Here is a 54894-nt window from a genome sequence, read left to right as displayed (position 1 = left end):
CAGCGGCTGGGCACACGCTTGGTCAACCGCTCCACCCGGCAATTGCAGCTGACCGCAGAAGGCTGTGCGTTCTACGAGCGCGGCGTGCGCATCCTGGCCGACCTGGATGAAGCCGAACGCTGCGCCAGCGTCCACGACACCCCGCGCGGACGGGTCCGGGTCAGTGCCAATGTGCCGTTCGGCCACCACTTCCTGCTGCCCCTGGTACCGGCGTTTCTGGCCCGTCACCCGCAGGTGAGCCTGGAAATCAGCTTGAACGATGAAGTCATCGACTTGCTGGAACAGCGCACCGACGTGGCTGTCCGTGCCGGCCCGCTGAAAGACTCCCGCCTGGTGGCCCGGCAGCTGGGCCGCACCCGGCTGGTGGTGGTCGCTTCACCGGCGTACCTGGCCGAACGCGGGCATCCCACCCATCCGGACCAGCTGGAACGCCACAACCTGCTCACCACCCAGCATGTGCGGGCGCGCCCGGGCTGGCCGATGCGCCTTGGCGACGAGGAGCGCCTGGTGGTGCCCCAGGGCAACACGCAGGCCAGCGATGGCGAGGCGCTGCACCGATTGGCCGTGGCCGGCCTGGGCATGACCCGGCTGGCCGCCTTCCAGGCCCAGGCGGACATCGATGCCGGCCGCCTGGTGCCGGTGCTGGAAGCGTGGAACCCCGGCGACATCGAGGACATCCACGCGGTGTACGTGGGCCAGGGCGGTCACCTGCCGCTGCGGGTGCGCGCCTTCCTCGATTTTCTCGCCGAGCATGTGCACATCCCTACGTAAGGGGATGTGGTCCTGCCGGTAGTGTGGGTGCCGGAGCGGAGAGCAGCTGACCAACGGTCAGCTCTACCGGTGACGGGGCCACGATCCTACGTATGGCCGGCTGCCGCGCACACGCGCGGCGACGGCGATGCGGCCCTGCCGATGATGTTGGTGCCGGAACGGAGGGCAGCTGACCAACGGTCAGCTCTACCGGTGACGATCCGTCTTTCTCCACGCGCACCGGTAGAGCCGACCGTTGGTCGGCTGCCGCGCGCAGCGCGGCGAAGGCGTTGCCGTCCTGCCGGCGATGTGGGTGCCGGAACGGAGAGCAGCTGACCAACGGTCAGCTCTACCGGTGACGAGGCTACGATCCTACGTATGGCCGGCTGCCGCGCACACGCGCGGCGACGGCGTTGCCGTCCTGCCGGTGATGTGGGTGCCGGAACGGAGAGCAGCTGACCAACGGTCAGCTCTACCGGTGAGGGACTGCGATCCCACGTATGGCCGGCTGCCGCGCGCACGCGTGGCGACGGCGATGCGGTCCTGCCGGTGTATTGGATGCTGGAACGGAGAGCAGCTGACCAACGGTCAGCTCTACCGGTGACGATCCGTCTTTCTCCACGCGCACCGGTAGAGCCGACCGTTGGTCGGCTGCCGCGCGCATGCGCGGCGAAGGCGGTGCGGTCCTGCCGGTGTCTTGGGTGCTGGAACGGAGAGCAGCTGACCAACGGTCAGCTCTACCGGTGACGGGGCTACGATCCTACGTATGGTCGGCTGCCGCGCACTCGCGCGGCGACGGCGGTGCGGCCTGCTTTTCGGCGAACGACCGGTTACCGGTCGTCGGCCTGGCCGGCGAGCAGCGCGTAGGCGGCGCGGACGGTGTCGTAGCCGTAGGTGCGCTCCAGCCGGCGCACGATGAAATGGCCGCGCGCCATGTCCTGGTAGTAGTCGGTGAACATGGTGTTGAGCGTGGCGCCGGCCACGGCCCCGACGATCGGCACGGCCTGCGCGGCGAACTTCTCGGTCACCACCACACCGAAGCGCGCGGCAACCTTTTCCACGATCTTGGCCAGCCACTTGCCGGCTTCCTTCGGGGTCAACCCGATCATCACCGGGCTGCCGCCAACGGCGCGGCCGGCCAGCTCGGCCGACAGGTGGCGCATCACTTCCGCGGTGAAGCCGCGGGTGATGTAGTAACCGGTCTCACTGGCATCGTCCTTGCCGGAGTTTCCCCCCAGCGCGAACACCTCCAGGCACGCATGCCGCGTCGCCATGTCGCGCAGGTCGAAGCCTTCGCTGCGCGCCACATCGGCCACCGAGCGCATCATGATCGTGGTCGACACCGGCAGTTCAATGAACAGCGTGGTGAAGCCGAAGGCCCCGCCGACCGCACCGGAGGTCGCCGCCGCCAGCTTGTGCCAGCGCGTTGATGCGGCCTTGCCCGGTGTGTTGTCCATCGTCCACAGGGCGGCCTGCGCGGACTTGAACAGGGCCGCTTCAACCGCACCGTGGATGCGCCGGGACACCGACTGCGGCAGCTTCTTCACCGCGAACTCCAGCGGCGAGCCGATCAGGTTGGCCATCTTGGCGGTCAGCGTCGGCGATTCCAGCAGCGCGACGGCGCGCTGCAGGTCGGCCCAGTCCTGCGACGTGGGCAGGATCTGCGTTTCCAGCGGGGGTGGCGTGCTGCGGACGAGGTCGTTCATGGCGCCGATCATAGCGCCGGCGGGTTGAACGCAACGTTCAACCCGGGCGCAGCGGCCGCTCACCCACCCTGCACGCGGTGGTTCAGCTCGGCAGCCCCGACAACGCGCCCATGAACTGGCGGTAGTGGCGCAGTTCGGCGATCGAGTCGTGCACGTCGCTCAGCGCGGTGTGGCTTGAGGTCTTGCCGACACCGGCGGCGATTGCCGGGGCCCAGCGCCGGGCCAGCTCCTTCACCGTGGACACGTCCAGGTTGCGGTAGTGGAAGTACTTCTCCAGGCGCGGCATCTCACGGTGCAGGAAGCGGCGGTCCTGGCAGATCGAGTTGCCGCACATCGGCGATGCGCCGGCCTTGATCCACTGCGACAGGAAGTTCACGGTCTGCGCTTCGGCCTGGCCTAGCGTGACGGTGCTGTCGACCACCCGCTGCCACAAGCCGGAACGACGGTGCTGGTTGCGGTTCCACTCGTCCATCGCTTCCAGCCGCTCCACCGGATGGTGGATGGCAAACTCGGGCCCTTCGGCCAGCACGTTCAACTGCGCGTCGGTCACGACCGTGGCGATCTCGATGATCGCATCGTTGTCGGTATCCAGACCGGTCATTTCCAGATCGATCCAGATCAGTCGTTCGCCTTCTGCGCCGTTGTCCGCCATGTCTACGCCTTGTGCTGGGGTCGTCGCGGCAGCGCCGACCGGGGATGGAAAGGGCGCCATGATACCGCCATCGCGTCGACGCTCCGTCGCCGAGGCGGTCCGGGGTCACTCCAGCAGCAGCGGCGGCTTGCCCCGCTTGGCGCGGAAGTAGTTGGTCAGGCGCGTGCTCGCCTCCTTGGCCAGCACGCCGCCATGAACCTCCACGCGGTGGTTGTGCCGCGCGTCGCCGATGAGGTCGAACACACTGCCACAGGCACCGGTCTTCGGATCACTGGCGCCGTACACCAGCCGCGCCACGCGCGCATGCACGATCGCCATCGCGCACATCGCGCAGGGCTCCAGGGTGACGTACAGCGTGCTGCCGAGCAGGCGATGGTTGGCGATCGCCCGGCCCGCATGGCGCATCGCCACGATCTCGGCATGCGCGCTGGGATCGTGGTCGGCGATGTTGAGGTTCCAGCCTTCGCCCAGTACCTCGCCATCGGCGCCGACCAGCACCGCCCCCACGGGAATCTCGTCGAACTCGCGCTCGGCCCGGCTGGCCAACGCCAGCGCGTGTTGCATCCAGTGCTCGTCGCGGTCGTGTACCGGCACGCCCAGCGGCGGTGGCGGCGGCAGACGCTCAACCACGGCGTTCGGCCTTGCGCAGGAACGCGTCGAACGCGGCCAGGGTGGCCTCGCTGACGTGATGCTCGATGCCCTCGGCATCGCGCCGGGCCGAATCGGCATCCACCCCGAGCGCCAGCAGGAACCGCTCCACCGTCTGGTGGCGGGCACGCATTTCCACCGCCAGCTGTTCGCCTGCCGGGGTCAGGAACACCCCCCGGTAGGGGCGCTGTATCGCCCAGCCTTCCTTGACCAGCCGCTTGAGCGCCTTGGCCACCGTCGGCTGGGCCACACCCAGTCGCGTGGCGATGTCCACCTGACGCGCTTCGCGGCCATCGGCGATGAGGTCGGCAATCAGCTCCACGTAGTCTTCCACCAACTCCGACCGGCGCGCCTCGCGCACCTGCACGAACCCTTCCACATGCATGTGGGCATCGATCAGCGGGGACGGCGGTTTGCGGGTGGTCGGGGTCATGCAGGCTCCTGCGGGCGGCCGCGGGCAGAAGACGCTGGCGGCTGGAGGCGCAGTTTACCGCAGCCATCCCGGATACCCCTCACGGCCGGCCGCGGTGGTGGCCCGCCACGCCATAATGGGCACCGCTCACCACACCATCCGCCCATGTCCGATCTGCCTGCTCTGCCCACGCTGCCGCTGGGCCACTACCGCCACTTCAAGGGCGGCAACTACGAGGTGCTCGGCATCGTCCGGCACAGCGAAACCCTCGACGCGATGGTGCTGTACCGCCCCCTCGATGCCGACATCGGCGTCTGGGTCCGGCCGTATGCGATGTTCGTCGCCGAGGTCGAGGTGGATGGCCAGCGCCGCGCGCGGTTCACGCACGTCGCGGACTGATCCCGGGCAGGGTCCGCGCCCGCGTGCCGCTCAGCGCGCGGCAGGCGCTGCCACCGCCGGCACCAGCGCGCGCAGCCGCGCCAGGGCGCCGTGCAGGGCCGGGCTGGCAGCCGGTTCCAGCGCCTGCAACTGCGTGGCCAGCGTGGCCATCACCTCGCCGGTCGACGGGGCGGCGGTGCTGGCGGCGTCTTCGTCCAGAGCCAGATGCGCGCCAATGGCCGCACCCATCAGTTCGAAACAGGCAACCCCCGCCGAATCCAGGCGCGACGGCAACGGATCCAGCGCGCACAGCGTGCCGAAGAAGCTGCCGTCACGGCGCCGCATCGGTACCGAGATGTAACTCTCGAAGCCATACATCGCCGGCGTGTGGTGCTGCGAGAACACCGGGTGCACGCTGGCCTGGTTGAACTGCACCGTCATCTGGTGCTGCCGGATCTCATGGCAGATCGTGGTTTCAAGCACGAGGTCCTGCCCCGGTGCGAGGCCGAAACCCAGCAGGTCGTGCACCGCGCAGGTGGTCCAGCGGTCGCTGGTCACCCGCGCCACGGCAACGAAGCGCATCGCGGTGAGGTCGCTGGCCAGCGCCAGCATGCCCGGCACCGCCGGCATCGCCTGCAACTGGGCCACGTCGAACATGCGCGGGTCGCTGGGCGGGGTGCCCTCACCCGCTGCGCTCGGCCCCCAGTTGGACTCGTCGACGAGGTTGTCGAGCACGGCGAGGCGGCGATCCAGCACCCGGGCCGTCACCCGCTCCACCAGCTCGCGGACCGCCGCCGACAGACCGCGCGCATCGGTGATGGTGCCAACGAAGTGCAGCCCCTCGCCCACCAGGCGAATCTGCTCCACGGCGAAGGTCTCGCGCAGGCTGGGGCCGGCCTCACGGTGAAAGGCGAGCATCCAGTCGTCGGGCGGTATGCCGTCGAGGATCGCGGTGATGATCACCCGCGTCGCGCCTGGCGCGTCCTGCTGGCCGGGCAGATCGAAACCGATCACTGTGGGAAAACGCGTGCCGGTATTCATCACCACCCCTGTGGACGCGTCTGCGCGCCCGTCCGCCATTGTCGCACGAATGCCGGAGATGCCCGCGTCGCGGGGTGCGGTGCCGGTCCCTGCGCCTGTCGTCCCGGTGCCGCACGCGATTGGCAATAATGGTGGGTTCGTGGCAGAACGTCGCACAATCAAGGAGATCGCGATGGGCAATGGGAATGTGTTTGTGATGCTGTTCCTGGGCGTGATGGGCATCGTCTGGATCCTGCTGCCGTTCGCGGTATTCGGCATCAAGGACCTGCTCCGCCAGATGCTTGCCGAGCAGCGGCGCACCAACGAACTGCTTGCCCGTGTGGTGCCCGGCACCCTGCCCACGCCCCCGGAACCGAAACCCTTCCATCCGCACCGCTATCCCTGACGCCCGTCCTGCAGGCGGAAAACTGCGTCCCGTGCCGGCGCAGGACAGCCGGCACTTGCCGCCACGTTGACCGACGAATGCCGTGATTTCGGCCTGCATCGTTGTTTTCGCGGCTGGTGGGCGATATGGCCCGGTGCTGAACCGGGCGCCGCCGTCGCCCGCGGCAGGGTTCAATGCTGCGGCGCACCAGTACAATTGCGGACCGTACCGCGATCCTCTGCCGCCCATGAGCTCCCCCGCCCTTTCCCTCGCTGCGCGCCTGACACCGCGCGAGCGCACGTTCATCCTGCTGGCGCTGTCGCTGGGCGGCTTTGCGATCGGTACCAGCGAGTTCGCCAGCATGGGGCTGATGCTGGAGATCAGCCGCGGCCTGTCGATCAGCGAAACCCAGGTCGGCCACCTGATCAGTGCGTACGCCATCGGCGTGGTGGTGGGCGCGCCGGTGCTGGCCTTCGCCGGTGCCGGGTTTGCGCGACGCTCCCTGCTGCTGGCGCTGATGGGCTTCTATGCCGTGGGCAACCTGGCCAGCGCGCTGGCACCCAACTACAGCACCATGCTGCTCGCACGCTTTGTCGCCGGCCTGCCGCACGGCGCCTACTTCGGCGTGGCGATGCTGGTCGCAGCCGCGATCAGCCCGCCGGCCCAGCGCGGTTCGGCGATGTCCAAGGTGCTGCTGGGTCTGTCGGTCGCGATCCTGGTGGGCAACCCGCTCACCACGTGGCTGGGGCAGATGTTCAGCTGGCGCACCGCCTTCGCGCTGGTCAGCGTGCTGGCCATCGCCACGGTGGCGATGATCGCCCGCTTCCTGCTGCCCGACCCGGACGAACAGCGCACCTCGCCGATGCGCGAACTGCGCGCCTTCAACCGCCCGCAGGTGTGGCTGGCACTGGCGATCGGTTCGATCGGCTTTGCCGGCATGTTCTGCGTCTTCACCTATCTGGCGCCGACGCTGGTGCAGGTCACCGGCCTGGCCGAATCCTGGATGCCGGTCGCGGTGGGCATCTTCGGCATCGGCGCAATCATCGGCAACGTCGCCGGCGGCTGGCTGGTGGACCGCTTCCACTTCCGTGCGGCCGCCGTGGTGCTGGTGTGGTCGGTGATCGTGCTGCTGCTCTACCCGCTGGCGGCGCATTCGGTGTGGAGCATCTTCCCGATGATCGTCGCGGTCGGCACGATGGGCGCGCTGGCGGCCGTGCTGCAGACCCGCCTGATGGACGTGGCCGGTGAGGCACAGACGCTGGCGGCCGCGTCCAACCACGCCGCCTTCAACACCGCCAACGCGCTCGGCCCGTGGTTCGGCGGCATGGCCATCGGCGCCGGCTTCAGCCCCGCCACCACCGGCTACGTCGGTGCCGCCACGGCGGTGGGCGGTCTGCTGCTGTGGGGCGTGGCGATGCTGGTCGAGCGCCAGTCGCGCGGGGCCGCGGTCGCCTGCGAGCGCTGAGCGGGCGCAACGATCAGTCGACCGGCGCAGTGCGCGCCAGGTCGATCTGGGCCAGCAGCTGCCGGCGGTCGACCACCCCCGGCATCACCCGTACCAGGTTGCGCAGCATGCGCAGGTCCTGCTGCCAGCCGAGGTGATTGCTGAGCCGATGCAGGGCCTTGGCGTCCCCACCCTCGCCGCGCGCCGCGTGCGCCTTGGCCAGGCGCGGGTCCAGCTGCGGCGCTGCCTCCAGCTGCATCCGCAGCCGCCGCACCTTTCGACGCCAGCGGTGCAGACGTTCCGGCGACGGGTTGCGGTGCGCACGACGCTCGGCCTTGCGCGCGCGTGCAACGCTTCGGTCAAGGCCAGCCCGTACCTGCGCGCGTCTGATCGTTGCCCAAGGTTGGCTGTCCAGCAGCGTTCCGACGCGCTGGAGCCGATTGCGTCGCCGACCAAACGCCGGATCGCCGGCCAGGGCGCGCCGCAGCCACGCATCGCGCCGCGCCTGCAGTTGTCCGATCACGTACGGCCACGGCGCGGTGGGCGCAGTGGCGGCCAGCAGCGCCGCCGACTCCACAGCCACGTGCGCATCGCGCAGGCCGGACAGGCCATCCCCCAGGCGGCGCAGTACCGCATCGGCATCGTCCAACGCCAGGTCGGTACCGTCCAGCAGCGCCAGCAAGGCCCGCAGACGCCGGATCGCCTTGCGCGCGGCGTGCACCGCTGCGTGGGCGTCCGCGCCGAGCAGGAGTGCCTGCTCGATATCGCGGCACGCCTGGCGGGCAAGCGCATGGGCAGCGTCTCCGGGGACAACCGACTGCATGGCACCACCACCGGGATCGTCACGGAACCGGCAGTGTAGCCGGCGTTCTACCGGCCGGATTCACGCCCGGCATCCGGCGTACCCGGGATGGGGACCGGGAGCGCCCGCCAACGGATCAGGCCGTCGTTGGATCAGGCCGTCGTCGGGGGCGACCGGTACTTGACCTTCATCGTCACCGTCCCGGATTTCCCCATCGTCAGTTTGATGGGCACATCCGGATGCGCCGACTTGATATGGAGCCCGGCCTCTTCGCTGAGCGTGATCTCCATTTCATCCACGTTGTTCTCAGCGCCCGCCTTGATCAGATCCGCTGCAGATTGCGACTGCTCCTCCACGCTCGGCTTGAAGAAGTGCCGTGCCAGCGTGGCTACCGCGGCCAGCGGCAGCCCCAGGGGAGTCAATACGCTCAACGCCATGCCGGCTGCTGCGATACCCGCAGCGGTGGTCAGGTCATACGTCGGTGCGGTTGGTTTCTCTGCCATGTTCCCCCCTTGTGTAGGCGGGACTATAAGTGCCCCTCATCCCCTCAACAAGGCATCCGTCCCGCGTTACGCCCGCCGGTACCAGCACCACACATGCGGCGGCAGCCGGCTTTCCAGATCGATGCCCAACGCCGCGTGGCCATCCAACGCGTCGCGCAGCAGCACCTGCGCCCGCACGGACAAGGCATCGCAGGCGACCGGCGCCTCCGGCAGCAGCATCGCCGACCAGTCGTACAACTGGTCCGCCCGTGCCAGCATCGCGGCGGCGAGCCAGGCGCGCAGTGGATGGATCCGGTGCCCGCCGTCGGCCAGTGACTGCACGGCGGGCTGCAGAAGGTCATTGGCGCCCCGTACCCACTCGGTCTTGCCGCCGGCCTTGTCCTGCACGGTGAGTGGTGCGGGCGCCCGATGCGCCTTCAACGGGCGGCGCAGCGCCAGTTCGATATCGCGCGCATCGCGCTGCGTTTCGGTTTCAATCAGCACGCCGGCGTCGAGATCGAAGAACTCGAACCAGCGGCGATGGAGCGCGCCGATGCGCGCAAGCGGATCGCGCGAGAACCCGATCTTGCCGTAGTCCTCCCATGCGCACGGGAACACGTAAGCAAAGCAACGCCCGTCGAGCGCGATGGCGTTGTTCTGGTCCTGCATCGGTTTCATCATCGGCGGCTTACCCACGTTCTGGACCGCAACCAGCTTGACGCGGCGGCGGATCATGAGCTGCGAACACCGTGCGAGCGCAGCGTGACGGCCAGCGGTTTGATCCGACCACGACGCACCGACGCGCATGCTGCGACCCTGCCGACCAAGGAGACCACCGATGCCGGATCGGACAGCAGTGCAAGGGTGCCGCATGTCGGAGTGGACGCCCCTGGCGCGCGCGTTCTACCAGCGTCACCCCACCGAGGTGGCGCCGGACCTGCTCAACACCATTCTGCTGCGCGACGACGGCCGTGCCGGGCACATCGTGGAAGTGGAGGCCTACGCCGGCGACCAGGATCCGGCCGCGCATTCGTTCCGCGGCATGACCCCGCGGACGCGCACGATGTTCGGTGAAGCCGGCCATCTGTACGTCTACTTCACCTACGGCATGCACTGGGGCGCCAATGCGGTGTGTGGCGACATCGGCCAGGGCTGGGGTGTACTGCTGCGCGCACTGGCGCCGCTGGCCGGTGTGGATCAGATGCGGCAGGCCCGCGCCGCCGCCCGGCGCGATCGTGATCTGGCCAGTGGGCCGGGTCGCCTGTCGCAGGCGCTGGGCATCACCGGCGCATTGGACGGCACCGACCTCACCGACAGCGCCGGGCCCGTCCGGATCGTCAGCGATGGCATGCCGCCGCCCGCGCACCCTGGTATCGGCCCGCGCATTGGCATCCGCCGCGCCACGGCGTTCCCGTGGCGATGGCATGTGCCCGGCAACGAGCATGTGTCCGGCCGCAGACGCCCAGTTTGACGGCCCATACGACAGATCCACGCACATGTCGCCTGGTCACGGTACCGGACCGGGTAAACTGACGCCTCCTTTCACGGTGGATCACGATGGGCCCGTTCGACCGCACTGTCCGTCTCCGCTGGCAAGCCGCCTCGCTGCTCGCCGCAGCGCCCGTGGCCGCCTTCGCGACAGGCGAGCCGCCGGCCTCGCCCGCCGCTGCACAGTCCTCGGCCTCGCGCACCGCGTTGGTACAGGCGCTGCACGCGCGGTTGCTGGCTGGGCACAGCGCGACCAGCACGCTGGAAACCTGGTGCGCCGAACAGGGCCTCGCCGACACGGCGAAGGTGCGGGCAGTGCGCGTGCAAGGTGTCCAGCGCGATGCACCGCCGGAAGTGCGCGACGCGCTGCAGGTCGGTGCCGATACGCCGCTGCGCTACCGCCGCGTGCAACTGGTCTGCGGCAGCCGCGTGCTGTCAGAGGCCGACAACTGGTATGTGCCGGACCTGCTCACCCCCGCCATGAATGCCACCCTGGACGGCAGCGACGAACCGTTCGGCCGCGTGGTGAAGCCGCTCGGCTTCCAGCGCCAGACCCTGCGCGATGCGACCTGCTGGCCCGACTGCGGCGAAGGCGCGCAGGCCACCGTGCTGGAAGTGCGCGCCGTGCTGCGCGACCACGCGCAGCGACCCTTCAGTTACGTCATCGAGAGCTACCTGCAGGGCGTGCTTCCCTGATGTGTAATGCACCTTCACGCAGATGCGAGGCCAACTAACACTGCAGCGCCTAGGGTCAGGGTTCACGTCCGGAAAAAGCGACATCGACCATGACCATCAAGACCGCAGAAGACCTGTTCATCCACGAGCTGTCGGATATCTACAGCGCCGAGAAGCAACTGACCAAAGCCCTGCCCCGCCTGGCCAGGGCGGTGACCGACCCCGAGCTGTCCGCCGCGTTCGAGACCCATCTGGAGGAGACGCTGGATCAGGTGGACCGGATCGATCAGATCGTCGAGCGGCTGGGTATCCGTCTCAAGCGCATCAAGTGTGCGGCGATGGAAGGCCTGATCGAGGAAGGCAAGGACGCCATTGACGGCATCGAGAAAGGCCCGGTACGCGATGCGGCCCTGATTGGCGGCGCGCAGAAGGTGGAGCACTACGAAATCGCCTCGTACGGGACCATTGCCGCCTTGGCCAAACAGCTCGGCTACAAGGCCGCACTGCCGCTCCTGCTGGAAACGCTTGAAGAAGAAAAGGCGACGGATGCGAAGCTGACACGGCTTGCAGACTCTGGCGGAAACGCAGCAGCCGCTGCCGCCTGATCACGGCTGCAGCGCCTGCGTTGGCACCAGCGCTGCACCCGCCTCCATCACTTCCCGCTCCAGCGCGCGCAGGAAGCCGCAGAAGCCCTGCGGCGCTTTCGACGACCGGCGTGCGCTGGTGGTCACCACGGGCTGCGCCAGCCAGGCGATGGTCGCACCGGCGTTGCGGAGCGCGTGGATGAGCGCGACGTCCTCGCCGGTGCACAGCGGCGCGAACCCACCGGCTGCCCTGTACGCGGTGGCGCGCATGCCCAGGTTGGCACCGTGGATATGAGCGTGCCCGTCCTTGGCCAGCTCGCGGCATGCAAATGCCCTGCGCACGGCATCGGGATAGTCCAGCCAGTCCACCACGTCCACCACGCCGCAGAACACATCCGCGCCGCAGCGGGTCTGCTGCCAGAGCCAATCGGCAGGAACAACCGAATCGGCGTCGGTGCTGGCGATCCAGCGCGCGCCGTGCGCGAGCGCTACGGTGGCCGCTGCCGCACGCGCCGCACCGACGCAGCGGGCGTCGACCACCACCGTTGCAGCCCCCTGGTCGATGCAGATCGAGGCGGTGTCGTCACTGCAGCCATCCAGCGCCACCACCGTGAGCACCGCCTCGCCGCGCAGGCCCGGATGGGCGGCAGCGAGCCGGACCGAGGCCAGGCAGCGTGCGATGACCGGCCCTTCGTTGTGGGCCGGTACGATCACGGCGATCACCGCAGACCCTCCCACGCCGCAACGCTGGTGGCGCGTGCACTCCACCCCTGCAGCAGCAGATCGGCGTCCTGATAGGTGAATGCTTCCACCAGGTGTTCCGCGAGCGCGCCATGCACGTCGTCAGTGGTGCTGCGCGCCGCGTCGAACGGTGGCCGCCAATGGCAGGCCAGCAACAGGCCGTCGTCGGTGAGGCTGTCGCGCAGCTGGCGCGCCATCTGCTGCAGCGCGGGTGCCGGCAGGTAATAGCCGACTTCGCTGACCACGATCAGGTCGAAGCGGCCGGAAGGCCACTCCTGCGGATGGCTGGCCCGCTCCAGGCGCACCTGCGGCCATGCCCGGGTCGATACCGCAGCGTCGACCAGCGCATCGGCGCTGATGTCTGTCCCCAGCAGCGTGTCGCACCGCGCCGCCAGCGCTGCCGTAAGCACGCCGTTGGAACAGCCCAGCTCCCACGCGCAGGCGTATCGGCGTCGCGGCAGGCAGGCCAGCGTGAGCGCGCGCTTGCGGGCCTCGTACCACCGGCTGCGATAGTGGAACGGGTCCGGCTGCTGGTAAAGCGTGTCGAAATAGGCCGCCGTACTCATCCGATCAGCACCTCGAAAGGACGGCGGAAGCGCGCCGTGACGTGGTCGGGAAGGATGGGCGCACAGGCCAGGCCGTCAACGGCGCCGGTCTGGGTAGCGAACGCGTCCAGCGCGCGCTGCTTGCGGCACAGCGAGGCCGCGCATAGCGGAATGCGGGCGGCTGCCGGCCACGGCGCGGTCATCGCGTCCGGGTCGAGCCAGTGCCAGGCCCAGACCGGGTACTGCAGCACCGCGACACCGCGTGATGCTGCCGCCGCCAGCGCGGCACGTCCGGTCGCATCATGGTCCGGATGCGCATCGTGGATCCACGGCGCCACCAGCAGGTCGCCAGTCACCAGGTGCGCGGCCAGCTCCGCAGCCAGGTCCGCCTCATGGGTGGCAACGGCGCCATCGGGCAGCCCCAGTGTGGTGACATGCGTGGCGTCCATGCCCAGCAGGCGCATGGCATCGGCCAGCTCGCGGCGGCGTGCATCGCGCAGTCGCGCGGCAGGCCACAGGGGCTGGTCGGGATAGCAGGCCTCGCCATCGGTGACCGACACGACGTGCACATCGATGTCGTGGCCCAGCGCCGCCTGCATCAGGCCGGCGCAGCCGAGCACTTCATCGTCCGGATGCGGCGACACCACCACCAGCCGGCGTATGCCGGTCAGCACGGCGCTGGCCTCCCGGGCGGGCAGCGCGCGCAGCCAGCCGCTGCGGTCCCAGTCGGCCTCGCGGTTGCCCGGGCCGCTGATCCGAACGGTCACAGCGTCCACGGTCCCTCCTGGGTGTGGACCGCTCGCCCCAGCTCGGCCCAGTCACGATCGCCGTGGCTTTGCCGGATGAACACCGTCAGGTCGCTCCAGCGCGCGGCGTGTCCGGCATCCAGGCACATCGGTGCCGGCCCCAGCGCGCGGCCTACGGCATCGAGCACCTGCACACAGGTGCGCTCCACCACGCTGCGCACACGGATCACATCGGCCTGGTGCGGCTGGGAGGGCATGGCGTCGATCCATGCCGCCAGCTCACGCAGCAACGCCGCCGACGCCTGCAGGCCCATGTCGACCTGGCCGAGCAGCGCGGCGATCTGCGCATCGCTCGTTACGCGCGGCGAGCGTTGCAACGGTGCAGCCAGCGCCACCGCCGCGCCGTACCAGCACGCCGCGATGCCCGCGCCACCATGCCAGAAGCCCGGCCGCGCCAGGTACGTTCCCGGTTTGCCGACCGGCTCGGCAGGCACCGCGGCGAACTGCACGGTACCGCTGGGGATGCCGCCCATGCCAGAGGCGTGCCAGGTCTGCGGTTGCGCGCGGATGCCTTTCGCATCCGCGCGGACACGGACCAGCTGCGTCCCTTCGTCGCAGCGCGCCGTCACCAGCGCTACGTCCACCAGCCCAGCACCGGAGCACCACGGCTTTGTGCCACTGACGGTGCCCGTGGCGGGATCGAAGGACAACGTGGCCTGGGGGCCTTCGGCAGCCCACACCGCCGCCAGCGTGTCGTCGGGCAACGGCAGCGCATGCAGGTCGGCCAGGATCGCCTGCGCGTCGTAGTGCGCCTCCATCACCTTGGCCACGCACAGGTCGCGCGCCGCGATCGCGCCCAGCGCGCGCCAGCGCTCCAGCGTATGGCCACGGCCGGGCAACGGCAGCGACGGTTGCCGTGCCAGCACGTCGCGCGCATCGGCCGCCAACGCCGGTGCCGCGTGTTCAGCGCGCCGGTCCACCTCAGGGCGTGAGGATCACCTTGCGGCAATCCTCCTCTTTGCGGTCGAAGATCTCATAGCCACGCACCGCCTCTTCCAGCGGCAGGCGGTGCGTGATGATCACGCCCGGGTCCAGCGTGCCCTCGGCGATATGGTCCAGCAGCTCCGGCATCAGCCCCTGCACATGGGTCTGCCCCATCTTGAACGTCAGGCCCTTGTCGAAGGCGTCGCCGAGCAGGAAGCCATGCAGGTAGCCGGCGTACACGCCAGGAATGCTCACCGTGCCGCACCGCCGGGTGGCCGCGATGCACTGCCGTATCGCCACGCCGCTGCTGCCCTCCACTTTCAGGGTGGTCAGCGCGGACTCCAGTGCACTGCCTTCCGCTTCGAAGCCGACAGCCTCGATGGACGCGTCCACGCCACGCCCGTTGGTCTGGGTGATGATGTACTGCGCCGGATCCTCGATGTGGCTGAAGTCCACCGGCGTCACGCCGTAGGTCTGCGCCGCGAAGGCCAGGCGATAGGCCAGGTGATCCACCATGAAGATGGTCTCGGCGCCAAGCAGGCGGCAGCATGCCGCCGCCATCAGGCCCACCGGCCCGGCACCGAAGATCGCCACGGTTGCGCCGGGTTTGATACCGGCATTGAGGGCGGCCTGGTAGCCGGTCGGCAGAATGTCGGACAGGAACAACACCTGCTCGTCGGCGAGCACCTCGGGAATCCGCAGCGGACCGACATTGGCTTTCGGCACCCGCACATACTCGGCCTGGCCGCCGGAGACGCCGCCATACAGGTGGCTGTAGCCAAACAACGCGGCCGGCGGCCGGATGCCCTTCTGATTCACGGCCGCGCCCTTGCCGGTATTGGTGGTTTCGCAGGCGGCATGCTCGGCCAGCCGGCAATGAAAGCACTCGCCGCAGGCAATCACGAACGGCACCACCACGCGGTCGCCGGGCCGCAGATCGGTCACCGCGCCGCCCACCTCTTCCACCACGCCCATGAACTCATGGCCGAGCACATCGCCGGTGTGCATATCCGGGATCTTGCCGCGATACAGATGCAGGTCCGAGCCGCAGATCGCGGTGGCGGTCACGCGCAGGATCAGGTCGTCCGGTGCGGCAAGGGTGGGATCGGGAACGGTGTCCACCCGGACATCCTTGCTGCCGTGATACGTCAGTGCGCGCATGGTCGAACTCCTGTGAAGCATGGACCTCACAGATACCGGTACGGACGTAGCAGGGCGGTGACCGGGATGTGCGCGCGGCGTGTTTGCCGTGCCCTGTATACGCAGAACGCCCCGATCGGGGCGTTCTGTGCATCTGGCGGGTCATGCCCACGGCGTGGGCCAACCACGCACTGCCTACTCCAGTTCGGCCAACCGTGCGCGATACGCATCGCGGATACACGCCGCGTCGCCGCACACATCGCGGACGTTCCGCCGCCATTGCCCCTGCGCGGTACTGACGGCACCGGCATCAACGGCATTGGCCCGCACGTTCCTGAACGTGTCCGCCGTCTCCCGGTCCAACGCGGCCAGCTCGACATCGGCGCAGATCATCTCCTCCACCCGGGAGGAGGCCTTGGCGCACGCGAAACTGGGGTTGGGCAGCGCATCTGCAGCAGCCACGGCAGCAGGCTCCAACTGCGCGGCATCGGCATCGGTATCGGCATAGTCGTCCGCCTTCGCGGAGGCCAACGGATCGGCCGCGTCCTCCGCGGCTTCCTGCGGCTCGTCTGCCACCGCCGGCGCCGCAGGCGCGCTGGCCTCGCCGCTGGCCAGGTTCGCGCGGATTGCCACACCGATCCCGATCATGTCGCCCGGAAGCACGCTGACGTCGACCAGGTGCTGTCCGTCCACGGCCTGGGAGGTGTACTCCAGCCGGAGCGTGTAGACGTCCTGACGCGCATTGTTGAAGGGCGCAGTCAGCTCGGCTTCGCAGCTGTACCGGCTGATCGCCTCGTCGTAGTGGGTGGGATGAGCAAGCGAGAGCTGCAGCAGTTCGCGCAGCTTGGCCGCGTCCAGCGAGGCGGCGGCGCTGTTCGCCCCGAGCTGGCGCTGGAGAATGCTTCGCACCAGATCCAGAGTGCGTTCGTCGCCACATGCCGGTGCCTTGCCTTCGCCGCACCCGGCCAGCAGCAGCGACAGCACGATTCCGCCCAGCACAACCTTTGTCATCGACATCCGTGTCCTTCCTGTGGATAGAGAGGGCAAACCGCCCGTGCCGTCGGTATCGGCAGGACGCTCACCTTCTTTACCCCTGTTGTAGCACTCCCTCCTATCGGAACAAGCGCACTCGGTAGTGCTGCTCTATCATTAAGCCCGATAGAGGCCCGCTCTGGGCCGGCACCCCACGCACGCAGGCAGTATCAAGGATGGCAATCGATTGGCGCCCCTCTGGTTGGGGCAGGCTTCTGACCCGCTCCCCGCACTGGTGGCTTCGGCTCGACGGCGATCACATCGAGGTCAGCATCGCTGGCCAGCGCCACCGGGAATACGTGGAGGATGCGCACCGCGTGCAGGTGATCCCCGGCCTGCTCTGGTCGCGGGTGGAGATCGACGGGGAGGCAGGCAATTGGCTGTCCGCCGATGGCCTGCCCAATGCCCGTGGGGCCGAGCTGGCCTCGGCCCTCGACGTACTGCTTGATGACCGGCGCAGGCGCGAGCGCAAGGCGCTGTTCGACACCGTGCTGGCGCAGATGCTGGCGTGGCTGGGCGCCGCCCGCACCCTGATCGACGCCGGAGACCGCGGCCGCCGGTGGATCACGCACGAGGAACAGACTGCCCTTCTTGACGACCGGCCCGCCCTGCCCGTTGCCGCGTCGGATCTGGAGCCCCTGTTCCTCGATGCGGAGATCCACCACGACCTGCAATCGCCCGCGCACCAGCGTGCCCTGTCGGCCCTGCACGACTGGGCGCTGGACTGGCCCGAGGTGTTTGCCCAGGCCAACGAAGGCATGACCCGCCGCGAGCTGGTCCTGGCCAAGGCGTTCCTGGACAAGGTCGAGAGCCAGCCGCTGACCGAGGAACAGGCCCGTGCGGTGATCTGCTTCGACAACCGCGTTCAGGTCGTCGCGTCGGCCGGCTCGGGCAAGACCTCCACAATGGTCGCCAAGGCCGCGTACGCCATCGACCGCGGCTTCGTGGCGCCCGAACGGATCGTCATGCTGGCGTTCAACAAGGATGCCGCCAACGAACTGCAGGAGCGTGCGCAGCGCTCCTTCGAACGCCTGGGCATGGACGACACCGTGGTCGAAGCCCGTACGTTCCATGCACTGGGCCTGGCCATCATTGCCAAGGCCACCGGCCGCAAGCCGGACATTCCCGACTGGGCCGTCGACGCCACGCAGGGCTTCCACAAGCTCTCCGAGCTGGTGGATGACCTCAAGGATCGCTCCATCCACTTCCGCACCCAATGGGACATGTTCCGCCTGGTGTTCGGGCGCGACCTGCCGCCGCTGGGTGAGGACATGCTGGCCGATGGCTACGACCGCGAAGGCAGGCCCTACATCCGCACCCTGCAGGGCGAGCGGGTCAAGAGCATGGAAGAGTGCGTCATCGCCGACTGGCTCTTCTACAACGGCGTGACCTACCAGTACGAGCGCCAGTACGAGTTCGATACCGCCAGCGACACCCACCGCCAGTACCGCCCGGACTTCTACTACCCCGACGCGACCCTGTATCACGAGCATTTCGCCCTCGACGCCAATGGCCAACCGCCGCGGCACTTTGCCGGTTACATGGAAGGACTGGTGTGGAAGCGGGAGGAGCATGCCCGGCGCGGCACCGCACTGGCCGAAACGACCTCTTTCGGGCTGCGCAGTGGCCATGCCCTGGACTACCTGGCCGATCGGCTGGGTGCCTCCAGCGTGACGCTCGACCCCAACCCGGATCGCGATCTGCCCGACGACGGCGCCAAGCCGATGCCCGATTCGGATCTGATCGGCCTGATGCGCACTTTCATCGCCCATGCCAAGAGCAACTGCCTGTCGCTCGATGACATGGCCGAGCGCCTGCGGCAGATGCCCGAGGACCACTTCAAAGAGCGCCACCGCCGCTTCCTGGAGATCGCCACCCCGGTCATGCAGGCGTGGGACAACGCGCTGGCCGACGAGAGAAGCATCGACTTCGAGGACATGCTGAACATGGCGGCCGGCCTGCTGGAGCAGGACCGGTATGCGTCGCCCTACGACCTGGTGATGGCCGACGAGTTCCAGGATGCGTCCCGCGCACGTGCCCGCCTCTGCCGTGCACTGGTGAAGCCGCCCGGCAAATTCCTGTTCGCCGTGGGCGATGACTGGCAGTCGATCAACCGCTTCGCCGGCGCCGACGTCTCGGTGATGACCGGCTTCCGCGCGTGGATGGGGCAAGGCCAGGTCCTCAAACTCGAACAGACCTTCCGCTGCCCGCAGGCACTGTGCGACATCTCAAGCCGCTTCATCGGCAAGAATCCCGCCCAGATCGCCAAGGTCGTCCGCTCGGTCACGCCCGCGCAGGGGCCGGCGCTGCTGGCCTTCCAGCTCGGCAAACGCGATGAGGTGCCCGACGGCGTGCGGCAGTACCTGGCGGCGCTGCACCAGCAACTGCTCTCCGGCGAGATTCCCCGTGGCAGAAACGGCCGCGTCTCGGTGTTCGTGCTCGGCCGCTACCGGGCTGACCGCAGCGTCGTGCCTGCCGATTGGAAGACCGCATTCGGCAGCACGATGGACGTGGAGTTCCTGACGGCTCACCGCTCCAAGGGCAGAGAAGCCGACTACGTGATCCTGCCAGGCATGGTCAACCGCGGTTTCCCCAGCCTGCGGTCGGACGACCCCGTGCTGTCGTTGGCGATGCCGACCGGGGATACCTACCCGCTGAGCGAAGAGCGCCGCCTGTTCTACGTCGCCCTGACCCGCGCCCGGCGCACGGTGGCCCTGTTCACCCTGCTGGGGAAGAACTCGCCGTTCCTGGATGAGCTGGTGAAGGAAGGCGCCGTCAAGGTCACCGGCGTCTCCGGGGTTCCCGTCACGGAAGAGCGCTGCCCGGTGTGCAAGGTGGGCGTGTTCGTGGATCGGACCGGGCCGCACGGGCCGTTCCGGTCATGCTCCAGCTATCCGGCCTGCCACAACAAGCCGAAACCGACCGGGCAGTGGCCGAAGGCCAGGCAGAACACACCGTTCGCAGCGGCGCCGCGCTGACGTCACAGGAAGGTCGACGTCACCATCCCGCGCAGGTGCTGCGCAGCGTGGTGCGAGGTATCCGTCAGCACGTAAACGTGATGCGCCGGCAGGGTCACCCGCTCCAGGCCCGCCGGGCAGATGAGCGATCCATCGCGCGCGACATCCAGCGCGTCGACAATCCCCACCGCCACGCCGCTTCTCACACATGCCAGCACTGCGTGTGCGTTGGCGCTTTCCAGCAGAATCCGGTAACGGATGCCGTGTTCTTTCAACGCCGCCACGCCGGCTTCCCGATAGGGGCATCCGCTCAGCTGGAGGGCGACATTCACGGGCAGTTCCGGGTCATGCCGGAAACCGGGCGCCGCCGCCCAGCAGGGGAGCGTTGAGCGCAGCCGCAGGCCTGGGCCGGGATGTTCGCGACTGACCGCGATGGCCAGGTCCAGCTGTTGCCGCGCAAACAGCGCCAGCAGTTCCGTGCTGGACCTGACCACGACATCAAGCTCAAGCGCTGGATTGTCGGCGGCCACTGCGGGCAGGAACTCGCTCATGAAGGATTCGGCGTAGCCGTCGGGAACGCCGAGTCTCACCCTGCCGGTGATCCGTTGCGGGGTTAGTTTCGCCAGCAGCCGATCATGGGCCATGAGGAAACGTGTCGTTTCCGTCAATAGCTGCTGCCCGGCCAGCGTCAGCTCCACCGCGTGGTTGCTGCGCACCAGCAGCTGCTGCCCGAGCGTTGCTTCCAGCTTCTGGATCTGGGCGGTTACCGCCGACGGGCTGCGGTGGACATAGGCGGCCGCATCCTTGAATCGTCCAAACCGGGTCACCGCCTGAAAGGTTCTAAGCACATCAATGTCGAGGCCTTTGCCCATCGGATCACCTGATTTCGTTGTGTCGAACTCACGATTCAATTCATTGAGATGTACAGCGTTTACACCCGCTTCTATGGTGGGTCAAGGCATGAGGGGAGTGAGACGGATGAGCTTGAATGCCCTTGTCGTCGATGCACTGATGCACGCCGGTCCTTACAAAAGCCAACGGCTATGGACTGTGGAAAACCATGAGAAGTACTCAACGCTTGCCCCGCCAGCATCGGGGCCGGTTGACCTTCAGACCTGCAACCATGACATCTTTCTGCTGATGTGCGCCCTCAATCAGCAAGGCATGAGTCAGCACGGACTGTGTGCTGACGCACACGGCCACGGCGCGCTCAAATGCACAATCGATACGCTGGCGGACCGGCTGGCAACGCTGAGCTGGCGGCGGCATCTGCACTACGTCGAACTGGGCCCCGAACCGGTCAAGACGGCCCACCTGCTGGCCCGGATCGCCGACAGCTGCGCGTCCATCCGCTACACCGCCATCGACATCAACCAGACCTCGGAACACGCCATGCGCGCCGCCATACTCCCGATCGTGGAGGGGCGAGGCAGCTTCAACTACATCGCTGCTGACTATCGCACCGTGACCCATGCGGACTTGTGTTTCGATCAGGACCTCACCTTGATCACCCTGCTCGGCTTCCAGGAAGGCAACGAACTGGCGGTGAGTACCGGAAGGCTGATCCGCACCCTCGCCGGCGACAACACCTACATCCTCTCGGAGATGCAGGTCTACGAGGAAGGCCTGCAAAGCGCCATCCACGCCTTCTACGCCAATCCCAACATGCTCCGGTTTTCCCGCTTGATCGCGTTCCAGCAGGGATTCACACCGCTGGGCGAGCATGAGATCACGCTCGTGCAGCTGGACATTCTTGACGAACGCATACACGTCGCCGTGACCCTGCAGCCTGTGCGCGGGCCACACCAGCAGGGCTACCTGCTCACCAACATCTGCCTCAAATACACCGCCGAGCAGTTCCGTCGCGTCAGAGCCCTGCACTGCAACTGCAGCGTGGTGGGCGAATGGGCCAGTGGCGATGGCTCGGTGCGCTACCAACTCGCAAAGTACCTCCAGCAGCCCCCCTTCGGGAGTGACACGCCATGACTGACATCGACCGCCTGCCCTTGTTTGACCGCGGTATCGGGCGCGTCAAGCTGGCGCTCAACGCCACGTTCAGCGCTACGCCGCGTCCCACATCGCGGCGTGTGGAGGAAGAAGCGCGCTGGAGCGACGACCTGCTGTGCCAGCCAGGCCCTCTGGTCAGCGACACCCGCACGCTCGAGGCACTGGGTTACCACACCAGTCCTCATCCCCGCATTGCGGTGGGCGCCCTCACCGCTGTCGCCTGCGTCCATCGCCTTTTCACGCCCGACGCCGTCGCCGCCCTGCAGACCATCTGCGCCCGACTGGAAGACGCGGCGGGTGACAGCGACTGGATCATTTCCCGGCGTACCCGGGGCGTGACGGCGTTGTCGCCCTTCATCAACGCGATGATGAACAGCCGCGGTTTTCTGTTGGCCGTCTCGCGCATTGCCGGCGTACCGCTGGTGCCCTACCCCATGTGCAACCCACGCTCGCAGATCAACTACTTCCATCCCAAACCCGCCGGGCAACCGCAGCAGCGTGGCATGTGGCACACCGACGGCACCAACTACGTGCTGAACATCGTGCTGTCGGGGGCGGCCGACTATACCGGCGGCGAGTTCCTCATCCATAACGGCACGGTGGATACCTTCGATGCAGGGGATGACCGCTCCGCCGAAACCGCACGGTTGGTCGAGCCGGGGGATGCCCTGTTCATCTATGGGAGCCGTGTGTTCCACGGCGTTCGTCCCGTCACGACCGGGCGACGCATGTCGCTGGTGTTGTCCTTCCACTGCCCCTACGCGCGCGAGGACTCCAACACATTCTGGCACCTGGCATCTGACGACGGCATCGCGGCGACGGTGCCCGACTGGGCGCGCCTGCGCTGGACCCTGCACCAATCGTCCGCCCGACAGTTCGCACGGATTGGCATCACGCCCATTACGTTCGAGGAGCTCCAGTCCGCAGGAAGGTGAACATGCCCCGACATGCGTTGTACCTGCTCCTGCTGCAGGCTGTCTTCGTCCTTTCCTGGAGCTCGGGCTTCATCGGTGCCCGGCTGGGCACACAGGACGCCGGGGCCATCACTCTGCTGTTCTGGCGCTTCCTGCTGGTCACCGCCTGCCTGTTGCCGTTTGTGTGGCGCAGGCTGCGTGCGCTGACGGGCGCGCAGCTCCGCTACAACGCCATCATCGGTTTCCTGTCCCAGTTCGCGTACCTGGTCAGTGTGTACATCGCCATCCGCGGCGGCCTGCCGGCAGGAATCGCCGCCATCATCTGCGCACTGCAGCCGTTGATCACCGCCGCCCTGTCGGCACGGGGCAACCACGAGCGCAGCGGGCTGCAGGAATGGATTGGGCTCGCCATCGGGTTTGCCGGCGTCGGCATCGTGATCGCGGGCGAATATGTGCTCACCGACAACAGAATACATCCCGGGCTGTATGCGCTGCCGCTGATCTCGGCCACCACGCTGTCCATCGCCACGCTGTACCAGCGACGACAATCGGTGCTGTCCACCGACCACAGCAGGGACGGCCAGTTGATGCCGCTGTTTCTGCAGTCGGCCACCACCCTGGGATTGCTGGCTATGGTGGGGCTGTCGATGAACGCCATTGCGATCCCGGCGGGCGCACAGGTCTGGATCGCGGTTGTATGGCTGACCCTGTTCTCGACCTTCATTGCCTATCTCAGCCTGTGGGGGCTGCTGAAACGGATGTCGGCGCCCCGCGTGTCCGCGCTGGTCTATCTGGAACCGCCGGTCACCCTGTTCTGGGCAGCGCTCATGTTTGGCGACGCCCTGCGCTGGACCACCTACGTGAGCATCCTGGTGGTGGCCGCCGGCGTCCTGATCATGCGCCGGCACGCACGTCAGCGCGTTGCCTGCGGCGACGCCTGACTCGGCACGCCGCGACATCTCTGGTGCGGATCGGCGCATCGGGTGAGCCTCAGATGTTCTCGGCCATCCAACTCCAGCGCATCCGTATCGGATTCTGCCAGCGCGGGCCGCCATAACCCCGAGCGGGCTGCCGGTGTCGGCAGCCCGCCCTCGACGCGCTAGTTGAGCGCGAACGTGACCGGCACGCTCACCCGCCCCGCCACGCCTTCCCCGTTCTCCTGCGCCGGATTGAACCGCCAGGTCCGGGCGGCCTCCATTGCCGCCCTGTCCAGATCGCGGTTGGCCGACGTCTTTGAAATGGACACGTTGGTGACCGTGCCGTCGGCGGATACATCCACGATCAGCGTCACTTGGCCTTCTATGCCGGCGCGGAATGCCGCCGGCGGGTAGCGCGGCGGATTCATGCTTTTGGACGTCGCATCCACCGTGGCTTCGGTACGGGACTGGGCGGAATCGGACGCCGGCTCGCCGGACGGACGGGCCGCCGCTGACGATGACGACGCCTGGGCAGGCTCGCCCCTGTCCCGCCGCATCTGCGCGCGGGCTTCGGCGACTACATCCGACGGACAGCCCTTCTGTGCCGCTTCTTTCGCCGCCTTGCCGAGGAATTCGCACGCGCTCTGGTCGCCTTTGCCGCCCATGCAGTAGTCGTTGGCCAGCAACGACGACTTGGCGAGCTGCAGGCATTCCTCATGAAGGGCTTCTGCCGGCGTCCTGCTGGTGACGGCACACCCTTCCATGACCTTGTTGGCCACCCAGCCGGCGATATCGCGGCAGGCATTGAAGTTGCCCGACTTGCAGTTGGAACGCGCCTCTTCCTCCCCCTTCGCAATCACCTCGCACTTGCCGCCGGCCGCTGCCGGCGCCTCCTGCGGCGGCTCGCCGGCCACCTCGGGCACGTCTGCGGCCGCACTGGCGGCAATGCCGCTGGCGGGCGCCTCAGGCGCCAGCGGCGCACCGGATTCGATCATGTCCGCCAGAAGAATGTGATTGAGCCTGCCACCCACGGTGGAGATGCCAAAGCCGCATACCGGCACACCGCGCGTTCCGAACATGGGGGAGTCCTTGCCGCCAGTCACCAGCTGGCCCTCGGCGATGCGCCGGTTGATGACGGCGCTGCTGTTCGGCGACCACACCTCGTATGCCGATGCGCCTACGTTGACCGTGCCCACGGAGAGGCTGTCGCCGTTGACCCGGACAGTGCGGCCAAACCGGGTGGCGACGCCCTCGAAGTACACCGCCTCACCCGCCTTCAGCGGCCCGGTTTCCCTGGCGAGGTCACGTCGGCCCGCCGATGCATCCAACGCCCCGGACGTGGTCGCGCTGACAAAATGGATCTTCATCTCCAGGCACGTCTTGCTGGCACCGTCGGTGGCGTTGGGATACGCCTCCACGTACGCCGCCAGGTGCTGTTCGATCTCGGCCAGGCCGGGATTCTCCTCAAGCGCCTTCTTCTGCGCACACCCGATGGCGAGCATGGCAACGGACACAACAACCACATTCCGCATGGACCGCATGAAACCCCCTGTTGTACTGATGATCAACGGTCGTGTACGCGTCGATCATCCACATCGCATTGCAGCGCAATGCTTCCTTTTAGCCCTTCAACGCACGCATGCCCGCAGGGCCTGATACGGCCACAGTCGTGCATGAGTGCCCCTCCCGCAACACGTCGTCCTTACGGGCAGGAGGATTCTACGTTGGAATGTCCCTGTTGCTGGCAGCACCCCATGCAGCTGCCTGGCGCAACCTGCCCCTACTCCCCGTGCTGGACGTCCACCGCTGCGGCTGCCTCCGGCGCCAGGGTATGGATGACGGTCCCGTCCGCCCTGAGAAACTCGATCGCGCCGTAGCCCTCTGCAGTGACCGTCAACCGCAGGCGGGGCGTGTCGGCGGTGTCATGCAGCGCTATCGCCGGCGTGCCGTCCGGCGCTACCACCATCTTGATGCGCGTGGGCGCCGCGATGCCCGGCACCAGACGGTTGTCCAGCGCGGGCTCGCGGAGCAGCGGCGGCGCCTGATTGATCGAGAACGCCACCTCCCCGTCCGGCGACACGCGCCAGCCGATGGCGTCCAGCGCAGGATGGTCCAGGGCCAGCACGGCCATGCCGCCGGCCACATCGGCGGTCCCGAAGCCGCCCCGCTCGCTGCCCGTTTCGTCGTACAGCACCAGGCCGGCAACGTTGAAAGCGCGGCGGTACTGGATGCCATCGATGATCGGTGCCGGTGTACGCCCGGAAAGCGTCATGCGGATCACGCCGTTGTCGTCGACGATATCGATGCGCCGGGCGGTGATCCGATCGGTGTCAGGGGCGGCGATCGTCGTCTCCGGCGTTCGCGACACGATGATGCGTTGCAAGGCCTCCAACGAGGGGCGCGACGCGGGGGCGTGCTCGGCCGCCTCCACGGGCAATGCGCAGGCTGGGAATGACGCGACGAGGACGGCACCTGTCAGGGCCTTCATCAGGACGCCCGTCATGGCCACACCACCCACGTCCCTGGCTGCACCGGCTGGACCGTCACATCTTTCCCCTTGGCAAGCATGGCCAGCGCGCGCAGCGGCGCGTCCACCTCCTGGTACTCCGCAATGCCCGAGATGCCGTAGTGGATGGGAACGATGGACCGCGCGCCAAGGATAGTGGCCGCGGCGATGGCCTGTTCGGGGGTGAGCACGCCCGGCTGTCCGCTGACCGGTTTGCGCCAGCCGAATCTGGCGCCATTGACGGGCAGGAACGCCATGTCAAACGGTCCGAGCTGTCGCGCGATCTTCCACCAGTGCCCGTGCCACAGGGTGTCGCCGCCGTGGAAGATCCGTCGCCCGCCAGCAGACACCACCCACGACACCTGCGGGTCGCCGTAGCCATCCGATGCGGGCACCGCGGTGGCGGTGAAGTCGCCCAGCAACTGCGGCTCCCACAGCGCTGCAGGACGCGCCCGGGCTTTCGGGGGGATCGGGAGCGGATGGGTCCCGGCGGGATGGATCACACTGCCCCCCGCATGCAGCGCCTGCGCCACGGCACCCGCATCGAAATGGTCCGAGTGCACATGGGTGAGCAGGACGCTGGTCTCCCCCACCGGATCCGCGACCGGAATCAACGCGTCCGGCAGCGCCGCGCCCCACTCGGCGGCATTGGTCAACGGATCGATGAACAGCGTTGAGCCCGGGAGCTGGAGACGGATGCCTGCCCAGGCCAGCCGCTGGATGCGCAGGCCGCCCAGTGCCGGCACCTGCGCGGCAGCGAGCGATGCGGGCAGCAGCAGCGCCGTCGCTCCGGCTGCACAGCCGGACAGGAAGGCCCGTCGCCCCACCCGCGCACCGCCCGATGCAGATGCGCTCATGCGACCTCCGCCGGACGTGCCAGATAGGTATCCAGTTCGAAAATGCCCTGGGCCTCGATAGCCTCCAGATTGCGCTGGTGCCAGATCCGCTCGAAGTCGGTGGGTTCAACGCCCGGCGCGAGGCACGCGTCCATCGGAATGGCCGCAATCCTCTCGCCCAGCGGACCCGTGTCTGCCTGCGCGCGCAGAGTCACCACGGCACGCCGTAGGTGCTCCAGATAGTGCAGCGCGTTGTCGAGCACCGTGGCATCGAACGCACCCATGTGTCCGCCGACCACGGTGCCGCGCCCGAACTGCCTGGCCCGGCCAATCGCCGTCCGGATCTGTGCCGGGTCCGCCTTGGAGAGATAGACGATATTGCCCACGATGTTGTCGCCGACGCAGACCAGGTCGGCGGTGGGGACATCCACGCTGAGGTGGTCCAGGGTCTTGCCCGGGTTGTGCAGCAGGCGGAGCTCATGGCGACCCCAGCGGATGCGCATCGCGCTGTCGAACACCACCTGCGGCTCACGGTAGAACGCATCCACCCGGCGGTTCTGCGACAGGAAGGTGTGACGATAATTGCGATGCGCGATCGTCATCGCGTCGGGAAACACGGTGAGCCCGGCGATGTGATCGCTCATGAAATGAGTGAAGACCATCGCGCGCACCGTCTTCCCCATCTGCCGGCACAGCAGGTCACGCAACCGGACGGCGTCACCGGAACTGGCAAGGGCGTCGACCAGCAGCACCTCATCGCCGTTGAAGAATACGGTCGCGACGGACGCATGATCGTCGCCGACGCATAGCGAGACGTCCGGACCCAATGGTGTCAGATGCACGGCGGCTTCCCTTGATATGGAGGCCGCCATGATTGTCAGCGGTGCCGGGCCTGACAAACGACATGATTTGACCGTCAGGTTAGAAAACCTAACCTGATAGGATCGGTCATCGGTGATGGTTGGAGCCCTGGATGAAACCGCGTCACGCCCCTCCTCTCAACGCCCTGCGCGCGTTTGAAACCGCTGCACGTTGCCTGAGCTTCCAGAAGGCGGCGGCCCAGCTGTTCGTCACGCCGGCGGCCGTGAGCCATCAGGTCAAACGGCTGGAAGACCATCTGGGCACCGCGTTGTTCGAGCGCGGCCATCGGACCGTCACGCTCACCAGCGAAGGCGCTGCCCTGGCCGCGTCGCTGAGCGAGATCTTCGGGATGCTGGACCTTGCGCTGGACCGCGCTTCGCCCGCCGCCACCGCCGACCTGCGCGTCAGCACGATCGAGTCCTTTGCCGCCAAATGGCTCGCCCCGCGGCTGCACCGCTTTCATGCCCGCCACCCCGACATCCAGGTGCGGATTGTCACCTCCGACCAGCTGGCGGACGGTGGCCGCGACGGTATCGACATCGCGCTTCGGTATGGCCCCGGAACAGGTTACGGCGACGCGGCCGGCCTGCTGATGGAGGCGCCCGTGTTCCCCGTCTGCGCGCCGGGCACCCTGCGTGCAGACGGCCTGCCCCTGAGCTCGCCCGCCGATCTCGCCCACGTCACCCTGATCCATGACCAGAGCGCGGAGGGCCGGCCAGGCGTACCCGACTGGGCCGCCTGGCTGGCGTTCGCCGACGTATCGACGGTGCGGGCCGATACCGGCCCGGTGTACCCCAGCATTTACCTGGCCCAGGAAGCGGCCCTCCACGGGCACGGGGTGGCATTGGGCGTGGCGCCGCTGGTGGAGGAAGACCTGCGCCGGGGGCGGTTGATCCGACCCTTCGAGGCGCAGTTGCCCAATGCGTATGCGTTCTGGGCGGTCTGTCCGGCTGCGGGGCGGAAGGTGGGAGCGACGGATGCGTTTCGTCGGTGGTTGGAAGTGGAGAGGGACGCGTCGATCGCTCAGATGTGAAACGCCGGACCTGCCGAGGACGTCGGCGAGCTCACCCTGACACGGAACGCAATCAGCAGGCTGGCGAGGAGCATCACGGCCGCGGCAACCGTGAGGACTGCGACGATGCCTCCCAGCCCGAACACCAGGCCGCCCAAGGCAGCACCTGCTGCGATGGAGGACTGCACAGCAGCGACCACCATCCCGCCGGCGCTCTCGGCCTGGTCGGGCACCGCACGCGCGACCCAGCTCGACCAGGCCACGGGCACGCCACCGAAGGCCAGGCCCCAGAGCGCGACGAGAATCGATAGCCCGCCAACGCCCACCGGCAACAGGAGCATGCCGAGCGCGGCGACGCCAACCAAGGCAGGCATGATCACCAGGGTGACTTTCAAACTGCGCTCCATGATCCAGCCTGCCAGTAGCGTGCCGACAAAGTTGGCCACGCCGAATCCGAGCAGAATCAGCGCCAGGCCATCCGCACTCATCTGCCCCAGGCTCTCCAGCGTTGGGCGGATGTAAGTAAAGAGCGCGTACTGGCCGGTGTGCGCCAGAACGCAGCCCAGCATGCCGACCGCAACGCCTGGCCGGCGCAGGAGGCCCACCACCGACTCAGGGAGTGCCGCCTTGCGCGGCGCCATTCGGGGCAGCGTGAACCACTGGAACGCAAACGTGAGCCCACCTACCGCCGTCGCAGCCCAGAAGGCGCTGCGCCAGCCCAGCAGCCCTCCGAGATAGCTTCCCAAGGGAACGGACACCACCGTGCCGACCGCAATGCCGCTGAAGATGATGGACAGCGCGCGAGGCACGCGCTGTGGGGGCACCAGCCGCATGGCCACGGCTGCGGCCATGCTCCAGAAACCGCCCAGCGCGACGCCCAGAAGGACGCGCATCACCAGCAGCACGCCCATGCTGGACGACAGCGCCACCAAGGCGTTGGAGAGGATCATCAGACCCGTGAAACTCAACAGCACCACGCGCCTGTCCATCGAACGGGTCAGCCGAGGCACCAGCAGGCCAGCGAACAGGGCCACTACAGCGGTGACCGTCACGGCTTGACCGGCCAGCGCTTCCGACACCCCCAGGTCCGCCGCCATCGGCGTCAACAGGCTGGCAGGCAGATATTCGGCCGTCAGCAACCCGAAGACACCCATCGCCAGCGAAAACACGGCCACCCATGCCGATGAAGACGGCGCCCCGCTACCGCTGGCCACAGAAGCAGGCGCGTCCGCGGCATCCACTACGTTATTGCTCATCAAAGATCCCAGTGCATTCGTGCAGCCGAGAGTCTAGGGAGCCATGTCAGGATGATCTATGATTGTCCAACCTAGATTTTTGATCGAAACGCCGGGCCTTCTCAATGAATCACGCTCCCGCCCAGCCCACCGACCTGATCAGCCAGCTGCTGACCGGCATGCGGCTGCATGGCGTGCAATACCGACGCATTCAAACCGGGCCGACCTTTGGGCTTGGATTTCCCCCGAAGCCAGGGCATGCCTACTTCCACTACCTGGCGGTGGGCAATGCGATTCTTCGTGACGCGGACGGCACCCAACACCTTCTATCCGCCGGGGATGTCGTGCTTCTTCCCCGCGGAGACGGCCATTCGCTGTTGTCTGGGGTCGACCACCCAGTGCAGTGCCTGGAAACGATAGACGCAGCCCCACTGGGTGACGCGGTGAGCGGCGTAGACACGTGCCCGAGCACACATCCCGTGCCAAGCGCTGTTCTCTTCCACGGATGCATGGTGGTCGATCTGGGTGGCATGCATGGATTGAGCAAGTTGATGCCTACCGTGATGTTGGCCGATGGCAACGCCGCTCAGTTTCCTGGGTTGTTGCCGATGGTCGATGCGATGAAGCGCGAGGTGTGCTCCGGACGCATTGGATTTGCGGGAATACTCGCCCGGCTGGCGGATGCAGTCGCCGCCATGATCGTCCGTGACTGGGTCGAGCGCGGTTGCGACGGAGCCTCAGGCCTGGTCATGGCCATGCGCGACCCTCGTCTATCGCTGTCGTTGCTTGCGCTACACCGAGACCCTGGGCGTGACTGGACCGTCGACGCGCTCGCTGCAGAATCAAACATCTCGCGCTCTGTCTTTGCAGACCGGTTCCAGACCGTCATGGGGACCGCACCCCTGCGGTACGTAACCGAACTGCGCATGCACTTGGCAAGTCGATGGCTGACCCACCAAAGCCTATCCATCGAGGTCGTGGCAGAGCGCCTCGGCTACGCGTCGCAGGCAGCGTTCAGCCGTGCCTACAAGCGCGTCATGGGGCACTCTCCTGGCGCGACTCGGCGAGGGCACCCGTTGGCCTCTCCATAGGAGAGCTGCCATCCGGACAATCGCCTCGCGCTTCGCCGCTCATCGCCGCTGCGCCGTCGGCGCCTGGTCTGCCTTGAGCGTGGCGCATGCCGGAGACCGGTGGCCACCGCTGCTGCCCCTGGTCCTGCTTCAGGCGCAGACAGTTCACCCGAGCACCATGACGTCGGACGCTCTCGCTGTCGCTGCTGGATGGGCTGCTACGAAGGGGAAATGACTCAGACGTGATTGGCGGAGAGAGTGGGATCGGATCACCACCGATCTAACCAATTCTCTCCGTTTCAGAAAGCCTGTTTCGTTGGTTTCCTGGGACGTTTCCTCGATCATAGCCCGTCTTAGGTACGGTTGGTACCGCCCTGCGGGGTGGTCAATCGCCTAAATAGCTCCTCCTGACAAGCGCGGCAAAGCAATCGGGATCTTCAGTGATCCGGACAAAGAGGACCTCATCGATCATGCTCAGCGGCAGAGGACCTGGGTAGCCAGCTTCGACATACGGGACAATGTTCTGTGAGAGGTCGCCAGAGCTGGACCACTCCGTCCAAGGCAGCAACTCTTGGTAGCTCTCCGGCTTGAGCATGAGGATCGCGATTCCGGCACCACCAGGCCGAGCAGCTTGAAATGGATAACAGCGTCCGCGGTACTCAGCAATGTTAGGCACCTCCTGCATCCTGTAGTCGAACACGCTGACGCAGCCGATTAGCCTGAAAAATGAGTTAGCGGATGAGCCGAAGGTCGTCTCAAACTGCCCATCAGCGTTCGGCAACAGTGCGCCAGAGCAAAGTATCGCCTGCATGTTCTGCCGCCTGGTTACATGGAAGACACGGCTCTCAAGCAGCGCCTCAAGATCGCGAAAAGGCTGCGATTCAGCCTGAACAAACTCTCTCTTTCGCATCGCTGGTCCCCCCCCGCTCTTCGCGAACAACTGTTTTCAATCGTTCGACCATGTTGGTCATATACCGCCGATAGCTGAGCTGACAGATACTGTCACACTGGCAAGGATGCCCACTCCAAGCACCGGGTGCTTTCGGTTCCAATGATGATGCCGACACGACTACTCTGCGGCATCGGCGCATGGCGACGGAACGCGCCTGCCGTCAGGGAGACGATGCGGAAGTCCCATCGCTGTAGATGACGTTCGAAGCAACTAGCCTGATCTGCATGTCGCTGAGATCGGTGCTTAGCATCCATTGGTGCTCCGGCATGAACTGATTGAAGGTGAACCCGATACCTGGATTCGCAAGCGGACGGCCCGGAGAAAGGGGATCGTTCACGGTCAACTGCAGTCGGAACCTCACCTCTCCGAACAAGTCCATGAACTCGATCGCCCCCTTGAGTGCGCGGGTAGGCTTCGAGTCTTGGGAAAGCGTGTAGACACAGTCAAACCAAATGTGGTCCTCGTAGTCGCCGTGGTCATATCGCTTGTTCGATACGGAAACCGAAACCACCTGCTCTTCTGCCGCGCCCCGAGCGGGCAAGCCGCCCTGTAAAGCTGGCAAATCCCTGTCCCGAGTCTCGAGCAAGGCAAGTCGCCGCTCAAGGTCCGCAAGCCGTTCTTCCATGCTGCTCATATTGACTCCTATCCGACCCATCCTTCAAAAGCCGAAACCCGGTCCCGGCTTACCCGTTGCTCCAATGGCCCTCATCCCGGCGACCCAGCGGTTGCAGGCCTATATTAGGCACGCCGAGTTCGCCCAGCAAGGCGCAGATAAGGGGTCAATTCCTCGCCTGGTACGTTAGGATTCTCCCCATTGAATCGGAGTAAATTCGGGGTTCCATGAAAGGTTCTACCTTGAGCAAAAAACAACGCCGCTCGGCTCCTGATCCCGCGAAGCGAAGCGACGAATCCGCTACATCGAGCATCGCACCGCCTCTTTCGAAAAGTGGAAAGCAACCCTCCCCGGCTGGATTGACCAGTTCTGTCGCGACGGCCGTAGGCAGCCTGCTGGCGATCGCCACAATCTTGGGGTTCTTTCTCCATTTTGCTGGTGACGTTTCCCAATCAACCTACCTCGCCCAACTGGGCCTTCAGCCCACCTCCTTCCCCCAGCCAGTGGAAGAGAAGGTAATTCATGGGCTCTACGTGGTGGTTTCGGAAGGGCTTGATCTCTTCAGCGACGTCAAGTGGCTCAAGGTTCTGAGCTTCCTGACCCTTGCCACTGGCTTCTTCGTTGTCGCTGGAGCCCCGGTCAAGGCCGACGCGCGCTTGCTCGACTGGCTGAAGCGGCAGTCGTACTGGGTCCGGCAGCCCATCGTCGCCTCCGCGGGGATTGCTGGATTGGGGGCCGCCGCCATTTCTGTAGCAGCCCTCATCTCTATCGCATTAACTACACCCGGCATCGCCGGCGAGCGCTTTGGAAAAGCTAAGGCCGCCACAACCGTTGAAAGGCTGACGAGAGGCGAACTGGCAAGCGTCTCTGAGCTCTGGCGCGGCGAGAGTTTTCTGGCCAAAGGCGAAATCATCATCACCAGCAACGATCTCATTTCGATCTACGACATCGACCAGAGGCACCTGAGAACGCTGCGAGCCGATGGGATTGAAGTGCGGGTGCCGCTTGGCCCTCCAAAATCATTTGAGTGAGCGCCTTGCCGCAGCACAATCCGCTCCTGCCGGTTGCCATCAAGGAATAACCCCATCCTCCAGCGCTTTGATCGAAACGAAGTGAGCCGCAAGTCCAAAGGCTGCCCCACGAAAGCGCCCGCTGGTCCCGGCGATACCTGTTTCGTATCAAGCTCGAACTCCAAACATCGTGGATAGGAGGCTGTTCGCTCCCGCGTTCCCGCGTTCCCGCCGAGAGAGCCTCCACCCGAAATTCATTCCTACCGCAGCGGCCAAGATCGCAACGGCTCCGACGACCTGCATCGCGCCTAGCAGGTGCCCGTACGCCCAGGCATCGACCATTTGGCACTTCCAAGTTGGGCGGGACCGCTGTCCTGATCCTGACTGGTAGCCATCAGTTCACTTGGTTCGAGGCCAATGGTGTGGACGGCTGGGTTGGGCTGTTACTTCCTGGGGTTCGCATCGAAATCGATGAGACGATCGTGGTCAGCGCAGACTATTCGCGCGCTCTGCCTGGAAACCTAGTCAGAGATGGAACATCCCTCTACCCGAGGGAGAAAGCTCATGGGTTCGGCGGCCTCGATGCCATTGTCCTTGAGAGCGACCTACCCCCTACGGGGGAACCTCCTGCGGAATTCACAAGTTGGCAGGGCGCCTTGGGCAATCGAAGCGATAAGCGTGTTCTTTTTCGAATCGAACGCACGTGGGCCTGAGCCAGATCTTTTGTTCGAAGAGTTCGTTTGATCAGCCGGCAGTCGAGCACGGCCTGAAGGTCGACGGGAACGCGCTGGACGAAAGACCAGCGACCGGTCTCAGACCGACTCAAATGGTGAGGGATACGCATGCGATTGTCGCCTCTGCATGCTCTCCGCCTCACAACCAGGGCACATCAAAAATTCTTATTTAGAATCAGTGATTTATGTATGATTGGCGGAGAGAGTGGGATTCGAACCCACGGAAGGTTTGACCCTTCGCCGGTTTTCAAGACCGGTGCCTTAAACCGCTCGGCCATCTCTCCGATGGACCCCGATCACATCACCCGGGCCGTGACCCATTATCGCACGAGGCCGGCCATTGCCCAAGAGACCAGGCTCTGATCCAGGACTGAACGCCGGCGCCCGGACCACGCCCTGGTAGAAGGCGCTACCCGCCCCTGTTCCGCCCAGGTGGATCGCACTGCATTGCAACTCCTTGCATGTCACTCCTGCCCGTCGGCGCCCATATTTTTCCGTCAACTCTCGACGGTGCGCGGCCCTTATGGATGTCCTGAAGTACACCGCCCTCCGGCCCTTGATGCCGCTGGATGGCGTCCGCACGCTCGTAGGGACGCATGGCCTGATTCCCGACGAGGAAGGCTACCTGGCGGGGTTTCCGGACGGTGTGGGATGTCGCATGGACGTTGAGGAGCGCGTGGGCACTGTGAGCTTCCGGCGAGGATTCCCGTCGGACATTGCCATACAGGGTCTCTGCATGGGGATGACCCTCACCGCTGCACGGCGCGTGCGATCGACGCTGGACGTTGTTCCCGAGGCCATCCGGATCTTTGACCCCATCCTGGAGATTACGGAGTATCACGATGCCACTGACGAAGGTCATTGGCTGCATGTCTTCGTTGTGGACGACGTGATCCAGTGCATCGAGATCTGCAGCCCCAAGGCTGTCTACTCCCCCCTTCTGGCGGTGGCGCGGCTGATCGGCATCCGCCAGCGCAAACGCTGAGGCCCCGATAATCGGGGCCCCATTCATCACCGACGCCTGGTTCGACGCAAAGGCGGGTATCAGCCCGCGTCCACCGCCAGCGCACCCAGCGCACTCGCCTTGATCTTCTCCTTGGCACGTTCGCAGGCGCCGCCGCAATCCAGGCGCGAGGCTTCGAGCTGGGGCGGCAGGTGTTCGGCCAGGAAGTCGATGAACACGCGCACCGCCGGCAGCAGGCCGCGGCGGGAGGCGAACACGGCGTGGCAGATGCCCTGCGGTAGCGACCAGTCCGGCAGCACCACTTCCAGCTCGCCGTTGCGCACCGCTTCGGCGCACACGGTTTCCGGCAGCATGGTGATGCCGAAGCCGTCCTTGACCATGCTCTGCAGCAGCGGGAAATCGAAGCCGGCCACACGCGGCTGCAGGTCAACACGCCGTACCGCGCCTTCCGGGCCGTGCAGCTCCCAGCGCTGGCGGGCTTCGTCTTCGCTGATGCTCAGGGTGACGTGGTTGGCCAGCTCGTCGGGGTCTTTGGGGCGCCCGGCGCGGTCGAGGTACTTCGGGCTGGCGACCAGCAGTTCCTGCACCTGGCCGAAGCTGCGCATGACCAGGCTGCCGTCGTCATCCAGGCGCGAGCGCACGCGCAGGGCGACGTCGTAGCCTTCGTTGATGATATCCACGCGGCGGTTGCTGATGTTCAGCTGCAGCCGCACTTTCGGGTACTGCGCCAGGAACTTGGGCAGCAGCTTGGGCAGCTGCATCTGCGCCAGCGACACCGGCACGCTGGCGCGTACGACGCCTCGCGGCTCGGCGCTGAGGCGGTCCACCACCTCACGGGCGGCCTGGGCCTCGGCGAGCATGGTCTGGGCATGGCGATGGACGCTGGTGCCGACGTCGGTGACCGCAAACCGGCGCGTGGAGCGCTGCAGCAGGCGCACGCCCAGGTCGGTTTCCAGCTGGCTGATACGGCGGCTCAGGCGGGATTTGGGGATGCCCAGCGCGCGTTCGGCCGCGGCAAAGCCCCCGTGGTCCACCACCATTGCGAAGTAGTAGAGATCGTTGAGGTCGTGCATTCCGAAGTTCCAGATTTAGAACAATACGTGGCATTCAACCACCTTTATCCCAAACTAGCAACAACCTATCGTGTTCTCCGTCGGCGGCGTCTACCGCCTCTCCCCAGAACAAGGTACATGCCATGAAGCTTCTTCACATCGACGCCAGCGTCCTTGGCGACAACTCCGTCTCCCGCCAGCTGTCGGCCGCCGTGGTCCAGCAGTGGCGCGACCAGGTGCCGGATCTTGAGGTCAGCTACCGCGACCTCGACGCCCAGCCGGTTGCCCACCTGCGCAGCAGCTCGCTGGCCAAAACCGACGCGGCCGAAGCGGCCGATGCCGAACAGGTGCTGGAACAGTTCCTGGCCGCTGACGTGGTGGTCATCGGCTCCCCAATGTACAACTTCAGCGTGGCCTCCACCCTCAAGGCGTGGATCGACCGCCTGGCCGTGGCCGGCCGCACATTCACGTACACCGAGAACGGCCCGGTGGGCCTGGCCGGTGGCAAGCGGGTGATCGTGGCCAGCAGCCGCGGCGGCCTGCACACCGGTGCCCCGACCGATTTCCAGGACCCGTACCTGCGCCAGGTGTTCGCGTTCTTCGGCATCGACACCGTGGAGTTCGTGCGCGCCGAAGGCATCGCCTACTCGCCGCAGCACCGCACCGATGCCATCGCCGGTGCGCTGGCCGCGCTGCCGCAGCCGCAGGCGCTCGCCGCGGCCTGAGTCGTTCGTCCCATCCCGTCCCCTCCCCCTCGTCGTGACGGTGTGGTGCGCGGCAACCGGTTCTCTCTCCCCTGCCGGTTGCTGCGTCTGATGGCCCCTTTTGGGGCCATCTTTTTTTGGCGCGATGGGAGAGCAGCCGGGTAGAACCCGGCGCTACGGGCGATTACGGGTAGGCTTTGTGTTCCTCCGTAATGGATTCCAGTGCATGCGCTACATCGTTGTTGCGTCCCACCGCAGCGAGTTTCCCCAGCCGATCACCTTGAGCCGCGGCGACGCGCTGGTGGTTGGCGAACGCTATCAGGGTCCCGAAGGATGGGATGACTGGTATCTGTGCGAGGCAGCAGGCCAGCAACCGGGCTGGGTGCCGGCGCAGGTGATCGGGCGCGATGCGCAGCAGCGGGCGTTCGCGCGCGAGGATTACTGCGCGCGCGAGCTGGATGTGGATGTCGGCCAGGTGCTGGATGGGGACCGCATCATGAATGGCTGGGTGTGGAGCGAGGCGGCCGACGGTCGCGGCTCGGGATGGGTGCCGTTGCGGGTGTTGCGCGACGGCCCATAACGAAAAAACCCGCCGATTGGCGGGTTTTTCGTGGCTCAGCCGATGGTCTCGATGCCGCCCATGTAGGACTTGAGCGCGTCGGGGACGGTGATGCTGCCGTCGGCGTTCTGGTAGTTCTCCATCACTGCGATCATTGCGCGGCCGATGGCCACGCCCGACCCGTTGAGGGTGTGCAGCAGCTCGGGCTTGCCGGTCTCCGGATTGCGCCAGCGGGCCTGCATGCGGCGCGCCTGGAAGTCGCCGCAGTTGGAGCAGGACGAAATCTCGCGGTAGGTGTCCTGCGAAGGCAGCCACACTTCCAGGTCGTAGGTCTTCACCGCCGCGAAGCCCATGTCTCCGGTGCACAGCAGCACCTTGCGGTACGGCAGGCCGAGCGTCTCCAGCACCACTTCGGCGCAGCGGGTCATGCGCTGGTGCTCGTCTTCGCTCTGCTCGGGGCGGCACGCGGCGACCAGTTCGACCTTCTCGAACTGGTGCTGGCGGATCATGCCGCGCACGTCGCGGCCGCCGCTGCCGGCTTCGGCGCGGAAGCACATCGACTGGGCGGTCATGCGCAGCGGCAACTGGTCGGCATCGACGATTTCGTCGCGGACGATGTTGGTCAGCGGCACTTCCGAGGTCGGGATCAGGTAGCGGGTCGACTCGCCGACCGCGGTCTTGAACAGGTCGTCCTCGAACTTCGGCAGCTGGCCGGTGCCACGCAGCGAGTCGGCGTTGACCAGCAGCGGCACGTTGGTTTCTTCATAGCCGTGCGTGCCGGTGTGCAGGTCGATCATGAACTGGCCCAGGGCGCGGTGCAGGCGCGCCAGCGGCCCGCGCAGCACGGTGAAGCGCGCGCCGGACAGCTTGGCGGCGGTTTCCGCGTCCAGGCCCCGGTTGCGGGCGCCCAGCTCGACGTGGTCGAGCACCGGGAAGTCGAAGCTGCGCGGGGTGCCCCAGCGCTTCTGCTCGACGTTCTCCGATTCGTCCTTGCCGGCCGGCACATCGTCGGCGGGCAGGTTGGGCAGGCCCAGCGCGATCGCTTCGATCTTCTCGCGCAGCTCGTCCAGGGTCACTTCGGAGGCCTTCAGCTCATCGGCGAAGGCGGCCACTTCGGCCATGATCGCCGACACGTCCTCGCCCTTGGCCTTGGCTTGGCCGATGGCCTTGGAGCGGCTGTTGCGCAGGCTCTGCAGCTCCTGGGTGCGCACCTGGATGCGCTTGCGATCGGCTTCCAGCGACTCCAGCGCGGAGACATCCAGCTCGAAACCGCGCGAGGTGCGCAGGCGTTCGGCAAGGTCGGCGGGCTGTTGGCGGAGCAGGGCTGGATCGAGCATGGCGTGGGAAAGGTCTGCGGGTCTGGAAAGGGATTATCGCCTGTTATGCGGATTTCTGCCGCCCTGCAGGCCCATGACACGCGCCAGTCAGCGGGTCCGTGGCAGAATCGGGGGGTTCACAACGGTATGGCTCATGTCCGCTTCCCGCTCTTCGTCTGGCAAGAACATCACCTTCCACCTGCCCCGCCGCAGCCTGATGATCGCGGGCATCGCCTTTGGCGTCGGCCTGCTGTTGTTCCTGGTGGTGTGGCTGAGCAGTCGCAACGACGACTTCTACAAGGCCAGCCCCGCGCAGACCCCGCAGCAGGTGGCCGAGATCGAGCCGCTGCCCGAACCCCTGCCCGCGGCGGCCGGTTCCAGCGACATGCCCGACGCCAAGGCCCCACCCGCCGGTGAGGATGTGCCGCAACTGGTGGAAACCGCACCGCCCCCGCCGGCGCCCGCCGCCCCGGCAGCGCCGGCACCGGAAACGGCCCCGGTGGCGATGGCCGCCGGCGACCGCCCGATGCCGATCGCCGACCAGTCGCCGCCGCCGAGCTATCCGCCGGGCGCGCTGCGCCGGGGCGAGAGTGGCAGCGTGGTGGTGCGCGTGGACGTGGACGCGACCGGCGCACCCGTGGATGTGACCATCATCCAGCGCAGCGGTTCACGCGACCTTGACCGCGCGGCCACCGATGCCGTGCGCCGCTGGCGCTTCCAGCCCGCGCAGAGCAACGGCCAGCCGGTGCCGGGCAGCATTGAAGTGCCGTTCGACTTCAAGCCGGAGTAATGCGGCGCCGGTTGCGTAACGGGTCAGCAAGCTGAACCCCGTCGGCAATGCAGTCGTCGCGTTGACGTTGCGCTGACACACCCGGAACCGGGCCCGGGCAAGACTGCGGGTGTCGCAACGACACAAGGAGTCCGCTATGAGTGTTACCCATCCGGAAATGCATGCTTCGCCGCAGCAGCAGCGCGACGTCATCGATGAGCCCGGCCGCCGGCGTACGTCGCCGTGGCTGTGGATTGCCTTGATCGTGGCGATGTTTGCCGCCGCGCTGGTCTGGTTGCGCTATGCCGCGCCGGGCGAACCCACCGCGCCGCCGGTCGGTGAGCGCATGTTGCCCGCCACCGAAACCCCGGTCGCTGCGACCGCGCCGGCCCCGCGCCAGGCGGCCCCGGCCAACGCCACGCAGCAGCGCAAGGCCGCCCCGGCGGTACGCAACCGCGATGCGCGCCCGCTGGCCAGCAACGCCAAGCCGGTCTACCCGCGTACTGCCCTGCGCAGCGGCGTGGAAGGCAGCGTGGTGGCCAGCCTCAACGTGGATACCCGTGGCCAGGTGACCGACGCCAACATCGTGCAGCGCAGCGGCACCCGCGACCGCGATCTGGACCGAGCGGTGCTGGGCACCGTCCGCGACTGGAAGTTCGAGCCGGCGATGCACAACGGCCGTGCCGTGGCCAGCGTGGTGCGTGTGCCGGTGGATTTCCGCACCGAGCGCTGATGCACGCGGAAGTGCGTAACGAAAAGGGAGGCCGCTGGCCTCCCTTTTTCGTGGGGCGAATCAGCCCTGGCGCAGCCCGAAACCCGCGCCGGTGGCCAGGCCGTCGAAGTCCGGGAAGGACGTGGCCACGTTGGCGATGTCGTTGACGCGCACCTCGCCACTGCTGAGCTGGCCGGCGATGGCGAAGGCCATCGCGATGCGGTGGTCGCCGTGGCTTTCGATGGTGCCGCTGCCCAGCGTGGCACCGCCGTGGATGGTGGCACCGTCGTCGGTTTCATCCACCTGCACGCCCAGCGTGCGCAGGCCGGTGGCCATCGCGGCGAGGCGGTCGGACTCCTTCACCCGCAGTTCGGCGGCACCGTGCACGACGGTGTTGCCCTGCGCGGCAGCGGCGGCGACGAACAGCGCCGGGAACTCGTCGATCATGTCCGGCACCAGCGCTTCGGGAATCTCCGCGCCGTGCAGCGGGGCGTGGCGCACGACCAGATCGGCCACCGCTTCCCCACCGTGTTCGGCATGGTTCTCCTCGACGATATCCGCGCCCATCAGGCGCAGCGCGGCCAGCAGGCCGGTGCGGCGCGGGTTCAGGCCAACGGCGCGCAGGCGCAGTTCGGAGCCGGGAATGATGCTGGCGGCGACCAGGAAGAAGGCGGCCGAGGAGAAGTCGGCGGGCACGGCGATGTCGGTCGCGCGCAGACGCTGGCCGCCGCGCAGGCGAGCCTGGCCTGGCGAGAAGGCGATGTCCACGCCGAACGCGCGCAGCATGCGCTCGGTGTAATCGCGCGTCGGGTGCGGTTCGCTGACCGAGGTTTCGCCCTGCGCATACAGGCCGGCCAGCAGCACGGCGGATTTGACCTGGGCGCTGGCCACCGGCGAGGCGAAGTCGATGCCGTGCAGCGTGTGGCCGCCCTGCACGCGCAGAGGTGGCGTGCCGTCGGCCTCGGTGGCGATCTGCGCGCCCATCTGCGCCAGCGGGCCGGTGACGCGGCGCATCGGGCGGCGCGACAGCGATGCATCGCCGACCATCACCGAGTCGAAGCGCTGCGCGGCGAGCACGCCAGCGATCAGGCGCATGCCGGTGCCGGCATTGCCGCAGTCAAGCGGCGCGGTGGGCGCCTGCAGGCCATCCACGCCGACGCCGTGCACGATGCGCTGCGACGGCGACGGGGTCTCGATGCGCACGCCCATCTGCGCGAAGATCGCGGCGGTGGCGCGGGTGTCCTCGCCTTCCAGGAAACCGTCGATGTGCGAGACGCCATCGGCCAGCGCGGCGAACATCACCGCGCGGTGGGACACGGACTTGTCGCCGGGAATGGTCAGGCTGCCCTGCAGGGGCTGGCCCTTGCGGGCGATCCAGTACGGAGAAGCGGTCATCGTCGATCCTGTATGGCGGCCGCGCGCACGGGCGCGCGGCGTGGTTCGGGGGAGCAGCCGCGGCGTCACGGAACGCCGGGGCGGTGCGTCGCGCACGGTGCGCGGCGACGCGGGTCGATCAGGGCACGGCCACCGGATACGAGCCCAGCACCTTGATCTGTGCCGAGTGCGCTTCCAGCTCGGCCAGCGCCGCCTGCATTGCCGGGTCGTCGATGTGGCCGGCCAGGTCGATGAAGAAGCCGTACTCCCACTTGGCGTTGTGCGACGGGCGCGATTCGATGCGGTTCATGCTGATGCCGTGCCGCGCGAACGGGCTGAGCACGTCGAACAGGGCGCCGGGCTTGTCGTGGATGAACACCAGCACCGAGGTGCGGTCGTGGCCGGAGGTGGGGAAGATGGTGCGGCCCACCACCAGGAAGCGCGTGGTGTTGTCGGCGTCGTTCTGGATCGGCTTGGTGACGACCTTCTTCAGGCCGTACACGTGCCCGGCACTCTCGCCACCGATGGCGGCGGCATCGTCTGCGTTGCGGGCGCGGCGGGCGCCTTCGGCATTGCTCGACACCGGAATCTTCTCGGCCTTGGGCAGGTTGGCGCGCAGCCACGAGGAGGTCTGCATGAACGACTGCGGATGGCCGTACACACGCTCGACGTCATCCAGCCGGCCGCTGCGCGACATCAGGTACTGCTGCACGCGCAGTTCCACTTCGCCGCAGATCTTCAGGTTCGAGGTGAGGAACATGTCCAGGGTGATCTGGATGGTGCCCTGCCCCGAGTTCTCGACCGGCACCACGCCGAAATCGGCGTTGCCCGCTTCCACTTCCTGGAACACTTCCTCGATGCTGGCCAGCGGCAGGCCCAGCGCCGAGCGGCCGAAATGCTTGAGCACGGCCTGCTGACTGAAGGTGCCTTCCGGACCGAGGTAGCCGATTTTCAGCGGCTCCTGCTGGGCCAGGCAGGCCGACATGATCTCGCGGAACACATGCACCAGCACTTCGTCGCTGAGCGGGCCTTCGTTGCGGTCCACCACCATGCGCAGTACCTGCGCCTCGCGCTCGGGGCGGTAGTAATCGACCGCGGCGGCAAGCTTGCCCTTGGCCTTGCCGACCTGGTGGGCGAACTGCGCGCGTTCGGCGATCAACGCCTGGATGCTGCGGTCGATATGGTCGATCTTGGCGCGCACGTCCGAGAGCACCGGCGCGGGCAGCGCGGCCTCGGTCCTGGCGCTGGGCGCGGGCTTGGCCGGCGTCTTGGACGGCTTGGTCGACTTGGTCGACTTGGTCGACGCAGGCTTGGCGGCGGCCTTGGCAGTGGGCTTGGCGGGTTGTTTGGCCATCAGGAATTCCAGGTGCAGTGGGGCGGCAGGCGCCCCGGTTGAAACGAAGGACTCAGCCGTGGCGCTGCTGGAAATCGCCCATGAACGCGGTCAGCGCGCGGGCGCCATCGACCGGCATGGCGTTGTACAGCGAGGCGCGGATACCGCCGACCGCCTTGTGGCCCTTCAGCGCCAGCAGGCCGGCGGCCTTGGCCTCACTGACGAAACGCGCGTCGAGCGTGTCGTCGGGCAGGAAGAACGGGATGTTCATGCGCGAGCGTGCCGCCGGCACCACGTCGTTGCGGTAGAACCCGCCGGACGCATCAATGGCCCCGTACACCAGCGCTGCCTTGGCGGCGTTGCGGCGGGCGAATTCCTCCACGCCGCCTTCGGCCAGCATCCACTGGAACACCAGCCCGGCCAGGTACCAGTTCCAGGTCGGCGGGGTGTTGAGCATCGAATCGCGCGCCACGTGCGAGCGGTAATCGAAGATGTCGGCGCGCGGCTGGCCGCTGCGTTCAAGCAGGTCGCGGCGCACGATCACCACCGACACCCCGACCGGGCCGAGGTTCTTCTGCGCGCCGGCGTAGATCAGGCCGTAGCGGCTCACATCGAGCGGCTCGCTGGCGATGGACGAGCTGAAATCGGCGAACAACGGCACATCGCCGACGTCCGGCGTATCGCGGAACTCGACGCCGTGGATGGTTTCGTTGGCGGTGATGTGGACGTAGGCGGCGTCATCGGACAACCGCCAGCTGTCGCGCGCCGGAATGTCGTGGAAGCCGTTGGCTTCGCTGCTGGCGGCGACGTTGACGTTGACGTACGGGGCCACCTGCTTGATCGCGGTCTTGCCCCAGTGCCCGGTGACCACGTAGTCCACGGTCTGCCCGGGGCGGGCGAAATTGAGCGCGAGCAGGGCCTGCTGGGTGGTGGCGCCACCGGCCAGGAACAGCACGGCGTAGTCGTCGGGAATGCCGATCAGGCGGCGAAGATCGGCGTCGGCCTGGGCGGCCACGGCCATGAACTCCGGCCCGCGGTGGCTCATCTCGACGATGGAGGCGCCGGCGCCGTTCCATTCCAACATTTCCGCCTGCGCCTGGCGCAGGACCGATTCCGGCAGGGTTGCGGGGCCGGCACTGAAATTGAACGCGCGCGTCATGTCACACCTATGGGGCAAGACCCCTAGTATGCCGCAGCGCACCAGGCTTTAGGCCTTGCCGCACAAGGCAAATTTGGTTGCAAACGAATCTATCGGTCAGCGCGCGCCGAACCAGAGCAGCCCGCTGATCGCACCGGCCAGCAGCACCGCACTGGCCAGCAGCCACGGCCAGCGCTGCACGCGCGGCCGGCTGGTGGCGACATCGGCATCGGCCGGGGCGTCGAGCGGTTCGTCGTCCTCCGCCTCCACCGCGCGGCGGCGGCCGTCGTGCGGCACTTCCAGCACGAAACGGTGCTGGGCATCGAACACCAGCTGGTCGCCCGGCTGCAGCCAGCAGTGCCGCACGGTGATGCCGTTGACCCGGGTGGATTCGCCGGCGCCGAGGTCGCGCAGAAGCAGGCGCTCGCCGTGGCGTTCCAGGCGGGCGTGCTGCTCGGCGAAGGCCGGGTCGTCGATGACGATGTCGGCCTCGACACTGCTGCCGATCACGCGCGGCCGGTCGAGGGTGAAACTGCGGCCGTGGTGCTGGCCGCCCACGCCACGCAGCAGGCGCGGGTCGTCGCCGCCCTCGTCGCTGCGCGCCGGTGCCTGGGCCAGCGCTTCGCACTCGCCCTGCACCACCATCTCCACGCCATCGGCATACACCGCGTCGCCGGGACGCAGCAGCGCCATGCGCCGGACCGGGCGACCGTTGACGTGGATGCCACGAATACCGGTGGCGACCTGCAGCCACAGGCCACGGTCGTCCAGACAGAACTGGGCCAGCAGCAGCGTACCGGGGCTGTCGTCGGCCAGCCGCACGGTGCCCGAGGCGTGGCGCACGATGCGATGCACCCCGGGCCGCAGGGGCTGGTCGGGATGTTGGCGATGGGTGAAGTGGACTCGCAGGTTCTGCACGCGGCGAAAGCCTAGCAGGTTGACTGTCAGGGAAGAAGAAGTGTGACGCAGACCTTGGAGTTGTCGGTCAGGATGCGCACAATGCACCCCCTTTCCCCGCCACGGTCCGCCAGGAGCCCCTATGTCCAGCATCGATATCCGCCACGCACATTCCCTTCCCGTCGACGGCGCACGCCAGGCGATCGAGGATGTGGCGGCCAAGCTCTCCGAGCGCTTCGGGCTGCAGTCCAACTGGCTGGGCGATGTGCTGAACTTCTCCGGCTCCGGCGTGGATGGCGCGATCGCGCTGTTGCCCGGCCAGGTGCACGTCACCGCCAAGCTGGGGTTCCTGCTCTCGGCGATGAAGGGCATGGTGGAAAGCGAGATCCAGCGCGTGCTCAAGGAAAAGCTCGGCTGAACCGCCTGCGCGCCATCACCCCGCCGCAACGGTCGGGGTGATTACGATCCCAAGGAGTCCACCCAACGGGATCGCAGCATGAATGCACACGACGAATTCGACGAACGCAGCCCGGGCGAGAAGCCCTCGCTGCAGGATCAGGCCGAACGCTTCTCGCGGCGGCTGACCGATTCGGCCCAGCAGGTATGGTTGGCCGGGCTTGGCGCGTTCGGGCGTGCACAGGCCGAAGGCAGCCGCGTGTTCGACACGCTGGTGAAGGAAGGCGAGACCATCGAGGCCCGCAACCGCGAGCAGGCCGGCGACACGCCGCGCTGGCGCGACAGCGTGGAAGAACACCTGGGCGACGCCCGCGAGAAGGCGACCGGCACGTGGGACAAGGTTGAAAAGGCCTTCGACGACCGCGTGCAGGGCGTGCTCAAGCGCCTCAACATCCCCACCGCCGACGACGTGGCCGCGCTCAATGCCCGCATCGATGCCCTCACCGCGCGCGTGAACCGGGCCGAAAACCGCAACGCCTCCCCCAATGCGGACCCGTCCCCGGGCAGCCATCAGTCGCCAGGATCGCCGCCCTGACCGGCCGCCGCATCGATTGTTGCAAAGCAGCAGAACTTTGTTGACAATCCAGATCGACCCGCCAATCGCTTCTTCGCCGTTTGTTCCCTCCCCTCACGGCTACGGATTGGCGGGTTTTTTGTGCCTTACATCACACCGCACAGCCGGGTGGGCACATATAAACTGTTGATCGTTCTTCCCTGTTCAGATCAAGCATCTAATGTTCTCCTGGATTCTGGCCCTGCTGCTGGCCCTCATTGTGTGGTTCCTGGCGACGGCCTACCTGTGGCTGGTCAAGCGGCGGCGAAAGGAGACCCAGCTCGGGCTGAACGCGCTGGCGGGCATGCATTGGCGGGATTTTTCCGAGATCGTGCGCCGGGCCATGCGCGAGCAGCGCGGCCTGAAGGATGTGCCGGGCGAGGCTGACGACAGCCGTGAGCCGCGCAGCGACTTCATGATGGACGACGGCCAGCACCGCTGGCTGGTGTCGTGCAAGCACGGCCGCGCCTACCGCATCGGGACCGCTGCGGTGAATGAGCTGGGCGCCGCCGCGCGCCTGGCCGGTGCCCGTGGCGGCATCCTGATCACCGAGGGCCGGGTCGAACGCGATGGCCGCCTGGCCGCCGACAAACAGGGCGTGGAAGTGCTTGACGGCCACCTGCTGTGGCCGCTGCTCAAGCCCTACCTGCCCGGCGACATGGAAGCGCGGGTGCAGGCCGGCGCACGCCGCGAGGCGATCCGCCGGATTTCGATCGCCGCGCTGGGCTCGCTGACGCTGGGCCTGCTGGTGGGCATGGGCTACCTGACCTCGCGCCTGGAGAACAGTGCCGCCGTTGCCGCGCCGGTCGTGGCCCAAACCCCGGCCGCGCCCCCTGCCGCCACGCCTGCACCGGTGCCGGCATCTGCGCCGGCCACATCTGCACCGGCGACGCCTGCGCCGGCCGCCCCGCCGGTGCCGTCAATGGAAGCCAACCCCGACACCGCCACCCTGGACCGCTACCAGCAGGAGCTGTCGCGCGCGCTCGCCGGGCAACCCGGCGTGGCCAGCGGCATCTGGCTGACGCGCCAGACCCTGGCGATCAACCGCACCGGCGAGATCGACCAGGTGTGGCCGCTGATCTGCGCCGAAGTGACCCGCTACCCGGCCCTGCGCACCGTGCGCATCCAGCTCAATCCGCGCCCGGGTGTGGACGAGCCGGTGCGCTGGCGCCAGTGCGCCACGCTCTGAAGAACCACGGGCTGATCGAAGGCCGCGACGCGCGCGGCCTCAGCGCGCGCCCGGTGAGAAGCGCGCCACCAGGTCCCAGGCATCGCCCAGGAACATCTGACGCACGCAGGTGATCGGCTGCTCGCCGCGCCAGGTCAGGCGGTCGATCACCAGGCACGCCGTACCAGGCTTGACCTCGAGCAGCGCGGCAGCGGCGTCGTCGGCGCCCCATGCACTGATGCGGTGCTGCGCGCGCGTCCAGGACACGTTCTGCAGCAGCCAGCTGCCCGGCGCGGTGGTGGTGAAATCCACCTCCAGCACCTCGGGCACGCCAACCGGACTGATCAGGCGGTGCTCCAGCGCGAACGGCCGGCCATCGGCACGGTGCAGGCAGCGGATCGCCAGCAGCTTCTCGCCGCCGGCCAGCGCCACCTCTTCGTCGGCCTCGGCGCGCGGGGCGCGATAGGCGCGCTCGAGCAGCTGATAGCCGTACACGTGGCCGCGCGCGCCGACCGCCATTGCGATATCGGGGATCTCCAGCGCCACCTGTTCCAGGTGCGGCGGTTGCCGCGCCACGAAGGAGCCGGCGCGGCGGCGGCGTTCGATCATGCCGCTCTCGGCCAGCGCGGTCAGCACCTTGTTCACGGTCATCCGCGAGCAGCCGTACTGCTCCATGAGCTCGTGCTCATAGGGAATGCGGAACCCGGGCGGCCACGTCCCACTGAGGATGCGGCTCTCCAGATCGGCGCGGATGCGCTGGTTGAGGGTGGGTGCTTTCTTGCCCGTCACGCGGGATTCCTGGGAGGGCACGGCCGGCGGTCAGCCGGCCTGCAGAACAGTACGAAGGGCGTTGGCGAAGCGGGCGGCCACAGCGTCGCGCTGCAGATGGCGGCCCTCGCGGACCAGCTGGCGCCCCTGGCGCCACACCGAACGCACCGCACCATTACGTGCGGCGAACACCCAGCTGTCAAGCAACGCATCACCCTCGCGTGCGATCAGCGCCGGGTGCGCGGGGTCCAGCTCGACCACATCGGCCGGTGCGCCCACCTGCAACCCCGTGGCCACGCCCAGCGCCTGTCCGGCGCCACGCAGCGACTGCTCGAACAACCAGCGACCGCTGGACTGGCCGTCGCCCGGGGCCAGCACGTTGCGCCCGCGCAGCTGCAGGCGCTGGCCATATTCGAGCAGACGCAGCTCTTCGGCCGCATCGATCAGCACGTTGGAATCCGAGCCCACGCCGAAACGGCCGCCGGCGCGCGCGAAGTCCTGCATCGGGAACAGACCATCGCCCAGGTTGGCCTCGGTGATCGGGCACAGCCCAACGACCGCCTGGCTGGCCACCATCCGCTGCACTTCGTCGGCATCCACATGGGTGGCGTGCACCAGGCACCAGCGCGCGTCCACCGGAGCATGCTCGTACAGCCAGCGCACCGGACGGAGGCCGCTCCAGGCCACGCACGCATCGACCTCGCGGGTCTGTTCGGCAATGTGGATGTGCACCGGGCCGGTGGTGAGCGGCAGCAGCGCGGCCAGCTCGTCACCGGTGACCGCGCGCAGGCTGTGCGGGGCGATGCCGAGCACGGCGTCGTCGTTGCCGCGCAGCGCGTGCGCGCAGCCCTGCAGCAGCGCGGCGAAGCCGTCCACATCGTGGATCAACCGGCGCTGGGCCGGGTTCGGCGCGGCGCCGCCGAAGTCGGCATGTGCGTAGAACACCGGCAACAGGGTCAGGCCGATGCCGCTGCCCTGCGCCGCCGCCGCGATGCGCGCGGCCATCTCGGCACGGTCCGCGTACGGGGTGCCATCGGCGGCATGGTGCAGGTAGTGGAACTCGCCCACGCGGGTGAAGCCGGATTCGAGCATCTCCACATAGGCCTGTTCGGCGATGGCCTGCACCGCATCCGGCTGCAGGTGGGCCAGGAAGCGGTACATCAGCTCGCGCCAGCTCCAGAAGCTGTCGCCGCTGTTGCCGCCGATCTCGGTCAGGCCGGCCATGCCGCGCTGGAAGGCGTGGCTGTGCAGGTTGCCCAGCCCCGGCACGGCGATGGCCAGCGCGGTATCGCCAGGCTGCGCCGGCACCCCGGCGGTCACCTCGACCAGCGTGCCGCCCTGGCAGGCGATGCGCACATCACGCGCCCAGCCGCTGGGCAGCAGTGCGTGGGCGGCGTGGAAAACGAGCAGCGGAGCGGGGTTGGCTGGCATCACTGGACATCCCGGAAGAGGCGCCTATATTGTATAGACATATACACCGCTGTGGTTGCTGCCATGCACTGTGACACCCTCTGGTACCACGCCCACCTGATCACCGTCGACGGCCCCGGCCTGGCGGTGATCGAGAACGGCGTGATCGCCGCCACCGACGGTCGCATCGTGCACGTTGGCCCGGCCGGCTCGGAGGCGCACCTGCAGCCGGCCCGGCGCATCGACTGTGATGGCCGCTGGATCAGCCCGGGGCTGATCGACTGCCACACCCACCTGGTCTACGCCGGCAACCGCGCCGGCGAGTTCGAGCAGCGCCTGCAGGGCGTGAGCTACGCCGACATCGCGCGCGCCGGCGGCGGCATCGTCTCCACCGTGCGCGCCACCCGCGCCGCCAGCGAGGACGCGCTGATCGCCGCGAGTCTGCCGCGGCTGGACGCGATGCTGGCCGAAGGCATCACCACGCTGGAGATCAAATCCGGCTACGGCCTCACCCTGGCCGACGAAAGCAAGCAGCTGCGCGTGGCCCGCACCCTGGGCCAGCTGCGCGCGGTGGAGATCGTGCCGACCTTCCTCGGCGCCCACGCCATTCCGCCGGGAAGCACCGCGCAGGCCTACATCGACGAGGTGTGCGAAACGATGATTCCCGCGGTCGCCGCCGAGGGCCTGGCCGAGGCGGTGGATGTGTTCTGCGAGAACATCGCCTTCAGCGCCGCACAGGCCGAGCAGGTGTTCCTGGCGGCCAAGCACCACGGGCTGGCGATCAAGATCCACGCCGAGCAGCTCAGCAACCAGCACGGCGCCGCATTGGCTGCCCGCCACGGCGCGCTGTCGGCCGACCACATCGAACACCTCGACGCCGACGGCATCGCCGCGATGGCCGCCGCCGGCACCGTGGCGGTACTGCTGCCGGGTGCGTTCTATTTCACCCGCGACACCACCCTGCCCCCGATCGCCGCCCTGCGTGCGGCCGGCGTGCCGCTGGCGCTGGCCACCGATTCCAACCCCGGCACTTCACCGCTCACCAGCCCGCTGCTGGCGATGAACATGGCCGCCACGCTGTTCCGCATGACCGTGGAGGAGTGCATCGTCGGCTTCACCCGTGATGCCGCGCGCGCCCTGGGCCGCGCCGACCGCATCGGCCGCCTCGCGGTCGGTCTGGACTGCAATCTCGCCCTGTGGGACATCGAGGCACCCGCCGACCTGGTGTACCGCATGGGCTTCAACCCGCTGCACGCGCGCGTGATGCGCGGCGTATCCGTCTGACTTCCGAGCTGTCTGGAGATTTCATGAGCACTACCCTGACCCTGCACCCCGGCGCTGTGACGCTGGCGCAATGGCGCGCGATCCACGACGGGGCGCGGGTGCGCCTGGACCCGGCCTCGGCCGAGGCGGTGCTGCGCAGCGCGCAGACCGTGGCGGCGATCGTGGCCAAGGGCGAGCCGGTGTACGGCATCAATACCGGCTTCGGCAAGCTGGCCAGCGTGCGCATCGAGCGCGACGACCTGGAAACCCTCCAGCGCAACATCGTGCTCTCGCACGCGGCCGGCGTTGGCGAGCCGATGCCCGCGCCCGTGGTACGGCTGATGATGGCGCTGAAACTGACCAGCCTGGCGCAGGGCGCATCGGGCATCCGCCCGCAGACCCTGGCGCTGCTCGAAGCGTTCCTGCAGCACGACATCGTGCCGGTGATTCCGTGCCAGGGCTCGGTCGGTGCGTCCGGCGACCTGGCCCCGCTGTCGCACCTGGCCAGCGTGATGATCGGCGTCGGCGAAGCCTTCGTCGCCGGCGAGCGCCTGCCCGCGGCCGACGCGCTCGCCCGCCTTGGCCTGGCGCCGCTGGTGCTGGGCGCCAAGGAAGGCCTGGCCCTGCTCAACGGCACCCAGTACTCCACCGCCTATGCGCTGGCCGGCCTGTTCGCGATCACCACCGTGTTCCAGGCAGCCCTGGTCACCGGGGCCCTGTCGGTGGAAGCGGCCAAGGGCTCGGATACCCCGTTCGATCCGCGCATCCACACCCTGCGCGGGCAGCGCGGGCAGATCACCACGGCCGCCGCGCTGCGCACGCTGATGCAGGGCTCGGCGATCCGCGAATCGCACCGCGACAACGATGTACGCGTGCAGGACCCGTACTGCCTGCGCTGCCAGCCGCAGGTGATGGGCGCGGCCTTTGATGTGATGCGCCAGGCCGCCACCACGTTGGCGATTGAAGCCAACGGCGTGTCCGACAACCCGCTGGTGTTCACCGACACCGGCGAGGCGCTGTCCGGCGGCAATTTCCACGCCGAGCCGGTGGCCTTCGCCGCCGACATGCTGGCGATGGCGGTGTGCGAGATCGGCTCGATCAGCGAGCGCCGCACCGCGATGCTGGTGGATCCGGCATTGTCCGGCCTGCCCGCCTTCCTGACCCCCAAGCCCGGCCTCAACTCCGGCTTCATGATTCCGCAGGTCACCGCCGCCGCGCTGGTCTCGGAAAACAAGCAGCGCGCCTACCCGGCCAGCGTCGATTCGATTCCGACCTCGGCCAATCAGGAAGACCACGTGTCGATGGCCGCGCATGGCGCCCGCCGCCTGCTGGCAATGGCCGAGAACGCGGCCAACGTGGTCGGCATCGAGCTGCTGGCCGCCGCGCAGGGCTGCGACTTCCACGCCCCGCTGCGCTCCAGCACCGCGCTGGAAGGCGTGCGCGCGCGCCTGCGTGCGCAGGTGCCGACCCTGCAGGACGACCGCTACTTCCACCCGGACATGGTGGCCGCCACCGCGCTGGTGCGCAGCGGCGCACTGGCCGAGGGCCTGGCCGGCGTGCTGCCGCAGGTGGAGCCGCTGGCATGAACATCCGGCCCGAGTGGCTGCAGGTGCATGAAGGCGATGCCCCGCTGATCGTCAGCTTTCCGCACACCGGCAGCGACCTGCCCGAGGAGCTGGCCGGTCACTTCGTGTCGCCGTGGCTGGCCCGCCGCGATGCCGACTGGTGGGTGCACGACCTGTACGAGTTCGCCCGTGGCATGGGCGCCACCACCGTGCGCTCGGCGATCTCGCGTTCGGTGATCGACCTCAACCGCGATCCCAGCGGCGTATCGCTGTACCCGGGGCAGAACACCACCGGGCTGTGCCCGCTGACCACCTTCGACAACCAGCCGCTGTACCGGCCCGGCATGGCACCGGACGAGGCGGAGATCGCGCGCCGCCGCGGCACGTATTTCGCGCCGTACCACGACGCGCTGGCCGCGCAGATCGCGCGGCTGCGCCAGCGCCACGGCACCGTGGTGGTGTACGACGCGCACTCGATCCGCTCACGCATCCCGCACCTGTTCGACGGCGAACTGCCGCAGTTCAACCTCGGCACCGCCGGCCCGTCCGGTGCACCGGATACCTCCTGCGACAACGCGCTCAGCGACGTCGTGGAGAACCTGTGCCGGATCAGCGGCATGCCGCAGGTGCGCAACGGCCGCTTCAAGGGCGGCTGGATCACCCGCCACTACAGCGACATCCCCGGCGGCGTGCACAGCCTGCAGATGGAACTGGCCTGCCGTGGCTACATGCACGAGCCGGCCGCGGACCAGCTGGACGACCACAGCTGGCCCACCCCGCTCGACCCCGACCACGCCGCACCGCTGCGCCGCACCCTGGCGCAGGTGCTCACTGCCTGCCTTGACTTCGCGACCAACCGGAGCGCCGCATGACCCGCAACGACCCGTCCCGCACCATCACCGCGCCGACCGGCACCACCCTCACCGCGAAAAGCTGGCTGACCGAAGCGCCGCTGCGCATGCTCATGAACAACCTCCATCCGGACGTGGCCGAGCGCCCGCAGGAACTGGTGGTGTACGGCGGCATCGGCCGGGCCGCGCGCGACTGGGAGAGTTTCGACGCCATCGTCGATACGCTCACGCGCCTGGAAGACGACCAGACTCTGCTGGTGCAGTCCGGCAAGCCGGTGGGCGTGTTCCGCACCCACGTCGATGCGCCGCGCGTGCTGATCGCCAACTCCAACCTGGTGCCGCGCTGGGCCAACTGGGACCACTTCAACGAGCTCGACAAGAAGGGCCTGGCGATGTACGGCCAGATGACGGCCGGCAGCTGGATCTACATCGGCGCGCAGGGCATCGTGCAGGGCACCTACGAAACCTTCGTGGAAATGGGCCGCCAGCACTACAACGGCAGCCTGGCCGGCAAGTGGCTGTTCACCGGCGGACTGGGCGGCATGGGCGGCGCGCAGCCGCTCGCCGCGGTGATGGCCGGCGCCTCGTGCCTGGCGGTGGAATGCCGCAGGAGCAGCATCGAGATGCGCCTGCGCACCGGCTACCTGGACACCTGGACCGACAACCTGGACGAGGCGCTGCGCCTGATCGAGGAATCGTGCACCGCGAAAAAGCCGCTGTCGGTCGGCCTGCTCGGCAACGTCGCCGACGTGCTGGACGAACTGCTGGTGCGCGGCGTCAAGCCGGACCTGCTCACGGACCAGACCTCCGCGCACGACCCGGTCAACGGCTACCTGCCGCAGGACTGGACCGTGGAGGAATGGGACGACAAGCGCGTGAGCGCCCCCAAGGCCGTGGAAAAGGCGGCACGCGCGTCGATGGCCAACCACATCCGCGCCATGCTCGCCTTCCATGCGCTGGGCGTGCCGACCGTGGACTACGGCAACAACCTGCGCCAGATGGCGCTGGAAGAAGGCGTTGAGGATGCGTTCGACTTCCCCGGTTTCGTACCCGCCTACATCCGCCCGCTGTTCTGCCGCGGCATCGGCCCGTTCCGCTGGGCCGCGCTGAGCGGCGACCCGGAAGACATCGCCAAGACCGACGCCAAGGTCAAGGAGCTGATTCCGGACAATCCGCACCTGCACCGCTGGCTGGACATGGCCGCCGAGAAGATCAAGTTCCAGGGCCTGCCGGCGCGCATCTGCTGGGTTGGCCTGGGTGATCGCGACCGGTTGGGCCTGGCCTTCAACGAGATGGTGGCCAACGGCGAGCTCAAGGCGCCGGTAGTGATCGGCCGCGATCATCTGGACAGCGGCAGCGTCGCCTCGCCCAACCGCGAAACCGAAGCGATGCGCGACGGCTCAGATGCGGTGTCCGACTGGCCGCTGCTCAACGCCCTGCTCAACACGGCCAGCGGTGCCACCTGGGTGTCGCTGCACCACGGCGGCGGCGTCGGCATGGGCTTCTCGCAGCACGCCGGCATGGTGATCGTCTGCGACGGCACCGAGGCGGCCGCCAAGCGCATTGCACGCGTGCTGTGGAACGACCCGGCGACGGGCGTGATGCGCCATGCCGATGCGGGGTATGAGATCGCGATGGACTGCGCGAAAGAGAAGGGGCTGGATCTGCCTGGGATTCGCTGAGGGCGGCTGGGGAGAGCGTGCGGACCAGCGGTCCGCACCTACCGGGCGGAATCGGGCGTGGGGGACAAAAGCCCCCCCCCCCCCGGCAAAACCTGCCTTTGCGGACCGCAATCCATCCCCAC

The 54894-nt window shown here is 67.5% G+C and carries 55 protein-coding genes, 1 tRNA gene and 2 pseudogenes (1 of these 58 only partly in view); 26 read left to right on the top strand and 32 right to left on the bottom strand.

Annotated features, from left to right (window positions below; all coding sequences use genetic code 11):
* Nucleotides 1-771, top strand: partial view of a LysR family transcriptional regulator gene (locus ACO6VK_RS07475; RefSeq protein WP_422506271.1) — the 3' portion only. The gene continues 138 nt to the left of window position 1, outside the view; 771 of the gene's 909 nt are visible here — the last part of the coding sequence; its start codon lies off the left edge, out of view; its stop codon occupies nucleotides 769-771.
* 809 nt (nucleotides 772-1580) lie between these two features.
* Here ACO6VK_RS07475 and ACO6VK_RS07470 read toward each other — a convergent pair.
* The 4 genes from ACO6VK_RS07470 to mntR form a co-directional block, all read right to left on the bottom strand.
* Nucleotides 1581-2456, bottom strand: a complete 876-nt coding sequence (locus tag ACO6VK_RS07470) for an EcsC family protein (protein WP_422506270.1) — start codon at nucleotides 2454-2456, stop codon at nucleotides 1581-1583.
* Between the two features lie 82 nt (nucleotides 2457-2538).
* Nucleotides 2539-3108, bottom strand: a complete 570-nt coding sequence (gene orn / locus ACO6VK_RS07465; protein ID WP_422506269.1) for an oligoribonuclease — start codon at nucleotides 3106-3108, stop codon at nucleotides 2539-2541.
* Between the two features lie 105 nt (nucleotides 3109-3213).
* Entirely contained in the window at nucleotides 3214-3738 is a 525-nt protein-coding gene (gene tadA / locus ACO6VK_RS07460; RefSeq protein WP_422506268.1) for a tRNA adenosine(34) deaminase TadA, read from the bottom strand.
* A complete protein-coding gene (mntR, locus tag ACO6VK_RS07455) occupies nucleotides 3731-4189 on the bottom strand; it encodes a manganese-binding transcriptional regulator MntR (protein ID WP_422506267.1) in 459 nt (152 codons plus the stop codon). Before mntR ends, tadA begins: the two co-directional genes overlap by 8 nt.
* A 144-nt stretch (nucleotides 4190-4333) precedes the next feature.
* Between mntR and ACO6VK_RS07450 the strand changes: the two genes are divergently transcribed.
* Entirely contained in the window at nucleotides 4334-4567 is a 234-nt protein-coding gene (locus ACO6VK_RS07450) for a DUF1653 domain-containing protein (RefSeq protein WP_422506266.1), read from the top strand.
* A 30-nt stretch (nucleotides 4568-4597) separates the two neighbouring features.
* Here ACO6VK_RS07450 and ACO6VK_RS07445 read toward each other — a convergent pair whose 3' ends face one another.
* Complete coding sequence (locus ACO6VK_RS07445; protein ID WP_422506265.1) at nucleotides 4598-5587, bottom strand: GAF domain-containing protein; 990 nt, start codon at nucleotides 5585-5587, stop codon at nucleotides 4598-4600.
* Between ACO6VK_RS07445 and ACO6VK_RS07440 the strand changes: the two genes are divergently transcribed.
* Together ACO6VK_RS07440 and ACO6VK_RS07435 are read left to right on the top strand one after the other, a co-directional pair.
* Complete coding sequence (locus ACO6VK_RS07440; RefSeq protein ID WP_422506264.1) at nucleotides 5574-5972, top strand: hypothetical protein; 399 nt, start codon at nucleotides 5574-5576, stop codon at nucleotides 5970-5972. The two genes, ACO6VK_RS07445 and ACO6VK_RS07440, sit on opposite strands and share 14 nt — an antisense overlap.
* 226 nt (nucleotides 5973-6198) lie before the next feature.
* Complete coding sequence (locus ACO6VK_RS07435; RefSeq protein ID WP_422506263.1) at nucleotides 6199-7416, top strand: MFS transporter; 1218 nt, start codon at nucleotides 6199-6201, stop codon at nucleotides 7414-7416.
* A gap of 13 nt (nucleotides 7417-7429) precedes the next feature.
* Here the strand turns inward: ACO6VK_RS07435 and ACO6VK_RS07430 are convergent, their stop codons facing one another.
* The 3 genes from ACO6VK_RS07430 to ACO6VK_RS07420 all read right to left on the bottom strand — a co-directional run bounded on the left by ACO6VK_RS07430 (nucleotide 7430) and on the right by ACO6VK_RS07420 (nucleotide 9360).
* A complete protein-coding gene (locus ACO6VK_RS07430; protein ID WP_422506262.1) occupies nucleotides 7430-8218 on the bottom strand; it encodes a CHAD domain-containing protein in 789 nt (262 codons plus the stop codon).
* A gap of 131 nt (nucleotides 8219-8349) precedes the next feature.
* Nucleotides 8350-8700: a hypothetical protein gene (locus tag ACO6VK_RS07425; protein WP_422506261.1), complete on the bottom strand. Its 351-nt coding sequence runs from the start codon at nucleotides 8698-8700 to the stop codon at nucleotides 8350-8352.
* Nucleotides 8701-8766: 66 nt separating this feature from the next.
* Nucleotides 8767-9360: a GIY-YIG nuclease family protein gene (locus tag ACO6VK_RS07420; protein WP_422506345.1), complete on the bottom strand. Its 594-nt coding sequence runs from the start codon at nucleotides 9358-9360 to the stop codon at nucleotides 8767-8769.
* A 190-nt stretch (nucleotides 9361-9550) separates the two neighbouring features.
* On the opposite strand from ACO6VK_RS07420, the gene ACO6VK_RS07415 reads away from it, so the two are divergent.
* The 3 genes from ACO6VK_RS07415 (at nucleotide 9551) to ACO6VK_RS07405 (ending at nucleotide 11447) form a co-directional block, all read left to right on the top strand.
* Nucleotides 9551-10150, top strand: a complete 600-nt coding sequence (locus ACO6VK_RS07415) for a DNA-3-methyladenine glycosylase (protein ID WP_422506260.1) — start codon at nucleotides 9551-9553, stop codon at nucleotides 10148-10150.
* 86 nt (nucleotides 10151-10236) lie between these two features.
* Nucleotides 10237-10863: a hypothetical protein gene (locus tag ACO6VK_RS07410; RefSeq protein ID WP_422506259.1), complete on the top strand. Its 627-nt coding sequence runs from the start codon at nucleotides 10237-10239 to the stop codon at nucleotides 10861-10863.
* An 89-nt stretch (nucleotides 10864-10952) separates the two neighbouring features.
* Entirely contained in the window at nucleotides 10953-11447 is a 495-nt protein-coding gene (locus tag ACO6VK_RS07405) for a ferritin-like domain-containing protein (RefSeq protein WP_422506258.1), read from the top strand.
* Here ACO6VK_RS07405 and ACO6VK_RS07400 read toward each other — a convergent pair whose 3' ends face one another.
* The 6 genes from ACO6VK_RS07400 to ACO6VK_RS07375 all read right to left on the bottom strand — a co-directional run bounded on the left by ACO6VK_RS07400 (nucleotide 11448) and on the right by ACO6VK_RS07375 (nucleotide 16593).
* Complete coding sequence (locus ACO6VK_RS07400; protein ID WP_422506257.1) at nucleotides 11448-12149, bottom strand: glycosyltransferase; 702 nt, start codon at nucleotides 12147-12149, stop codon at nucleotides 11448-11450.
* Nucleotides 12146-12733 (bottom strand): class I SAM-dependent DNA methyltransferase, encoded by a 588-nt coding sequence (locus ACO6VK_RS07395; RefSeq protein WP_422506256.1) that lies wholly within the window; start codon nucleotides 12731-12733, stop codon nucleotides 12146-12148. The genes ACO6VK_RS07400 and ACO6VK_RS07395 overlap by 4 nt, the downstream gene beginning before the upstream one ends.
* Nucleotides 12730-13488, bottom strand: a complete 759-nt coding sequence (locus ACO6VK_RS07390) for a PIG-L deacetylase family protein (RefSeq protein ID WP_422506255.1) — start codon at nucleotides 13486-13488, stop codon at nucleotides 12730-12732. The genes ACO6VK_RS07395 and ACO6VK_RS07390 overlap by 4 nt, the downstream gene beginning before the upstream one ends.
* Nucleotides 13476-14438, bottom strand: a complete 963-nt coding sequence (locus tag ACO6VK_RS07385; protein WP_422506254.1) for an acyl-CoA dehydrogenase family protein — start codon at nucleotides 14436-14438, stop codon at nucleotides 13476-13478. The genes ACO6VK_RS07390 and ACO6VK_RS07385 overlap by 13 nt, the downstream gene beginning before the upstream one ends.
* A gap of 1 nt (nucleotide 14439) precedes the next feature.
* On the bottom strand, nucleotides 14440-15603 hold the full coding sequence (locus tag ACO6VK_RS07380; RefSeq protein ID WP_422506253.1) for a zinc-dependent alcohol dehydrogenase: 1164 nt from the start codon (nucleotides 15601-15603) through the stop codon (nucleotides 14440-14442).
* A 174-nt stretch (nucleotides 15604-15777) separates the two neighbouring features.
* Nucleotides 15778-16593 carry a lysozyme inhibitor LprI family protein gene (locus ACO6VK_RS07375; RefSeq protein ID WP_422506252.1) on the bottom strand — a complete coding sequence of 272 codons (816 nt, stop codon included), beginning with the start codon at nucleotides 16591-16593 and terminating at the stop codon, nucleotides 15778-15780.
* A 203-nt stretch (nucleotides 16594-16796) separates the two neighbouring features.
* Between ACO6VK_RS07375 and ACO6VK_RS07370 the strand changes: the two genes are divergently transcribed.
* Nucleotides 16797-19592: a UvrD-helicase domain-containing protein gene (locus tag ACO6VK_RS07370; protein WP_422506344.1), complete on the top strand. Its 2796-nt coding sequence runs from the start codon at nucleotides 16797-16799 to the stop codon at nucleotides 19590-19592.
* Between the two features lie 2 nt (nucleotides 19593-19594).
* On the opposite strand, the gene ACO6VK_RS07365 is transcribed toward ACO6VK_RS07370, so the two are convergent.
* Entirely contained in the window at nucleotides 19595-20443 is an 849-nt protein-coding gene (locus tag ACO6VK_RS07365) for a LysR substrate-binding domain-containing protein (RefSeq protein ID WP_422506251.1), read from the bottom strand.
* A 106-nt stretch (nucleotides 20444-20549) separates the two neighbouring features.
* On the opposite strand from ACO6VK_RS07365, the gene ACO6VK_RS07360 reads away from it, so the two are divergent.
* The 3 genes from ACO6VK_RS07360 to ACO6VK_RS07350 are packed head-to-tail and all read left to right on the top strand — an operon-like array spanning nucleotide 20550 to nucleotide 23433.
* Nucleotides 20550-21557 carry a hypothetical protein gene (locus tag ACO6VK_RS07360; protein WP_422506250.1) on the top strand — a complete coding sequence of 336 codons (1008 nt, stop codon included), beginning with the start codon at nucleotides 20550-20552 and terminating at the stop codon, nucleotides 21555-21557.
* The gene (locus ACO6VK_RS07355) at nucleotides 21554-22513 is read left to right on the top strand and encodes a 2OG-Fe(II) oxygenase (protein WP_422506249.1); all 960 of its coding nucleotides are present in this window, start codon (nucleotides 21554-21556) and stop codon (nucleotides 22511-22513) included. Before ACO6VK_RS07360 ends, ACO6VK_RS07355 begins: the two co-directional genes overlap by 4 nt.
* A gap of 2 nt (nucleotides 22514-22515) precedes the next feature.
* Complete coding sequence (locus ACO6VK_RS07350; protein WP_422506248.1) at nucleotides 22516-23433, top strand: DMT family transporter; 918 nt, start codon at nucleotides 22516-22518, stop codon at nucleotides 23431-23433.
* Between the two features lie 158 nt (nucleotides 23434-23591).
* Here ACO6VK_RS07350 and ACO6VK_RS07345 read toward each other — a convergent pair.
* The 4 genes and pseudogenes from ACO6VK_RS07345 to ACO6VK_RS07330 form a co-directional block, all read right to left on the bottom strand.
* Nucleotides 23592-23876: pseudogene (locus ACO6VK_RS07345) on the bottom strand (energy transducer TonB); the annotation flags it as partial.
* Between the two features lie 1313 nt (nucleotides 23877-25189).
* A complete protein-coding gene (locus ACO6VK_RS07340; protein WP_422506247.1) occupies nucleotides 25190-25912 on the bottom strand; it encodes a hypothetical protein in 723 nt (240 codons plus the stop codon).
* Nucleotides 25909-26772: an MBL fold metallo-hydrolase gene (locus ACO6VK_RS07335; protein WP_422506246.1), complete on the bottom strand. Its 864-nt coding sequence runs from the start codon at nucleotides 26770-26772 to the stop codon at nucleotides 25909-25911. The genes ACO6VK_RS07340 and ACO6VK_RS07335 overlap by 4 nt, the downstream gene beginning before the upstream one ends.
* On the bottom strand, nucleotides 26769-27593 hold the full coding sequence (locus ACO6VK_RS07330) for an MBL fold metallo-hydrolase (RefSeq protein ID WP_422506245.1): 825 nt from the start codon (nucleotides 27591-27593) through the stop codon (nucleotides 26769-26771). Before ACO6VK_RS07330 ends, ACO6VK_RS07335 begins: the two co-directional genes overlap by 4 nt.
* Nucleotides 27594-27724: 131 nt before the next feature.
* Between ACO6VK_RS07330 and gcvA the strand changes: the two genes are divergently transcribed.
* Entirely contained in the window at nucleotides 27725-28645 is a 921-nt protein-coding gene (gene gcvA, locus ACO6VK_RS07325) for a transcriptional regulator GcvA (RefSeq protein ID WP_422506244.1), read from the top strand.
* On the opposite strand, the gene ACO6VK_RS07320 is transcribed toward gcvA, so the two are convergent.
* Complete coding sequence (locus ACO6VK_RS07320; protein ID WP_422506243.1) at nucleotides 28636-29880, bottom strand: MFS transporter; 1245 nt, start codon at nucleotides 29878-29880, stop codon at nucleotides 28636-28638. The genes gcvA and ACO6VK_RS07320 overlap by 10 nt on opposite strands.
* A 104-nt stretch (nucleotides 29881-29984) precedes the next feature.
* Here ACO6VK_RS07320 and ACO6VK_RS07315 point away from each other — a divergent pair, with 104 nt between their 5' ends.
* Nucleotides 29985-30950, top strand: coding sequence for an AraC family transcriptional regulator (locus ACO6VK_RS07315; protein WP_422506242.1), 966 nt, complete (start codon nucleotides 29985-29987; stop codon nucleotides 30948-30950).
* A gap of 364 nt (nucleotides 30951-31314) precedes the next feature.
* Here ACO6VK_RS07315 and ACO6VK_RS07310 read toward each other — a convergent pair whose 3' ends face one another.
* Together ACO6VK_RS07310 and ACO6VK_RS07305 are read right to left on the bottom strand one after the other, a co-directional pair.
* Nucleotides 31315-31839 (bottom strand): hypothetical protein, encoded by a 525-nt coding sequence (locus tag ACO6VK_RS07310; protein WP_422506241.1) that lies wholly within the window; start codon nucleotides 31837-31839, stop codon nucleotides 31315-31317.
* Between the two features lie 202 nt (nucleotides 31840-32041).
* Entirely contained in the window at nucleotides 32042-32515 is a 474-nt protein-coding gene (locus ACO6VK_RS07305; RefSeq protein WP_422506240.1) for a hypothetical protein, read from the bottom strand.
* 206 nt (nucleotides 32516-32721) lie between these two features.
* Between ACO6VK_RS07305 and ACO6VK_RS07300 the strand changes: the two genes are divergently transcribed.
* Complete coding sequence (locus tag ACO6VK_RS07300; RefSeq protein WP_422506239.1) at nucleotides 32722-33525, top strand: hypothetical protein; 804 nt, start codon at nucleotides 32722-32724, stop codon at nucleotides 33523-33525.
* A gap of 670 nt (nucleotides 33526-34195) precedes the next feature.
* Here ACO6VK_RS07300 and ACO6VK_RS07295 read toward each other — a convergent pair.
* Both ACO6VK_RS07295 and ACO6VK_RS07290 read right to left on the bottom strand, forming a co-directional pair.
* Nucleotides 34196-34348, bottom strand: a pseudogene (locus ACO6VK_RS07295) (DUF6538 domain-containing protein); the annotation flags it as partial.
* Between the two features lie 84 nt (nucleotides 34349-34432).
* Nucleotides 34433-34522 (bottom strand) — tRNA-Ser (locus ACO6VK_RS07290).
* 239 nt (nucleotides 34523-34761) lie between these two features.
* On the opposite strand from ACO6VK_RS07290, the gene ACO6VK_RS07285 reads away from it, so the two are divergent.
* Nucleotides 34762-35223 (top strand): DUF7256 domain-containing protein, encoded by a 462-nt coding sequence (locus tag ACO6VK_RS07285; protein ID WP_422506238.1) that lies wholly within the window; start codon nucleotides 34762-34764, stop codon nucleotides 35221-35223.
* Nucleotides 35224-35282: 59 nt separating this feature from the next.
* Here ACO6VK_RS07285 and ACO6VK_RS07280 read toward each other — a convergent pair whose 3' ends face one another.
* Nucleotides 35283-36275, bottom strand: a complete 993-nt coding sequence (locus tag ACO6VK_RS07280; RefSeq protein WP_017357441.1) for a LysR family transcriptional regulator — start codon at nucleotides 36273-36275, stop codon at nucleotides 35283-35285.
* 122 nt (nucleotides 36276-36397) lie between these two features.
* On the opposite strand from ACO6VK_RS07280, the gene ACO6VK_RS07275 reads away from it, so the two are divergent.
* Both ACO6VK_RS07275 and ACO6VK_RS07270 read left to right on the top strand, forming a co-directional pair.
* Entirely contained in the window at nucleotides 36398-36979 is a 582-nt protein-coding gene (locus ACO6VK_RS07275; RefSeq protein ID WP_422506237.1) for an NAD(P)H-dependent oxidoreductase, read from the top strand.
* Between the two features lie 205 nt (nucleotides 36980-37184).
* Entirely contained in the window at nucleotides 37185-37538 is a 354-nt protein-coding gene (locus ACO6VK_RS07270; protein ID WP_422506236.1) for an SH3 domain-containing protein, read from the top strand.
* A 35-nt stretch (nucleotides 37539-37573) separates the two neighbouring features.
* Here the strand turns inward: ACO6VK_RS07270 and serS are convergent, their stop codons facing one another.
* On the bottom strand, nucleotides 37574-38854 hold the full coding sequence (gene serS, locus ACO6VK_RS07265) for a serine--tRNA ligase (protein WP_422506235.1): 1281 nt from the start codon (nucleotides 38852-38854) through the stop codon (nucleotides 37574-37576).
* Between the two features lie 133 nt (nucleotides 38855-38987).
* On the opposite strand from serS, the gene ACO6VK_RS07260 reads away from it, so the two are divergent.
* Complete coding sequence (locus ACO6VK_RS07260; protein ID WP_422506234.1) at nucleotides 38988-39623, top strand: TonB family protein; 636 nt, start codon at nucleotides 38988-38990, stop codon at nucleotides 39621-39623.
* A gap of 136 nt (nucleotides 39624-39759) precedes the next feature.
* Nucleotides 39760-40335 (top strand): energy transducer TonB, encoded by a 576-nt coding sequence (locus ACO6VK_RS07255; RefSeq protein WP_422506233.1) that lies wholly within the window; start codon nucleotides 39760-39762, stop codon nucleotides 40333-40335.
* A 60-nt stretch (nucleotides 40336-40395) separates the two neighbouring features.
* Here the strand turns inward: ACO6VK_RS07255 and aroA are convergent, their stop codons facing one another.
* The 4 genes from aroA to ACO6VK_RS07235 form a co-directional block, all read right to left on the bottom strand.
* The gene (gene aroA, locus ACO6VK_RS07250; protein ID WP_422506232.1) at nucleotides 40396-41709 is read right to left on the bottom strand and encodes a 3-phosphoshikimate 1-carboxyvinyltransferase; all 1314 of its coding nucleotides are present in this window, start codon (nucleotides 41707-41709) and stop codon (nucleotides 40396-40398) included.
* 118 nt (nucleotides 41710-41827) lie between these two features.
* Nucleotides 41828-43042 carry a prephenate dehydratase gene (gene pheA, locus ACO6VK_RS07245; protein ID WP_422506231.1) on the bottom strand — a complete coding sequence of 405 codons (1215 nt, stop codon included), beginning with the start codon at nucleotides 43040-43042 and terminating at the stop codon, nucleotides 41828-41830.
* Between the two features lie 52 nt (nucleotides 43043-43094).
* Complete coding sequence (gene serC, locus ACO6VK_RS07240) at nucleotides 43095-44180, bottom strand: 3-phosphoserine/phosphohydroxythreonine transaminase (RefSeq protein ID WP_422506230.1); 1086 nt, start codon at nucleotides 44178-44180, stop codon at nucleotides 43095-43097.
* A gap of 96 nt (nucleotides 44181-44276) precedes the next feature.
* Nucleotides 44277-45077 (bottom strand): FHA domain-containing protein, encoded by an 801-nt coding sequence (locus ACO6VK_RS07235; RefSeq protein ID WP_422506229.1) that lies wholly within the window; start codon nucleotides 45075-45077, stop codon nucleotides 44277-44279.
* Between the two features lie 121 nt (nucleotides 45078-45198).
* On the opposite strand from ACO6VK_RS07235, the gene ACO6VK_RS07230 reads away from it, so the two are divergent.
* The 3 genes from ACO6VK_RS07230 to ACO6VK_RS07220 all read left to right on the top strand — a co-directional run bounded on the left by ACO6VK_RS07230 (nucleotide 45199) and on the right by ACO6VK_RS07220 (nucleotide 47254).
* Entirely contained in the window at nucleotides 45199-45474 is a 276-nt protein-coding gene (locus tag ACO6VK_RS07230) for a polyhydroxyalkanoic acid system family protein (protein WP_422506228.1), read from the top strand.
* A 78-nt stretch (nucleotides 45475-45552) separates the two neighbouring features.
* Nucleotides 45553-46047, top strand: coding sequence for a phasin family protein (locus ACO6VK_RS07225; protein ID WP_422506227.1), 495 nt, complete (start codon nucleotides 45553-45555; stop codon nucleotides 46045-46047).
* 199 nt (nucleotides 46048-46246) lie between these two features.
* Nucleotides 46247-47254 (top strand): restriction endonuclease, encoded by a 1008-nt coding sequence (locus ACO6VK_RS07220; RefSeq protein ID WP_422506226.1) that lies wholly within the window; start codon nucleotides 46247-46249, stop codon nucleotides 47252-47254.
* Nucleotides 47255-47293: 39 nt separating this feature from the next.
* Here ACO6VK_RS07220 and hutC read toward each other — a convergent pair whose 3' ends face one another.
* Both hutC and ACO6VK_RS07210 read right to left on the bottom strand, forming a co-directional pair.
* On the bottom strand, nucleotides 47294-48022 hold the full coding sequence (hutC, locus tag ACO6VK_RS07215; RefSeq protein ID WP_422506225.1) for a histidine utilization repressor: 729 nt from the start codon (nucleotides 48020-48022) through the stop codon (nucleotides 47294-47296).
* Between the two features lie 30 nt (nucleotides 48023-48052).
* Nucleotides 48053-49432 (bottom strand): formimidoylglutamate deiminase, encoded by a 1380-nt coding sequence (locus ACO6VK_RS07210; protein WP_422506224.1) that lies wholly within the window; start codon nucleotides 49430-49432, stop codon nucleotides 48053-48055.
* Between the two features lie 63 nt (nucleotides 49433-49495).
* Between ACO6VK_RS07210 and hutI the strand changes: the two genes are divergently transcribed.
* Genes hutI through hutU form a run of 4 tightly spaced genes read left to right on the top strand, consistent with a single transcriptional unit; the run spans nucleotide 49496 to nucleotide 54772 of the window.
* On the top strand, nucleotides 49496-50695 hold the full coding sequence (hutI, locus tag ACO6VK_RS07205) for an imidazolonepropionase (protein ID WP_422506223.1): 1200 nt from the start codon (nucleotides 49496-49498) through the stop codon (nucleotides 50693-50695).
* 23 nt (nucleotides 50696-50718) lie between these two features.
* The gene (gene hutH, locus ACO6VK_RS07200; RefSeq protein ID WP_422506222.1) at nucleotides 50719-52260 is read left to right on the top strand and encodes a histidine ammonia-lyase; all 1542 of its coding nucleotides are present in this window, start codon (nucleotides 50719-50721) and stop codon (nucleotides 52258-52260) included.
* Nucleotides 52257-53111 carry an N-formylglutamate deformylase gene (hutG, locus tag ACO6VK_RS07195; RefSeq protein ID WP_422506221.1) on the top strand — a complete coding sequence of 285 codons (855 nt, stop codon included), beginning with the start codon at nucleotides 52257-52259 and terminating at the stop codon, nucleotides 53109-53111. The genes hutH and hutG overlap by 4 nt, the downstream gene beginning before the upstream one ends.
* On the top strand, nucleotides 53108-54772 hold the full coding sequence (gene hutU, locus ACO6VK_RS07190; RefSeq protein ID WP_422506220.1) for a urocanate hydratase: 1665 nt from the start codon (nucleotides 53108-53110) through the stop codon (nucleotides 54770-54772). The genes hutG and hutU overlap by 4 nt, the downstream gene beginning before the upstream one ends.
* The last annotated feature ends 122 nt before the right edge of the window (nucleotides 54773-54894 follow it).

The organism is Stenotrophomonas sp. GZD-301 (assembly GCF_049310345.1).
GTDB lineage: Bacteria > Pseudomonadota > Gammaproteobacteria > Xanthomonadales > Xanthomonadaceae > Stenotrophomonas.
Note: the sequence above shows the minus strand (reverse complement) of the source record. Positions and strands in the feature narration are given on the sequence as shown.

Excerpts from the sequence above, each read along its gene's own strand:
- serC (WP_422506230.1), bottom strand. The coding sequence starts at position 44,180 with ATGACGCGCGCGTTCAATTTCAGTGCCGGCCCCGCAACCCTGCCGGAA.
- ACO6VK_RS07380 (WP_422506253.1), bottom strand. The coding sequence starts at position 15,603 with ATGCGCGCACTGACGTATCACGGCAGCAAGGATGTCCGGGTGGACACC.
- ACO6VK_RS07315 (WP_422506242.1), top strand. The coding sequence starts at position 29,985 with ATGAATCACGCTCCCGCCCAGCCCACCGACCTGATCAGCCAGCTGCTG.
- ACO6VK_RS07270 (WP_422506236.1), top strand. The coding sequence starts at position 37,185 with ATGCGCTACATCGTTGTTGCGTCCCACCGCAGCGAGTTTCCCCAGCCG.
- ACO6VK_RS07320 (WP_422506243.1), bottom strand. The coding sequence starts at position 29,880 with ATGAGCAATAACGTAGTGGATGCCGCGGACGCGCCTGCTTCTGTGGCC.
- ACO6VK_RS07220 (WP_422506226.1), top strand. The coding sequence starts at position 46,247 with ATGTTCTCCTGGATTCTGGCCCTGCTGCTGGCCCTCATTGTGTGGTTC.
- ACO6VK_RS07420 (WP_422506345.1), bottom strand. The coding sequence starts at position 9,360 with ATGATGAAACCGATGCAGGACCAGAACAACGCCATCGCGCTCGACGGG.
- ACO6VK_RS07435 (WP_422506263.1), top strand. The coding sequence starts at position 6,199 with ATGAGCTCCCCCGCCCTTTCCCTCGCTGCGCGCCTGACACCGCGCGAG.
- ACO6VK_RS07310 (WP_422506241.1), bottom strand. The coding sequence starts at position 31,839 with ATGCGAAAGAGAGAGTTTGTTCAGGCTGAATCGCAGCCTTTTCGCGAT.
- ACO6VK_RS07450 (WP_422506266.1), top strand. The coding sequence starts at position 4,334 with ATGTCCGATCTGCCTGCTCTGCCCACGCTGCCGCTGGGCCACTACCGC.
- ACO6VK_RS07285 (WP_422506238.1), top strand. The coding sequence starts at position 34,762 with ATGGATGTCCTGAAGTACACCGCCCTCCGGCCCTTGATGCCGCTGGAT.
- ACO6VK_RS07255 (WP_422506233.1), top strand. The coding sequence starts at position 39,760 with ATGAGTGTTACCCATCCGGAAATGCATGCTTCGCCGCAGCAGCAGCGC.
- ACO6VK_RS07355 (WP_422506249.1), top strand. The coding sequence starts at position 21,554 with ATGACTGACATCGACCGCCTGCCCTTGTTTGACCGCGGTATCGGGCGC.
- ACO6VK_RS07360 (WP_422506250.1), top strand. The coding sequence starts at position 20,550 with ATGAGCTTGAATGCCCTTGTCGTCGATGCACTGATGCACGCCGGTCCT.
- ACO6VK_RS07210 (WP_422506224.1), bottom strand. The coding sequence starts at position 49,432 with ATGCCAGCCAACCCCGCTCCGCTGCTCGTTTTCCACGCCGCCCACGCA.
- ACO6VK_RS07230 (WP_422506228.1), top strand. The coding sequence starts at position 45,199 with ATGTCCAGCATCGATATCCGCCACGCACATTCCCTTCCCGTCGACGGC.
- hutI (WP_422506223.1), top strand. The coding sequence starts at position 49,496 with ATGCACTGTGACACCCTCTGGTACCACGCCCACCTGATCACCGTCGAC.
- ACO6VK_RS07300 (WP_422506239.1), top strand. The coding sequence starts at position 32,722 with ATGAAAGGTTCTACCTTGAGCAAAAAACAACGCCGCTCGGCTCCTGAT.
- gcvA (WP_422506244.1), top strand. The coding sequence starts at position 27,725 with ATGAAACCGCGTCACGCCCCTCCTCTCAACGCCCTGCGCGCGTTTGAA.
- hutH (WP_422506222.1), top strand. The coding sequence starts at position 50,719 with ATGAGCACTACCCTGACCCTGCACCCCGGCGCTGTGACGCTGGCGCAA.
- ACO6VK_RS07305 (WP_422506240.1), bottom strand. The coding sequence starts at position 32,515 with ATGAGCAGCATGGAAGAACGGCTTGCGGACCTTGAGCGGCGACTTGCC.
- ACO6VK_RS07405 (WP_422506258.1), top strand. The coding sequence starts at position 10,953 with ATGACCATCAAGACCGCAGAAGACCTGTTCATCCACGAGCTGTCGGAT.
- ACO6VK_RS07445 (WP_422506265.1), bottom strand. The coding sequence starts at position 5,587 with ATGAATACCGGCACGCGTTTTCCCACAGTGATCGGTTTCGATCTGCCC.
- ACO6VK_RS07275 (WP_422506237.1), top strand. The coding sequence starts at position 36,398 with ATGAAGCTTCTTCACATCGACGCCAGCGTCCTTGGCGACAACTCCGTC.
- ACO6VK_RS07395 (WP_422506256.1), bottom strand. The coding sequence starts at position 12,733 with ATGAGTACGGCGGCCTATTTCGACACGCTTTACCAGCAGCCGGACCCG.
- ACO6VK_RS07340 (WP_422506247.1), bottom strand. The coding sequence starts at position 25,912 with ATGACGGGCGTCCTGATGAAGGCCCTGACAGGTGCCGTCCTCGTCGCG.
- ACO6VK_RS07410 (WP_422506259.1), top strand. The coding sequence starts at position 10,237 with ATGGGCCCGTTCGACCGCACTGTCCGTCTCCGCTGGCAAGCCGCCTCG.
- mntR (WP_422506267.1), bottom strand. The coding sequence starts at position 4,189 with ATGACCCCGACCACCCGCAAACCGCCGTCCCCGCTGATCGATGCCCAC.
- ACO6VK_RS07430 (WP_422506262.1), bottom strand. The coding sequence starts at position 8,218 with ATGCAGTCGGTTGTCCCCGGAGACGCTGCCCATGCGCTTGCCCGCCAG.
- ACO6VK_RS07365 (WP_422506251.1), bottom strand. The coding sequence starts at position 20,443 with ATGGGCAAAGGCCTCGACATTGATGTGCTTAGAACCTTTCAGGCGGTG.
- ACO6VK_RS07280 (WP_017357441.1), bottom strand. The coding sequence starts at position 36,275 with ATGCACGACCTCAACGATCTCTACTACTTCGCAATGGTGGTGGACCAC.
- orn (WP_422506269.1), bottom strand. The coding sequence starts at position 3,108 with ATGGCGGACAACGGCGCAGAAGGCGAACGACTGATCTGGATCGATCTG.
- ACO6VK_RS07470 (WP_422506270.1), bottom strand. The coding sequence starts at position 2,456 with ATGAACGACCTCGTCCGCAGCACGCCACCCCCGCTGGAAACGCAGATC.
- ACO6VK_RS07260 (WP_422506234.1), top strand. The coding sequence starts at position 38,988 with ATGTCCGCTTCCCGCTCTTCGTCTGGCAAGAACATCACCTTCCACCTG.
- hutU (WP_422506220.1), top strand. The coding sequence starts at position 53,108 with ATGACCCGCAACGACCCGTCCCGCACCATCACCGCGCCGACCGGCACC.
- serS (WP_422506235.1), bottom strand. The coding sequence starts at position 38,854 with ATGCTCGATCCAGCCCTGCTCCGCCAACAGCCCGCCGACCTTGCCGAA.
- ACO6VK_RS07425 (WP_422506261.1), bottom strand. The coding sequence starts at position 8,700 with ATGGCAGAGAAACCAACCGCACCGACGTATGACCTGACCACCGCTGCG.
- ACO6VK_RS07375 (WP_422506252.1), bottom strand. The coding sequence starts at position 16,593 with ATGACAAAGGTTGTGCTGGGCGGAATCGTGCTGTCGCTGCTGCTGGCC.
- ACO6VK_RS07415 (WP_422506260.1), top strand. The coding sequence starts at position 9,551 with ATGTCGGAGTGGACGCCCCTGGCGCGCGCGTTCTACCAGCGTCACCCC.
- hutG (WP_422506221.1), top strand. The coding sequence starts at position 52,257 with ATGAACATCCGGCCCGAGTGGCTGCAGGTGCATGAAGGCGATGCCCCG.
- pheA (WP_422506231.1), bottom strand. The coding sequence starts at position 43,042 with ATGGCCAAACAACCCGCCAAGCCCACTGCCAAGGCCGCCGCCAAGCCT.
- aroA (WP_422506232.1), bottom strand. The coding sequence starts at position 41,709 with ATGACCGCTTCTCCGTACTGGATCGCCCGCAAGGGCCAGCCCCTGCAG.
- ACO6VK_RS07350 (WP_422506248.1), top strand. The coding sequence starts at position 22,516 with ATGCCCCGACATGCGTTGTACCTGCTCCTGCTGCAGGCTGTCTTCGTC.
- ACO6VK_RS07225 (WP_422506227.1), top strand. The coding sequence starts at position 45,553 with ATGAATGCACACGACGAATTCGACGAACGCAGCCCGGGCGAGAAGCCC.
- ACO6VK_RS07335 (WP_422506246.1), bottom strand. The coding sequence starts at position 26,772 with ATGAGCGCATCTGCATCGGGCGGTGCGCGGGTGGGGCGACGGGCCTTC.